Source organism: Bradyrhizobium sp. 521_C7_N1_3 (assembly GCF_052075975.1).
GTDB lineage: Bacteria > Pseudomonadota > Alphaproteobacteria > Rhizobiales > Xanthobacteraceae > Bradyrhizobium > Bradyrhizobium japonicum.
In genome coordinates this window covers 5,520,768-5,578,438 of record NZ_CP197232.1, presented here as the reverse complement: position 1 = coordinate 5,578,438, position 57,671 = coordinate 5,520,768, and the positions used below count along the sequence as shown (strand labels likewise).

General features: G+C 64.5%; 48 protein-coding genes and 2 tRNA genes (2 of these 50 cut by a window edge). 6 read left to right on the top strand and 44 right to left on the bottom strand.

The genetic code is table 11. From position 1 onward, the window contains the following. The 3 genes in view from AB7008_RS25940 to AB7008_RS25930 are tightly spaced (each overlapping or abutting the next) and all read left to right on the top strand, a layout consistent with a single transcriptional unit that may run on beyond the window. A protein-coding gene (locus tag AB7008_RS25940; RefSeq protein ID WP_304489774.1) for a cytochrome C oxidase subunit II crosses the window boundary here: on the top strand, positions 1-409 show its 3' portion. The gene continues 155 nt to the left of window position 1, outside the view; 409 of the gene's 564 nt are visible here — the last part of the coding sequence; its start codon lies off the left edge, out of view; its stop codon occupies positions 407-409. Then, positions 396-2,018 carry a b(o/a)3-type cytochrome-c oxidase subunit 1 gene (locus AB7008_RS25935; RefSeq protein WP_441259745.1) on the top strand — a complete coding sequence of 541 codons (1,623 nt, stop codon included), beginning with the start codon at positions 396-398 and terminating at the stop codon, positions 2,016-2,018. Before AB7008_RS25940 ends, AB7008_RS25935 begins: the two co-directional genes overlap by 14 nt. Next, on the top strand, positions 2,018-2,833 hold the full coding sequence (locus AB7008_RS25930) for a c-type cytochrome (protein ID WP_248883291.1): 816 nt from the start codon (positions 2,018-2,020) through the stop codon (positions 2,831-2,833). Before AB7008_RS25935 ends, AB7008_RS25930 begins: the two co-directional genes overlap by 1 nt. A gap of 110 nt (positions 2,834-2,943) precedes the next feature. On the opposite strand, the gene AB7008_RS25925 is transcribed toward AB7008_RS25930, so the two are convergent. Together AB7008_RS25925 and lipA are read right to left on the bottom strand one after the other, a co-directional pair. Beyond that, positions 2,944-3,414, bottom strand: a complete 471-nt coding sequence (locus tag AB7008_RS25925; RefSeq protein WP_014495347.1) for a type II toxin-antitoxin system RatA family toxin — start codon at positions 3,412-3,414, stop codon at positions 2,944-2,946. A 6-nt stretch (positions 3,415-3,420) separates the two neighbouring features. After that, positions 3,421-4,377 (bottom strand): lipoyl synthase, encoded by a 957-nt coding sequence (lipA, locus tag AB7008_RS25920; protein WP_014495348.1) that lies wholly within the window; start codon positions 4,375-4,377, stop codon positions 3,421-3,423. Between the two features lie 130 nt (positions 4,378-4,507). Here lipA and AB7008_RS25915 point away from each other — a divergent pair, with 130 nt between their 5' ends. Then, positions 4,508-5,110 (top strand): DNA-3-methyladenine glycosylase, encoded by a 603-nt coding sequence (locus tag AB7008_RS25915; protein ID WP_028161422.1) that lies wholly within the window; start codon positions 4,508-4,510, stop codon positions 5,108-5,110. A gap of 92 nt (positions 5,111-5,202) precedes the next feature. Here the strand turns inward: AB7008_RS25915 and AB7008_RS25910 are convergent, their stop codons facing one another. From AB7008_RS25910 to AB7008_RS25805, 22 genes are all read right to left on the bottom strand, one after another. After that, positions 5,203-8,079, bottom strand: coding sequence for a valine--tRNA ligase (locus AB7008_RS25910; RefSeq protein WP_441259744.1), 2,877 nt, complete (start codon positions 8,077-8,079; stop codon positions 5,203-5,205). Between the two features lie 162 nt (positions 8,080-8,241). Further along, entirely contained in the window at positions 8,242-9,003 is a 762-nt protein-coding gene (locus tag AB7008_RS25905; protein WP_441259743.1) for a PopZ family protein, read from the bottom strand. Positions 9,004-9,309: 306 nt separating this feature from the next. Next, positions 9,310-10,701: a TolC family outer membrane protein gene (locus AB7008_RS25900; RefSeq protein ID WP_014495352.1), complete on the bottom strand. Its 1,392-nt coding sequence runs from the start codon at positions 10,699-10,701 to the stop codon at positions 9,310-9,312. Positions 10,702-10,918: 217 nt separating this feature from the next. Continuing rightward, positions 10,919-11,575 carry a protein-L-isoaspartate O-methyltransferase family protein gene (locus AB7008_RS25895; protein WP_441259742.1) on the bottom strand — a complete coding sequence of 219 codons (657 nt, stop codon included), beginning with the start codon at positions 11,573-11,575 and terminating at the stop codon, positions 10,919-10,921. 138 nt (positions 11,576-11,713) lie between these two features. Then, complete coding sequence (locus tag AB7008_RS25890; RefSeq protein WP_028161418.1) at positions 11,714-11,893, bottom strand: hypothetical protein; 180 nt, start codon at positions 11,891-11,893, stop codon at positions 11,714-11,716. 285 nt (positions 11,894-12,178) lie between these two features. Beyond that, positions 12,179-13,183 (bottom strand): ABC transporter substrate-binding protein, encoded by a 1,005-nt coding sequence (locus AB7008_RS25885; RefSeq protein WP_441259741.1) that lies wholly within the window; start codon positions 13,181-13,183, stop codon positions 12,179-12,181. Next, positions 13,180-15,285: a cache domain-containing protein gene (locus AB7008_RS25880; RefSeq protein WP_441259740.1), complete on the bottom strand. Its 2,106-nt coding sequence runs from the start codon at positions 15,283-15,285 to the stop codon at positions 13,180-13,182. Before AB7008_RS25880 ends, AB7008_RS25885 begins: the two co-directional genes overlap by 4 nt. A gap of 22 nt (positions 15,286-15,307) precedes the next feature. Then, entirely contained in the window at positions 15,308-16,324 is a 1,017-nt protein-coding gene (locus AB7008_RS25875) for a SphA family protein (protein WP_441259739.1), read from the bottom strand. 50 nt (positions 16,325-16,374) lie between these two features. After that, entirely contained in the window at positions 16,375-17,772 is a 1,398-nt protein-coding gene (locus AB7008_RS25870) for a DUF1254 domain-containing protein (RefSeq protein ID WP_441259738.1), read from the bottom strand. Positions 17,773-17,795: 23 nt separating this feature from the next. Beyond that, on the bottom strand, positions 17,796-18,815 hold the full coding sequence (locus AB7008_RS25865) for a DUF1254 domain-containing protein (protein ID WP_441259737.1): 1,020 nt from the start codon (positions 18,813-18,815) through the stop codon (positions 17,796-17,798). A gap of 12 nt (positions 18,816-18,827) precedes the next feature. Continuing rightward, positions 18,828-19,769: an HlyD family secretion protein gene (locus AB7008_RS25860; RefSeq protein WP_304489764.1), complete on the bottom strand. Its 942-nt coding sequence runs from the start codon at positions 19,767-19,769 to the stop codon at positions 18,828-18,830. Further along, complete coding sequence (locus AB7008_RS25855; protein WP_014495358.1) at positions 19,769-20,008, bottom strand: DUF3302 domain-containing protein; 240 nt, start codon at positions 20,006-20,008, stop codon at positions 19,769-19,771. Before AB7008_RS25855 ends, AB7008_RS25860 begins: the two co-directional genes overlap by 1 nt. Positions 20,009-20,040: 32 nt before the next feature. Continuing rightward, complete coding sequence (locus tag AB7008_RS25850; RefSeq protein ID WP_441259736.1) at positions 20,041-20,550, bottom strand: hypothetical protein; 510 nt, start codon at positions 20,548-20,550, stop codon at positions 20,041-20,043. 173 nt (positions 20,551-20,723) lie between these two features. Next, the gene (locus AB7008_RS25845; protein ID WP_304489762.1) at positions 20,724-22,409 is read right to left on the bottom strand and encodes an arylsulfatase; all 1,686 of its coding nucleotides are present in this window, start codon (positions 22,407-22,409) and stop codon (positions 20,724-20,726) included. 91 nt (positions 22,410-22,500) lie between these two features. Further along, a complete protein-coding gene (locus tag AB7008_RS25840) occupies positions 22,501-23,895 on the bottom strand; it encodes a BatD family protein (RefSeq protein WP_441259735.1) in 1,395 nt (464 codons plus the stop codon). After that, positions 23,892-25,415: a vWA domain-containing protein gene (locus AB7008_RS25835; RefSeq protein ID WP_304489760.1), complete on the bottom strand. Its 1,524-nt coding sequence runs from the start codon at positions 25,413-25,415 to the stop codon at positions 23,892-23,894. The genes AB7008_RS25840 and AB7008_RS25835 overlap by 4 nt, the downstream gene beginning before the upstream one ends. After that, positions 25,408-26,406, bottom strand: coding sequence for a VWA domain-containing protein (locus tag AB7008_RS25830; protein WP_304489759.1), 999 nt, complete (start codon positions 26,404-26,406; stop codon positions 25,408-25,410). The genes AB7008_RS25835 and AB7008_RS25830 overlap by 8 nt, the downstream gene beginning before the upstream one ends. Then, positions 26,399-26,890 (bottom strand): DUF4381 domain-containing protein, encoded by a 492-nt coding sequence (locus tag AB7008_RS25825; protein WP_304489758.1) that lies wholly within the window; start codon positions 26,888-26,890, stop codon positions 26,399-26,401. The genes AB7008_RS25830 and AB7008_RS25825 overlap by 8 nt, the downstream gene beginning before the upstream one ends. After that, entirely contained in the window at positions 26,883-27,869 is a 987-nt protein-coding gene (locus AB7008_RS25820) for a DUF58 domain-containing protein (RefSeq protein WP_212451490.1), read from the bottom strand. Before AB7008_RS25820 ends, AB7008_RS25825 begins: the two co-directional genes overlap by 8 nt. Positions 27,870-27,876: 7 nt before the next feature. Then, complete coding sequence (locus AB7008_RS25815) at positions 27,877-28,896, bottom strand: AAA family ATPase (protein ID WP_304489757.1); 1,020 nt, start codon at positions 28,894-28,896, stop codon at positions 27,877-27,879. Between the two features lie 76 nt (positions 28,897-28,972). Beyond that, positions 28,973-30,610 (bottom strand): arylsulfatase, encoded by a 1,638-nt coding sequence (locus AB7008_RS25810; RefSeq protein WP_304489756.1) that lies wholly within the window; start codon positions 30,608-30,610, stop codon positions 28,973-28,975. A 17-nt stretch (positions 30,611-30,627) separates the two neighbouring features. Continuing rightward, a complete protein-coding gene (locus tag AB7008_RS25805; protein WP_304489755.1) occupies positions 30,628-31,635 on the bottom strand; it encodes a formylglycine-generating enzyme family protein in 1,008 nt (335 codons plus the stop codon). A gap of 510 nt (positions 31,636-32,145) precedes the next feature. Between AB7008_RS25805 and AB7008_RS25800 the strand changes: the two genes are divergently transcribed. Further along, positions 32,146-33,138, top strand: coding sequence for a helix-turn-helix domain-containing protein (locus tag AB7008_RS25800; protein WP_028161404.1), 993 nt, complete (start codon positions 32,146-32,148; stop codon positions 33,136-33,138). A 139-nt stretch (positions 33,139-33,277) separates the two neighbouring features. Here AB7008_RS25800 and AB7008_RS25795 read toward each other — a convergent pair. The 11 genes from AB7008_RS25795 to AB7008_RS25745 all read right to left on the bottom strand — a co-directional run bounded on the left by AB7008_RS25795 (position 33,278) and on the right by AB7008_RS25745 (position 46,221). After that, positions 33,278-33,352, bottom strand: a tRNA-Asn gene (locus AB7008_RS25795). A 132-nt stretch (positions 33,353-33,484) separates the two neighbouring features. Further along, on the bottom strand, positions 33,485-33,853 hold the full coding sequence (locus AB7008_RS25790) for a hypothetical protein (RefSeq protein WP_304489754.1): 369 nt from the start codon (positions 33,851-33,853) through the stop codon (positions 33,485-33,487). A 210-nt stretch (positions 33,854-34,063) separates the two neighbouring features. Beyond that, positions 34,064-35,758: a flotillin family protein gene (locus tag AB7008_RS25785; protein ID WP_441259734.1), complete on the bottom strand. Its 1,695-nt coding sequence runs from the start codon at positions 35,756-35,758 to the stop codon at positions 34,064-34,066. A 23-nt stretch (positions 35,759-35,781) separates the two neighbouring features. Next, positions 35,782-36,441: an OB-fold-containig protein gene (locus tag AB7008_RS25780; RefSeq protein WP_441259733.1), complete on the bottom strand. Its 660-nt coding sequence runs from the start codon at positions 36,439-36,441 to the stop codon at positions 35,782-35,784. Positions 36,442-36,451: 10 nt separating this feature from the next. Continuing rightward, positions 36,452-37,615, bottom strand: a complete 1,164-nt coding sequence (locus AB7008_RS25775) for a PspA/IM30 family protein (RefSeq protein WP_441259732.1) — start codon at positions 37,613-37,615, stop codon at positions 36,452-36,454. A gap of 1,096 nt (positions 37,616-38,711) precedes the next feature. Next, positions 38,712-39,095 carry a RidA family protein gene (locus AB7008_RS25770; protein WP_441259731.1) on the bottom strand — a complete coding sequence of 128 codons (384 nt, stop codon included), beginning with the start codon at positions 39,093-39,095 and terminating at the stop codon, positions 38,712-38,714. A 14-nt stretch (positions 39,096-39,109) separates the two neighbouring features. After that, positions 39,110-41,440, bottom strand: coding sequence for an acetamidase/formamidase family protein (locus AB7008_RS25765; protein ID WP_441259730.1), 2,331 nt, complete (start codon positions 41,438-41,440; stop codon positions 39,110-39,112). 257 nt (positions 41,441-41,697) lie between these two features. Beyond that, the gene (locus AB7008_RS25760; protein ID WP_441259729.1) at positions 41,698-42,939 is read right to left on the bottom strand and encodes an acetamidase/formamidase family protein; all 1,242 of its coding nucleotides are present in this window, start codon (positions 42,937-42,939) and stop codon (positions 41,698-41,700) included. 58 nt (positions 42,940-42,997) lie between these two features. After that, positions 42,998-44,620 carry an ABC transporter permease subunit gene (locus AB7008_RS25755; protein ID WP_441259728.1) on the bottom strand — a complete coding sequence of 541 codons (1,623 nt, stop codon included), beginning with the start codon at positions 44,618-44,620 and terminating at the stop codon, positions 42,998-43,000. Then, positions 44,620-45,537 carry an ABC transporter substrate-binding protein gene (locus tag AB7008_RS25750; protein ID WP_039148905.1) on the bottom strand — a complete coding sequence of 306 codons (918 nt, stop codon included), beginning with the start codon at positions 45,535-45,537 and terminating at the stop codon, positions 44,620-44,622. Before AB7008_RS25750 ends, AB7008_RS25755 begins: the two co-directional genes overlap by 1 nt. Positions 45,538-45,957: 420 nt before the next feature. Then, the gene (locus tag AB7008_RS25745) at positions 45,958-46,221 is read right to left on the bottom strand and encodes a hypothetical protein (RefSeq protein ID WP_441259727.1); all 264 of its coding nucleotides are present in this window, start codon (positions 46,219-46,221) and stop codon (positions 45,958-45,960) included. A 262-nt stretch (positions 46,222-46,483) separates the two neighbouring features. Between AB7008_RS25745 and AB7008_RS25740 the strand changes: the two genes are divergently transcribed. Beyond that, positions 46,484-46,678 (top strand): hypothetical protein, encoded by a 195-nt coding sequence (locus AB7008_RS25740; RefSeq protein WP_441259726.1) that lies wholly within the window; start codon positions 46,484-46,486, stop codon positions 46,676-46,678. 81 nt (positions 46,679-46,759) lie between these two features. On the opposite strand, the gene AB7008_RS25735 is transcribed toward AB7008_RS25740, so the two are convergent. The 9 genes from AB7008_RS25735 to AB7008_RS25695 all read right to left on the bottom strand — a co-directional run. After that, complete coding sequence (locus AB7008_RS25735; protein WP_212094664.1) at positions 46,760-46,906, bottom strand: hypothetical protein; 147 nt, start codon at positions 46,904-46,906, stop codon at positions 46,760-46,762. A gap of 189 nt (positions 46,907-47,095) precedes the next feature. Continuing rightward, positions 47,096-47,169, bottom strand: a tRNA-Cys gene (locus tag AB7008_RS25730). A gap of 56 nt (positions 47,170-47,225) precedes the next feature. Then, positions 47,226-47,987, bottom strand: a complete 762-nt coding sequence (locus AB7008_RS25725; RefSeq protein ID WP_441259725.1) for an ABC transporter ATP-binding protein — start codon at positions 47,985-47,987, stop codon at positions 47,226-47,228. Positions 47,988-47,994: 7 nt separating this feature from the next. After that, positions 47,995-48,711: an ABC transporter permease gene (locus AB7008_RS25720; protein WP_304489745.1), complete on the bottom strand. Its 717-nt coding sequence runs from the start codon at positions 48,709-48,711 to the stop codon at positions 47,995-47,997. 189 nt (positions 48,712-48,900) lie between these two features. Next, positions 48,901-49,635 (bottom strand): tRNA-uridine aminocarboxypropyltransferase, encoded by a 735-nt coding sequence (locus AB7008_RS25715; protein WP_212451511.1) that lies wholly within the window; start codon positions 49,633-49,635, stop codon positions 48,901-48,903. Between the two features lie 37 nt (positions 49,636-49,672). Further along, positions 49,673-52,780 carry an efflux RND transporter permease subunit gene (locus AB7008_RS25710; RefSeq protein ID WP_441259724.1) on the bottom strand — a complete coding sequence of 1,036 codons (3,108 nt, stop codon included), beginning with the start codon at positions 52,778-52,780 and terminating at the stop codon, positions 49,673-49,675. Then, complete coding sequence (locus AB7008_RS25705) at positions 52,780-55,929, bottom strand: efflux RND transporter permease subunit (RefSeq protein ID WP_264621127.1); 3,150 nt, start codon at positions 55,927-55,929, stop codon at positions 52,780-52,782. The genes AB7008_RS25710 and AB7008_RS25705 overlap by 1 nt, the downstream gene beginning before the upstream one ends. Positions 55,930-55,965: 36 nt before the next feature. Continuing rightward, positions 55,966-57,366: an efflux RND transporter periplasmic adaptor subunit gene (locus tag AB7008_RS25700; protein ID WP_304489742.1), complete on the bottom strand. Its 1,401-nt coding sequence runs from the start codon at positions 57,364-57,366 to the stop codon at positions 55,966-55,968. Beyond that, positions 57,356-57,671 carry the final stretch of an efflux transporter outer membrane subunit gene (locus tag AB7008_RS25695; RefSeq protein ID WP_244464147.1) on the bottom strand. The gene runs 1,136 nt beyond the window's last position, so the window shows 316 of its 1,452 coding nt (coding positions 1,137-1,452); its start codon lies off the right edge, out of view; it ends in the stop codon at positions 57,356-57,358. The genes AB7008_RS25700 and AB7008_RS25695 overlap by 11 nt, the downstream gene beginning before the upstream one ends.

The following is a 57,671-nucleotide window of genomic DNA, read 5'->3' as shown; positions in this document are numbered from 1 at the left end:
CACCGATCCATCGCGGATTCATCTCTCCGGCGAGTTCGTCGAGAGCAATCTCGGCAGCGTGCTTGAGGCCAACGGCAATGTGACGGTGCGCGCGATCGGCCAGCAATATTCCTTCACGCCGGCCTGCATCGTTGTGCCCGCAGACACGCCGATCACCATGCGCGCCACCAGCGCCGACGTCGTCCACGGCATGCTGATCCAGGGGACTAACATCAACACCATGCTGGTGCCGGGCTATATTTCCGAGCAGCTGATGCGCTTTACGAGGACCGGCGACTATCTGATGCCCTGCCAGGAGTTTTGCTCCTTCGGCCACGAGGGCATGTGGGGCAAGGTCAAGGTGATCGACAAGACCGAATTCGCCGATCGCGCGAAGGGTGGCGGGAGGCTGAACTGTGTTGGCCAATAGGAAGCTCATCCTCGCCCATTTCTGGCTGGCTTTCGGCGTGTTCGGCATCGCGCTCACGCTCGGCGCCTGGCAGATGTTCATCCGCAGCCCGATCGGCACCTGGCTGTCCAATCCCGAGCTCTATTACCGCTCGCTGACCGCGCACGGCACGGTGATGGGCTATGTCTTCCCGACGCTGGTCGCGATGGGCTTTGGCTATGCCATCAGCGAGGCCGCGCTGGAGCAGCGCCTGGTCGGCGTGCGCTGGGCCTGGACCGGGTTCTGGCTGATTGTCGCTGGCAGCATCATGGCGGTGATCCCCATCGCGCTCGGCCGCGCCTCGGTGCTCTACACCTTCTACCCGCCGCTGATCGGCAACGTCTTCTACTATCTCGGCGTCGTGCTGGTCGTGGTCGGCTCCTGGATCTGGGTCGCGCTGATGGCGATCAATCTGCGCGTCTGGCGGAAGGCCCATCCCGGCGCACCGGTGCCGCTGGCGATGTTCGCCAATGTCGCTGGCTCCTATCTGTGGGCCTGGACCGCGGTCGGCGCCGCGCTCGAGCTGCTGCTGCAGATCATCCCCGTCGCGGCGGGTCTGAAGGCCACGATCGATGCCGGCCTCGCCCGCATCTTCTTCTCCTGGACGCTGCACGCCATCGTCTATTTCTGGCTGATGCCGACCTACATCGCCTATTACACCATCGTGCCGCGCGCGATCGGCGGCCGGGTCTATTCCGACACCATGGCGCGGATCTCCTTCATCCTGTTCCTGGTGGTGGCGATGCCGATCGGCATGCACCACACCTTTGCCGATCCGATGGTGGGGGCCGGCTTCAAGTTCATCCACTCGGCCTTCACTGCGCTGGTCGCGTTGCCGACGCTGCTGACCGTGTTCACGATCTGCGCATCGGTCGAGATCGCGGCGCGCCTGCGCGGCGGCCGGGGGATGTTCGGCTGGATGAAGGCCCTGCCCTGGGACAATCCGATGATGCTGGCGCTGGCGTTCTCGTTCGTCATGCTCGGCTTCGGCGGCGCCGGCGGCCTCATCAACATGAGCTATCAACTCGATGCGTCGATCCACAACACGCAGTGGATCACCGGCCATTTCCACCTGATCTTCGGCGGCGCCATCGTGATCATGTATTTTGCGATCGCCTATGATCTGTGGCCGCATCTGACCGGGCGTGAGCTGATCGATATCCGCCTGATCCGCACCCAGCTCTGGCTGTGGTTCATCGGCATGATCATCACGACCTTCCCGTGGCACTGGGTCGGCATTTTGGGCATGCCGCGCCGCATGGCCTATTTCGACTTCGGCGATCCCGCGATCGCGCCGCAGGCGCTTTCGGTCACATTCTCGGCGATCGGCGGCTTCATCCTGCTGGCCTCCGGCATCATGTTCATCGTCATCCTGGCACGTGGCATGCGCGCGCCCCAGACTGATGCCGGGCCCTACCGCTTTGCGGTCGCGGTTCACCAGGCCACGACCGTGCCGGTCGCGCTCAACACGCATGCGCTATGGGTGGCGCTGATGATCGCGCTCACCCTCACCAATTACGGCTATCCGATCCTCAATCTGGCGCTAGGCCGGGGTACCTCGGTGCCGGCCGTTTACGTGGGAGCGCAGTGATGAGCACGCGCGACCTCTTCACCTTCAGCAATCCGCATTTCACGCGCGGCGTCGGCATCACCGCCGCGATCCTGGTTGTCACCGCAATTGCCGGCTTCATCGTGCTGCCCTTCGCGCAGCCCTGGGTGCAGTTCGCCAATGTCTGGGATGCGATCTGCAGCGCCGCCGGCGTCCCGCAGCGGGCGCCGAGCGTCACGGCGCCTGAGCAGAGCAAGCGGCTTTCGGAGGTCGTGCTGACCTCGCATACGCTGTCGCGTCCGAGCCAGGAAGCGATCGGCCGCGGCGCGACGCTGGCGCAGCGCTGCGCGATCTGCCACGGCCCGACCGGCATCAGCCGCGCGGACTCGCCCAATCTTGCCGGCCAGTACGCGGCCGTCATCTACAAGGAGCTGCACGATTTCCGTTCCGGAGCGCGCACCAATGCCGTGATGTCGCCATTCGCCGTCAATCTGACGGACCAGGAGATCGCCGATCTCTCGAACTATTACGCCTATCTGCCGCGGCCGGCAGCCTATCACCCGACGCCGCAGCTGCCGAAACCGAGCATCGTCATCTACGGCGCGCCGATGCGCGGGATCGCGCCCTGCGGCTCCTGCCATGGCAGCCTCGACAACAAGACCGGCAGTCCGTGGCTCGAAGGCCAGTCCGAGGCTTATATGAAGGCGCAGCTCCAGGCCTTCGCATCCGGCGAGCGGCGCAACGACATCAGCCAGCAGATGCGCAACATCGCCCGCGCGATGACGCCGCAGGAGATCGAGCAGGCCGCGGCGTATTATGCCTCGCAGCCGCCGGATGTGGTGAAGGCGGTGGATTGAGCCTCACTGTCATTGCGAGCGCAGCGAAGCAATCCAGAACCCCTCCGCGGAAAGATCTTGGATTGCTTCGTCGCAAGGGCTTCTCGCAATGACGGCGGAGAGAGTACGCCTTAGGACGACGCCAGCTTCGGCCGGCCGTAGATCGCATCCGCCCGTTTCTCGAATGCGATGGAGAAGCGCGCGAACGCTGCATCGAACATCGAGCCCATCAGCATCGCCAGCATGCGGCTCTTGAACTCGTAGGCGAGGAAGAATCCGACGTCGCAGACGCCCTCACCCTTGGGCTCGAAGGTCCAGCGGTTCTCGAGGTTGCTGAACGGGCCTTGCAGATATTCGACCAGGATGTTCAGATTGGCGCGGTCGAGCGTCACGCGGCTGGTGAAGGACTCCTTGACCAGCTTGAACGACACCGTCATGTCGGCGACCAGCACCTCGGTGCCGTCGGGTTTGGCCATCCGCTGGCGGACCTTGAGCGCGCTGCACAGCGGCACGAACTCCGGGTAGCGCTCGACGTCGGCGACCAGATCAAACATCTCGGACGCGCTGTGATGGACACGGCGCTTGCTCGAAAATTTGGGCATGGCGGTTCAGCGGGCAGTCGCGGCCCGTGCGGCCTTCAGTCTCGCAAAGTCCTCGCCGGCATGATGCGACGAACGGGTGAGCGGGCTCGCCGACACCATCAGGAAACCCTTGGTGTAGGCGACCTTCTCGTAGGACGAAAACTCGTCGGGCGGCACATAGCGCATCACGGCGTGGTGCTTCCGGGTCGGCTGGAGATATTGCCCGATGGTCAGGAAGTCGACGTCGGCAGAGCGCAGATCGTCCATCACCTGCTGCACCTCGTGGCGCTCCTCGCCGAGGCCGACCATGATGCCGGACTTGGTGAAGATGGTGGGATCGAGCTCCTTGACCCGCTGCAACAGCCGGATCGAGTGGAAGTAGCGCGCACCGGGCCGCACCGTGAGGTAACGCGACGGCACGGTCTCGAGATTGTGGTTGAACACGTCGGGCCTCGCCGCGACGACGATCTCCAGCGCGCCCTCCTTGCGCAGGAAGTCCGGCGTCAGGATCTCGATCGTGGTCGAGGGGCATGCGGCGCGGATCGCGCGGATGGTCTCTGCAAAATGCTCGGCGCCGCCATCGGCCAGATCGTCGCGGTCGACGGAGGTGATGACGACGTGGGCCAGCCCCAGCTTGGCGACGGCTTCGGCGACGTTCCCCGGCTCGGCCGCATCCAGCGCATTGGGCATGCCGGTCTTGACGTTGCAGAACGCGCAGGCACGGGTGCAGGTATCCCCCATGATCATGAAGGTCGCGTGCTTCTTGTCCCAGCACTCGCCGATGTTCGGGCAGCCCGCCTCCTCGCACACCGTGTGCAGGCCGTTGGCGCGCACGATGTTGCGGGTGTCGGCATAGCCGCGGGTATTAGGCGCGCGCACGCGGATCCAGTCCGGCTTCGGCGGCGAAGCGGAATCAGGGCGATTCACCTTTTCAGGGTGGCGGGGGCGCAACGGGTTCGAGATGGTGTCGACAATAACGACCATGGGCTGTCCGGTCTGTTCAGGTCCTACCTAGTCGGTCTGGCTGCCTGCCGCAACCCGGCTCGCGCCGCCTCAGGGAACATGGCAGATATGGGCAATATCCTGCTCTGTTCTCAGGCGATTCTCACCTCGAATGGCTCCAACCTCGAAAGCCTCACCACCGCGGCTCGGCAAAGCCCTGAAGCGTGCCTTTTTCGGCCGCAGCGTCCACGAGGTCGCGCCCGATTTGATCGGGGCCACCATGCTGGTCAACGGCGTCGGCGGCCTGATCGTCGAGGTCGAGGCCTATCATCATACCGAGCCGGCGGCGCACTCCTACAATGGCCCGACGCCGCGGAACCAAATCATGTTTGGCCCGCCCGGCTTTGCCTATGTCTACCGCTCCTACGGCATCCACTGGTGCGTGAACTTCGTCTGCGAGGAGGAAGGCTCCGCGAGCGCCGTGCTGATCCGCGCACTGGAGCCGACGCATGGCCTGGCGGCGATGCGCCGCCGCCGCCATCTCCAGGAGGTGCACACGCTGTGCTCGGGCCCCGGCAAGCTGACCGAGGCGCTGGGCATCACCATCGCGCACAACGCCCTGCCGTTGGACCGGCCGCCGATCGCGCTGCATGCGCGGACAGAGGAGGTCGAGGTGGTGGCCGGCATCCGGATCGGCATCACCAAGGCCGTCGAGCTGCCTTGGCGCTATGGCGTCAAGGGCTCGAAGTTCTTGAGCAAGCCGTTTCCGAAGTAATCATCGTCATTCCGGGATGGTCCGAAGGACCAGACCCGGAATCTTGAGATTCCGGGTTCGATGCTCCGCATCGCCCCGGACTGACGATGGGATCACGACGCCTGCTTCAGCCGCTCCAGCGCCTCCAGCAGCTTGGCCTTGCGGGCCAGCGCCGCCTCGCGCTTTTCGCGCTCCTCCTCGACGACCTCTTCGGCCGCGTTGGCAACGAACTTCTCGTTCGCCAGCTTGGACTCGGCGCGCTTGATGTCGGCGTCGGCCTTGCCGATCTCCTTGTCGAGGCGCGTGCGCTCGGCAGTGACGTCGATCACGCCCTTCAGCGGCAACGCGGCCACCTCGCCGCGCACGAGGAGCTGGACCGCACCATCAGGTGCGCGGTCGGCGAAGGAGATGTCGGACAGCCGGGCCATGCGCTTGATGATTTCGGTCCAGCGCGGCGCGCGTTCCTTCGTCTCGGTCGAGGCGCCCGCGAGCACCAGCGCCGTCAGCGTTGCCGGCGGGATGTTCATCTCCGCGCGCACCGAGCGGATCTGCGTGACGAGGTCGATCACCCAGCCGATCTCGGCTTCCGCCTTGGGATCGGTGAAGTCGGCATGGTCGAAGATCGGCATGATCAGGACCGGCGAGATCAGCGGATCGGTCGGCCCGGCTGCCGCGGCGAGCATCGCGAGTTGCTCCGGCGTCGGCTCGGACGGCTTCAGCGGCCATTGCGCCAGCGCCAGCAGGCCGTCGCGCTTGGCCGTCACCTCCCACAGCTCTTCGGTGATGAAGGGCATGAAGGGGTGCAGCAGCTTCAGGATCTCGTCGCGCGCCCAGGCGACCATGGCACGGGTTTCGTCCTTGGCGGGGCTGTCCGGACCGAGCAGCACGGGCTTTGCGAGCTCGACATACCAGTCGCAATAGACGTTCCAGACGAAGCGGTAGATCGCACCGGCCGCATCGTTGAAGCGATAGGCTTCGATTGCCTCGGTCACCTCGCGCGTGGTGTGGGCGCTCTCGTGCGCGATCCAGCGGTTCAGCGTCTCCTTGGCCTTCGCCGGCTCGAAACCTTCGGGCACGGCGCAGTGGTTCATCTCCGCGAAACGCGACGCATTCCAGAGCTTCGTCGCGAAATTCCGGTAACCCTCGACGCGGCTGGTGGCGAGCTTGATGTCGCGTCCCTGCGCCGCCATGGCGGCCAGCGTGAAGCGCAACGCGTCGGCGCCGTATTCGTCGATCAGGTTGAGGGGGTCGATGACGTTTCCCTTCGACTTCGACATCTTGGCGCCCTTCTCGTCGCGGACGAGGGCGTGGATGTAGATCGTCGAGAACGGCACTTCCTTCATGAAGTGCAGGCCCATCATCATCATCCGGGCAACCCAGAAGAAGATGATGTCGAAGCCGGTCACCAGCGCGTTGGTCGGGTAATAGCGCTGCACTTCCGGCGCGTCCTCGGGCCAGCCGAGCGTCGAGAACGGCCACAGCGCCGAGGAGAACCAAGTGTCGAGCACGTCCTCGTCACGCGTGATGAAGCCTTCGCGCTTGTTGCGGTCGAGCGCCATCTCGCGGCCCTGCTCGGCCGTGATGACCTCCTGCTCGACGTAATAGCCGAGCGCGTGGCTGACGGCCTCCTCCTCGGTCTCGGCGACGAACACCTTGCCATCGGGGCCGTACCAGGCCGGGATCTGATGACCCCACCACAGCTGGCGCGAGATGCACCAGGGCTGGATGTTCTCCATCCACTCGAAATAGGTCTTTTCCCAGTTCTTCGGCACGAACGTCGTTTCGCCCGAACGCACCGCCGCGATCGCGGGCTTTGCCAGCGTCTTGGCGTCGACGTACCACTGGTCGGTCAGATACGGCTCGATCACGCTGTTCGAGCGGTCGCCGTGCGGCACCATGTGGGTGTGCGGCTCGATCCGCTCGACGAAGCCAAAGGATTCCAGCCGCTCGACGATGCGCTTGCGCGCCACGAAGCGGTCGACCTTGTGAAACTCCTCGGCGAATTGCGAAGCGCCTTCCGGCAGGTTGCGCAGGTAATCTTCATTGTCGACGAGGTCGAGGCAACCTTCCTTGTCGATGACGCTGATCCGGCCCAGGCCGTGGCGATTGCCGACCTCGAAGTCGTTGAAGTCGTGCGCTGGCGTCACCTTCACCGCGCCCGAGCCCTTCTCCGGATCGGAATATTCGTCGGCGACGATTTTAATCTTGCGACCGACCAGCGGCAGGATCACGTTCTTGCCGACCAGCTTCAGATAGCGCTCGTCATCGGGATGCACGGCGACGCCGGTGTCGCCGAGCATGGTCTCGGGCCGCGTGGTGGCGACGACGATGAAGCTCGAGGGATCCTCGGGGCTGAACGTCTTGCCCTCGATCGGATAGCGCAGATACCACAGGCTGCCCTTGACCTCGGTCTGCTGCACTTCGAGGTCGGAGATCGCGGTCAGCAGCTTGGTGTCCCAGTTCACCAGCCGCTTGTCCTTGTAGATCAGGCCGTCGCGATGCAGCTCGACGAACACCTTGATGACGGCCTTCGACAGGCCCTCGTCCATGGTGAAGCGTTCGCGCGACCAGTCGCAGGAGGCGCCGAGGCGCTTGAGCTGGTTGATGATGGTGTCGCCGCTCTCGGCTTTCCACTGCCAGACCCGCTCCAGAAACTTCTCGCGGCCCATCTCGCGGCGGCTGGGCTGCTGGCGCTCCATCAGCTGCCGCTCGACCACCATCTGGGTGGCGATGCCGGCATGGTCGGTGCCGGGCTGCCACAGCACGTCGCGGCCGCGCATGCGCTCGAACCGGCACAGGATGTCCTGAAGGGTGTTGTTGAGGGCGTGGCCCATATGCAGCGAGCCCGTCACGTTCGGCGGCGGGATCACGATGGTAAAGGGCACTGCGTCGCGGCGGTCCGGGCGGCCGGCTCTGAAGGCACGGCTGTCCTCCCACACGACGGACATGCGGGCTTCGATATCGGCGGGCTGGTAATTTTTCTCGATCATGGGCTGCTAGAAAGCCGCGCGCGGGGGGCAAGTCAACGAAAAGGTCCAAAAGAAGGACCAAGAGAAGGTCAACGGAAAGCCCGGCGGCAAAACGGCTTTCCGGCCGGTCGGCAGGCCAAACAGGCGCATCAGCAGGGCTTTATGAGGGCTTGGGAGCCGCCCTCACCTGCCGCCGCGCGAGACCCGCTCGATTTCGGCCTTCACGATGCGTTCAACGAGGCCCGGCAGGTTGTCGTCGAGCCAGGATTTCAGCATCGGACGCAGCATCTCCTTGACCAGATCTTCCAGCGTCCGCGCATTGCTGCTGAGCACCGTGTGGGCCAGGGAATTGAAGGCGGATTCGACTGCCGAGACCGTCGATTGCGCCAGGATCGGCTGTTGGGGCGGCAGCGGCGGCGCATCGTAGTCCACCGGCGCATAGGACGAGGACGGCATCGGGCGCAGCGGCGATTCGGCGAATTCCAGATCGTCGCGCGGCTCGACCTTGCGGAAGCTCGGCGGCGGCGGAGGCGGCGTCGGCTCCGGATCCATCGCCATCTCGTCGGTCAATTCGAGTACGTCGGGTTCAGGTTCTGGCTCAGGCGCACGGACCTCCGGCGCAGGCGTAGCCGCATCCAGCCCCGCCAGCAGAGCATCAATATCGTCTTGGTTATTGGATGCATCCGCCGCAGGTGCGGGTGGCGGCGGCGCTGGAGCCGGCTTCGCAGCCGGCGCCGGCGCGGGTTTCTCGGCAGCAGGTTTTGTGGGTGCGACCTTGGACGGCGGAATGTCGTTCATCGCCTGCGGCTTTGGTGCGGGCGCCGCGGGAGCGGGTTTGGCAGCTTCTGCCGGCGGCGGCTTGGCCTCATCGTCGGCAATGATGCGCCGGATCGAGGCCAGAATCTCCTCCATCGAGGGTTCTGTGACCTTTGCAGGCTGCGTCATCTCCGACTCCACATCATCAACGCCCTCGCATGCGTTGTTTTACACCAAGCACGACAGGATTGGCCGGTTCCGTAACGGACGCCCCGACATTTTCGTCGCGGCAGCCCGACTTGTCCCCAGTTCACGGCTCAACGTGCGGCGGTGCGCCCCTGCCCTCGGCACTCAAGCTGTACGCACACAACATCAGGCGCGGGGCGAATCGACCCGCATCTTCTTGGCAAGGCTATGTCAGGGATTTTGATGATTGCAAGCAAAGCGCCAGTCGGCCCCGTCTGTTTGCGAGGCCGACCGGATGACTACGGGACTTTAGCGTCCGTCAGGCGTGCGCACGCCGGCCCAGCTGTCGCGGACCTGATGGTAGTGAACGCTCGGATCGTAAACCGTGGTCGCGAGGCCGAGAACCTGCGGCGACAGACGGCCGATCGCGGCAAGGACGTTGTACGATGCCACGACGCGGTCGTGCTGTGCGGTCACCAGCGCGACGCGCGCATTGACCAGCGCCTGCTGCGCGTTGAGCACGTCGAGCGTGGTGCGCTGACCCGCCTTGGCTTCCTCGCGCACACCGTTGAGTGCGATCTCGGACGCCGTCACCTGCGCCTGCGCAGACTGCACCTGCGCCTTGCCGGCCTGCAACGTCCCCCAGAACTGCACCACGTTCGCACGAGTCTGGTCGCGGGTCGTCTCGAGGTTGAGACGCTGCTGCGCCAGATTTTCCTTGGACTGACGGATCAGCGAATATGAATTGCCGCCGTCGTAGAGCTGCCAATTGGCCTGCGCGATGGCGGACGCATTGAACGACCTGTATTGAATCAAGGACTGTTCGTTCCCCTGCGTGGCCGCAACCTGCAACGCGATCGTCGGCAGCAGCGCGCCTTCGGCGACCTTGACCTGCAGATAATTGACGTCGATGCCGAACATTGCGGCCGTGACGTTGGGATGCTCGATCAGGCCGAGCTCGACCGCCGCGGCGAGGGTTGCGGGCAGGAAACGATCGACCGGCGAGCCGGGCGCGAGGTTCGTCGGCTCGTTGCCGATGATGCGGCGGAAGTTCGCGCGCGTCGTGGTGAGATTCGCTTCGGCCGTGAGGGCCTGCGTCTTGCCGGCCGCCAGTTGCGCTTCCGATTGCGCAACGTCGGTGCGCGTCACTTCGCCGACGTTGAAGCGATCACGCGTCTGCTTCAGGGTCTGCTCGAGCACGCGCACGTTGCTGCGCTGGACTTCGAGCGTAGCCGCATCGCGCAGATAGTCCATGTAGATCGTGGCGCCCTGAAGCAGCACGCTCTGATCCAGGCTGCGCAGCGCTTCGCGGGAGCCGGAAACCTGGCTCTCGGCGGCGCGCGTCCTGTTGCCGGTGATGTTGCCGTTATAGACCGTCTGCGTGACGGTCACACCCACGCTGCGCGGCACGGAGGGCCCGTTGATTGGCGAGTTGCCCGGCGCCGGCGAACTCAGCGTATCCTGATATTGATAGCCGCCGTTCGCCGACAGCGCGACTCTGGGGCGATAGCCCGACAACGCCTGAGGTACGTTCTCGTCGGTCGAGCGCACCTGGGCGCGCTGTGCGTTGAGCTGCGGATTGTTCTGATAGGCGCGCACCAAGGCGGCCTCGATCGTGTCCGCCAAGGCAGGCGTCGGCCCGGCAAGTGCCAGCAACAGGACCGAAACCGCAGCTCCGGTGAAGAGCTTCACCCCATGCATCCCTTAAATTCCGTTCATTCTAACGCCCCGCCCGTGCCCGCGAGCCAGGATACCGTCTACCGAGTGGAGTCGTTGCCCCTCAGCAACATAGGCCGCCAATTGGCGCAACGGAACCACCTCAAGGTAGTTCCCGGTGGAAACTCTTCACGTGCAGCATCCGGGCCACACTTCTGATTCAGAACGGGATTTTAACGGGCCAAAGCCCTCAATCGGGCCTTCAGAAGACGAAAGCAGCGGCCCGTTCCAACCCGGGGAGGACCGGAGCCGCGGCATCGAACAGCGCCCGATGGCCGAATTCACCATGGGTATGGGTCACGATCATGGCCCGGGGGGGCGTGGATTGGGCCGACACCCCCACGAGGCGCCCGCCCTCCTTGAGCTGCCCGAGCAGCGCCTCAGGCGTCACCTCGAAGGCGCCGTTGAGGATAATGACGTCATAGGGAGCGGCAGAAGGATCCCCTTCGGCGCAGGCCGCGGCCTTGCACGTGACGTTGGCGAGGCTGGCGCAAGCATCCTTGGCCTTCGCGGCCAGGGCCGAATCACATTCCGTCGCGGTGACCTGACGGGCGAGCCTGGCCACCAGTGCAGCGAGGTAGCCCGTGGCGCAGCCGACCACCAGCACGTTGTCACCCTCGCCGATTTCGGCGGCCTGGAGCAGCTTGCCGGTCAGCTGTGGCTTGATCAGGAACCGCTTGGCCCCGCCTTCGCTCACGTCGAGATCGAGGTCGAGATAGGCCAATGCCTGCCTGGCAATCGGCACGAACGCCTCGCGCGGAACCGTGAGCATCGCGTCGAGAATGCGGCGATCGGTGACGTCATTGGTGCGCACCTGGCCATCGACCATTTTTAGGCGCGCGGTCGAGAAACCGGACATTTGCGGACCCTGTAATGCGGACGATGCCGCGGACGAAATTTGGCGGCATCTTTGGAACAGGCTCCGCGAAAACGCAACACGTCCGTTGGCCCGGGCGGACCAGGCTACGCACCCCACGGCGTCAAGGTGATCGATGAGCTATTCGATCGTGACCGCGAGGCGGCCGATCAACGCGGCGACTTCGTCGAGCCGGGCCGAATCGTGCGCCTCGACGGCGCGCGCGAGACAGGCCACGCATTCATCATCGCTGAGCTCGGGAACGTCCGCCGGCAGAATCGAGGGGGCCATTTCGGAACGGTCGACCTGGACGTCTTGCATGGGAATCAGCTCCGTAAAAATCCGGCACCCGCAAGCTCGACTTAAATTGGGTCGAATTGGCGTCCCCCTCATGACGCGACCGCGTCCGCACACACAACTGCTTGAGTGCGATTCTGCGCCGGATTTGGGTGGATCATTGTTGAAATGTCGCCTGAAGTGGTGTGGCACCGACATTAGAATGTGGGTGCAGCGCATTGAAAATACATTGAAATATGCTCCAGGCGCTCCACAGGCTAACGCATGGCCGGAACGAGCGTCCGTGCGAGCGTGTTCCACGCTGCAGGTTCAGACGACGGTTGCAAGGTAGAGCTGCGTGTCGAAATAGTCGGCCGCCCGCACGGGTGCGGCGACGCCGGCATCCGTCATGAAGAAGTCGCTGACCTGCTGGAGCCATTTCACGACGGTCCCGTCGGAATACAGCCGCTTCCATTCGCGCGAGGAATAGAGCTTCTGGGCCTTGAAGGCTTCCGCGATGTCGGCGCGACGCGACTGCCCGTAATGTGTCTGGAGCGCCTCCGCCGCGGCCGCCGGGTTGCGCACCATGTGGTCGTTCGCTTCCGTCCACGCGCGGATGATCCGGGCCAACACGTCCCTGTTCCCCGCATAAAAATCCGTCCGCGCTGCCCAGCCGCCGAGCACGGCGGATTGCGGGTAGAAGGCGGAGGCATCCACCAGCTTGACCGCATCCGGCAACGCCTCGCGGACGGCAATGTTGAACGGCACCCAGAGCGCAACGGCCGGCACCTCGCCGGTAATGAACGCCTTGACGGCGGCGGCCATGCTGCCGTTGACGATCTCGACCTCGGACGGATTGACGTTGTTGGCCCGCAGCGCGCGATCGAGGAAGATGTGCGCCGTGGTCTTCATCGTGGTCGCAATCCGCTTGCCCCTGAGATCGGCTATCCCCTTGACGCCGAGCGTCGGCCGGACCCAGAGCTGTGTGGTCGCGACCTCAATGTCGTTGATGAGAAAGCCCCGGCCGCGGCCGAGCGCCAGATAGTTGGAGATGACGCCCCCGGCCGAGAGGACGTCGAGCTCACCCCGCGCCATCGCCTCGAAGACTTCAGGTCCGGTGTTGAACTCGTGCAATTCGAAATCGATCCCTTCGCGGTCGAACGAGCCGCGTTCGAGCCCGGTCCAGATTTGTCCGTCCACGGCGACCACGTGGAGATAGCCGAGCCGAATTCTGCTGCGCGCCTGCGCGATGGCTGGCGCCGCGTACATTGACGCGACCGCCAGCGCCGCGCCGTGCCGCAGCAACTGCCGGCGATTGACACCGCAAATGTTCATGCCGCCGCCCCCGCATTCCGGGCCGTGGACTGAAATCGCTGGGCATGAAATAGCGCGATGCCATCCCTGGGATAGTCGTGCAGGAAGGCCGACAGCCGAACCAGCGTCGTCTCGGCCGCGCCGTCCTGCACGATCGCCGCAAAGACTTCGTCCCAGCGCCGGCACATCGCAACGTCGGCTTCATCGGCGTGCGCGAGTTCGCCGCGGAGCTCACTGACTTCGATCGCGTCGGCAAATCCCTTCGGCGTGATACTGTCGACGCTGCGGAACAGGAATCTGTCGCCGACGCTGGCGCGGACCGCCGCGCTGACCAGCACGCGCGTACCGTAGTTCTTGTTCAGTCCCTCCAACCGCGACGCCAGGTTGATGGTGGCGCCGAGCGCGGTGTAGTTCATCCGGTCGCTCGAGCCGATATTGCCGACCACGGCATCGCCGACATGCAGGCCAAAGCGGGTGTCGTAGGGCGGCCAGCCCTCGCGCCGAAATTCGTTGTTGAGCGCTTCGTTGGCCGCAAGGCAAGCCAGGATGGCACGGCAGGCATTGACGGTGTGATCGGGATCGTCGGCCGGCGCGTTCCAGAATGCCATCACGGCGTCGCCGATATATTTGTCGACCGTGCCCTGGTGCCGCATGATCTCGTCCGACAGCGCCGCGAAATAGCGCGAGGTGTGGATCATCACCTGCGACGGGTCGGCGCGCTCCGTCTTGGCGGTAAAGTCGGCGACGTCGGTGAACAGCACCGTGACCTCGCGCCTGGAGCCGCCGAGGCTGAGCGAAGAGCCGGTCTCGATCAGCTGCCGCACGATCTGGCGCGGGATGAAGCTCGCAAAGCTGCGGACCACGCTGCGCATGGTGAACACCGAGCGGCCAAGCTCCTCGATCTCGGCGATGACGGAATGGACGCGCGGCCGCTCGGTAATCTCGAACCGCTGGATCGCGTCGGTCTCGTCGGCGAGCTTGCGGAGCGGCTGCGCCATCAGCGATCCCAGCCAGAACGCGAATGGCAGCGTCGCTCCGACAAAGGCCAGCGCCAAGGCGAACAGCGTGCGGCGCTCGTTGATGATCTGCGCATAGAATTCGTCGAGCGGCGCGACCATTGCCATCCGGATATTGGCCGAGCCGGCCGTCTCGAGCCTGTGAACCGCCGCGACATAGGTTCGGCCCGACGCATCAGCAAAGAACTGCTGGGCCGGCCCGCCGTCCCGCCAGGACTGGATGACCGGCACGAGCGCGGGCAGCCGGAGCGCGCCGATCTGTGGCAGGTCGTCCTGCCGCTCCGGAATCTCCGCCATCAGGCGGTTCATCTCGGGATGGCCGACGATGCGCCCGGCATCGTTGAACAGGAACGCCAGCCCTGATTGGCCGAGCTTCTGCTCCGCCAGCATGTCCTCGAACCGGTTCAGCAGCAAATCACCCGCAATGACGCCGCGGCGCCCTTCCCTCAACGGCGTCCGCAGCGTGTAGCCCGGCTCGCCCGTGGCGTAGAAGACGTAAGGACCGGTCAACAGCGTCTTGTCGTTCTTGAACGCCTCGACATACCAGGGCCGTTGCCGCGGGTCGTAGCTGGCGGGTCCGGCGACCTCGGCGACCTGAATGAGGTTCTCGGAGAGATACTGCGTGACAGGCGCGGCGCCGGCCGTGCGCGAGATCAGGACCAGGCGGAAGGCAGCATCCTCATCGACATTCAAGCCCTTCCGGAACGACGGCTTGGCCCGATCGATCACGTCCATCTCGATGAACGAGCCGTCCTCGTAGCCGACATAGAGATTGAAGAGCTGCGGGTTGTTGCGCAGCATCGCCGCCATCAGGCTGTAGAGCCGCGTATTGTCCGCGATGTCGGCCTCCTGGATCGGCGGCAGGCCGGACAGGATGTCGAGATTGTCGCGGACATTCTTGAACTGCTCGTCGATGTGATCGGCGCCAAGCTGCGTCACCTTCTCGATGAAGCCAGAGGCGGCCGTCCTGGTGATGGCGGTCACGCGTTCGAAGCTGAGATAGACCAGCGTCAGGCCCACAAGCAGCACCACGCCCACGAACACCGCAATGATCGATGTCTGAAAGCCGATGCGCAATGTCTGCTTTCTGGTTCCGTCTCCAGTCATCGGGGCTGTGCTTACGCCTCCGTCAATACTTTCGAACGATGGGTTTTGTGGGAGCTGGCGCGGACGCTGCCTGCGAGACCGAGAAAGTAACCCACGTCGACCAGCTCTTCGGACGGTTCTCGACCTCCAGGTCCTTGTAGCCCCTGACGTTGAGATAGCCTTGGTAGCCGTCCGACAGCGGGATCATGAATCCGATCTGCGGACCAATGCCGACCGCCTGCCCCCTGAAGCCTCCGAGCTTGGCGCCGGGCCCGCTGTCATCGGTGAGCTGCTGGAAGAAATAGCCGGCGACGCCGACATGGACGTTCTTGCTGACGAACTGGGAAGCCGCCCAGTCGACGTGGAAATCGATGCCGTTCTGGTACTGGAGAAACGGGTTCGTGAAGTTGTAGGTGAGTCCGCCGACGATCGAGAACTCATGTCCGGTCTTGAGGTCGAGATAGGTGTAGCCGGCCCCCACATCGATCGCGGGGAAGCCGAAGCTCAAGTTCGCGAGGCGGCTGGAATCATAGGTGCCGCTCGGGATGTTGCCGGTGATGTAGACCATCTCGTTGTGGACGCCCTGATTCCATTTCAGCGTGCCCTGGTAAAAGACGTCGGTCAGCGTGGTGCGGTTGTCGGCAGCGCTGCCCGAGATGGTGTTGCCGCGCGGGCCCGTCAGCGTCGCGTCGATGCCGACACCGATATTTCCCGGCGCGGTGAGCACGGTGAACCCGGCCTGGCCTCCGAGGACCGGCATCGGCGAAGTATAGGTGATGCCCATGACGAGCACATCGGCATGAGCATTGAGACCGGCCGTCACCGAACCCGGTATGCCGCCGCTGGTGACGAAGTTCTGCCCTGCTCCGGCTTTCTCCTGGAGATGGATGTAGATCGTCGAATAGGCCCAGCCCGGCGTTACCGGTACGGCGGCAAGGCTGCCGAAGATGCCCGGAAGCCAGAAGCTGACGCCGGCGGAATCGGCCAGCGCTGGCTGGGCTGCGAAACTCGCCATCGCCAATGCGGTCGCGAGTCCGACCTTTCGAATGTGTCCCGTCACGGTGCGTCCCCTCATTCTCGTCACGTCATCCACCCGTCACGCCAGTTCTTCTATTTCGTAGCTCCCCCAATGGTCGTGGCTATCCGCTCAACATCAGGCAGCTTCCAGCTGTGATCGAAAAGCGGCTTCTCGGGCCCGTAGAGGCGGAACAGCAGTTCGAACTTCCGCGCGGGATCGGTCGGCACCCAATTGGCCTCCTTGCCGTCCGGCGCCTTCGGGCCGAAATAGATGTCGACCGAACCGTCGGCGTTCTTCTCGATGCCCGGGCTGATCGAGGCGCGGCTGGCGCTCGGCATGTTGCGCACCAGCGCATGGGTCTCGCGGTCGTAGACCGTCGCTGACCAGTATTGCTTGACCGGCGGGTTCGCCGGCACGGTCAGGCGGTAAGTGACGTTGCCGTCGAACGGCTGGCCGTCCCTGTCCTTGTTGGCCATCAGGTAGAACTGCGCGGTACCGAGGCGCTTGATGCCGGTGAAGCCGAGCGTGTAGGTGACGCCGCGCATATCGACTCTCGCCGCCTTGACCATCTCGGCCACCGCAGCCGGGAACCAGCGGATGCCCGGATTGATCACGGCGAAGCCGGCGTCGTAGCTCTGTTCAAGTATTGCGTGGGCTTCGCGACCGGCCTGATCGAGCAGCGCAACGGTCTTTTGATCCGGATTGAAGGCCTTGCCCTTCTCGATACCGATGCTCGCGAGCTGGTCGATCATGGCTCGATCACGATCGAGCCACGGCTCGTTCTGCACGACACGATCGAGGCTGCGATAGAAGCTCGCATCATAGGGAATGGTGGAGTCGAACAGGACGTCATAGGCATCGGTAAAGTTGGTCGGCGGCGGATCCTTCGCCTGCGCGAGCGGGTAGACCTTGATCTGCTTGCCGTAGGAGACCGACTTCGCCACGTCGGCATCGCCGTGGCTTGCGAGATTGGAGCGCAGCAGCGCGAAGCCGCTGAATGTATCGGACTGCAGTCCAATGTAGTTCGCCGGCACGTCGCCCTTGTAGCCGGGCGGCAGGATCAAATATTTACCGCCCTGCCCTTTGTCGGCGCCTTCAGGTCCTGCATCCTCCAGTGGCATCTGCCAGGCCGTGACGATATTGCCGGCGATCGAGCCGCCTTGCGCAGGCGGAATGTCGATCACGATCGGGCCGTCCTTCACATTCCAGAACGACATCAGATAGATCGAGTCCGGATTGGGCGTCAGCGTCTGGTTCTTCCAGTTCACCGGCTTCGACCAGTAGATGATCTCGTTCGGCTTCGCCTTGGTCGTCTTAAGCATCGTCTGGAGCATGAGATCGGCATTCACGGCCGGCATGCCCCAGATCATCGCCTCGACTGCGCGACGTTGGATAGTGCGCGCGGCAACCTCATCCGGCGACAGACTCTGCGCATGCGCGCTCGCGGTCATCAGTGTCATGGCGATGACACCTGCAATTGCGTGTCTCATGACAGCCTCCACTCATTCAGCCTTCAGCTCACCGGCTTCGGCTCGGGGAATTTCCATTTGCCGTTCAGGATCTCGGGGCGCGGCCGATAGAGTCGGATCGTGTAATTCCAGCCCTTCATGATCGGCAGGCAGTTCGGGATCTTGCCGTCGCAACCGCCGAACTGGACCACCGTCGAGCCGTCGGCGGATTTCACCGCCGTCAGATTGTTGAGGGAGTACGCGTTGTAGGGGTTCTTCTCGAAATAGCCCTCGGCGTTGTAGAGGCTGATCGACCAGAAGCCGTCGACCGGCACATTGCCTGGAACGGTCAGCTTGTAGACTGTGTTGCCGTCGTTCTTTTCGGGGTTGAAGCTGAGATAGGTGGCTTCCTTGTCGGGATTGCCACCCCACCCCGCCGCGGTTCCGACCAGATGCTTGATCGGATCGACCTGCTCCTTCGACCCGAACGCACTCTTGAAGCCACCCGTTGTCGAGGCCAGCACGAGCAGAGCATCCCGCACTTTCTTCTGACTGGCCGCATCCCAGTTCGGAATCTCGAATTTGCCTGAGGACTTCTGGCTGATCTTGACGGCATCCTGCAACGCATGGACTTTCTCGATATCCTTGGGATCGTTCGGATCGACCAGCGTCCTCAGCGCGACCAGCACATAGCGCGTTCCGACCTTGTTCTTGTCGAACGTATAGCTGCCGGCGCCATATTCGACCTTGCCGACGACATAGTGATCCTCGTTGATCACCTGCATGGACCGGAACCTCTTGCCTGCATCAGGCAATGTGACCGTCGCGGGGCCGGCATCGAGGTCGAGAATGACGGTCGAATACAGCGTGTCGCGATTGGACCGGATAACCGCCTGTTTCTCGATCTGCATCGGCTCGCGATGGTGAAACAGCTTGCCGGTGCCGCCGGCATCCTTGACGCCGTTACCAAAATAGAGATCGGACTCCGCGCGAGCAAAATTGTCAACCGTCACCGCAACCGGCGACTGTGCATGCGCCGCCGACATGAGGAGAAGGATCGAAGCCGTCAGCGCTGCTCTTTTCATTGTTTCCTCTCGCTAGAACGGATTGACGTAATTCAGGATGGCGATCTGCCGGAGGATCACGCGACGCACGACGTGGGTTGGCTTGACACGATCGGTGTAGATCGCAGCGGTCCCGGCACTGCCCGCCGGCAGGCGCCTGACGAAATCGGCATCGTCGAGTCTGACGCGCACGACGAACGGCGCTGCCTCGATCGCTCTCGGCGCGACGGCGGTGCCCGACGTCTGCGCCTGCCCGGTGGCGATCGCCTGGAGCACGCTTTCGACCTTGCCGGAAAAGACCCGCCCGGGCGCGAACTTGAAGGTCGCCTCGACCTCCTGCCCCGGAGCGACATAGCGTGCGTCGTTCTGGTTGATCGCGACACCGATGATCGTGTCGGAGGTATCGATGAACGCCATCACCGGCGACAGTGGCAGGTTGGCCACCCGCGCACCCTTGCGCAGCGCGAGGTTGGTGACATAGCCGTCCGCCGGCGCGCGCACGACGGTCTTGTCGAGATTCCATTGCGCGGCCTCGAGCTGACCCGCGAGCTGGTCGACCTCGGACTGCCGCTGCTCGACGTCGAAGCCGCGGCCGGCGTCGCGCTCATAGAGCTGCGTCATCTGGCCGAGGCGCGTCCTGGCGAGCTTGAACTGCGCGTCGATCGCCTTGACCTGTGCGGCATAGGGCGTCGGGTCGATCTTGAACAGGATGTCACCGGACCTCAGTGGCGTGTTGGCGACAACCGGGACGTCCGTCACCTCGCCCGCCACGTCAGGCACGATCGAAACCGCGTTGCGCACGACCAGCGCGTCACCCTGCGGCGCGCCCCATCCCATCGGGATCAGCAGTCCGAATAGCAGGAGCACCAGAACGATCGCGGGCGAGGCCTTCCAGAACAGGTTGAATCGCACGATCCCGAAATGCACCAGCAGGAACAGCAGCACGAGATAGATATTGAAGATCGCGACGCCCATCACGCATCTCCCGCCTTGCGCGCGGGCACGTCGAGATAGGCCCAGATCAACGCGATCGGCCACAGCGCGAAGCCGAAGAACAGCGTGATCCACCCGGCGACCGTCACCGCTTGCGCATGGGGATGGTTGCGCGATTTCGCGATGTGCCCCGGCAGCCAGCCGGCAATGCAGACCACGCCGATCGCGCTGGCGAGCAGGATCACCAGCACGATCCAGGCGAAGATGTCGTAACCACTCATGGCGACCGCCTTATCGCGTCAGTGACGCGCCTTCACTGGCAGTAGTCCCAGAAGCCCTGCGTGCGGGACGGATCAGTGTAGTACCAGCACATCCCTGGCGCGGGCGCCGCGCCCGCCCAGGCGGCAGCCGTAGCTGCAGTCACGAAGCCGATCGCCGCACCGGCGGCGATCGCACCGCCTCTCGGCCAGCCATACCAGCCGGGCCGCGCCCACCCGCCGCGGCCCGCGACCGCGGTGGTGTGGCGAACCGCAACGTTGCCTCGTGGTCCCCTAACGGCCGTGGTGCCGCGATAGGCACCGCCACGCGGCCCGACCGCGGCTCCGCCGCGGTGAACAACGGCGCCGCCGCGCGGGCCAACCGCTGCACCACCACGACGGCCGGCGGCGCGGACTTCGATGAGATCGGGTGATCCAACTGCGTCCAGATGGATTGCCGCGGGTTGAAGCGGCGCTGCCGACACTACCCCAGCCGGCAGAGAAACGCCGGTTACCAGTGTCAGCAAGCAGCTCGTCAACCGGACAGTGCGCATATGCCCAAACATCTCGATACCTCCTGATATTCTTCCTTGTTGATCAAGTTCCTCGTCGCGATCGTTTTCGTCGTTGCGATGCCCCCGTCCTCCCGCGGTCGAACCCGAACCCGCACGACGTTGTGACATGCGCGACGAAGTCGGTGCTTGCCGTCTTCGTCGCGCAGTCGTTCGGGGCGCTCCCGTTACTGTGGCTTCAGGCGTTCGATCTCACCAAGTCGCTTCAAGGCCGCCTGCTGTCGGAGCAAGCCGTAATTGATGCCGCTCGCATTCAGCGAGCTGCCTTCCTGGAAGGGGAAGTCGTTGAAGTCGGCGAAGAACTCCTTGATCTTCCCTTGTACGGGGACGATCAGCCACATGTTCTGGGCCAGGAACTGGATGGCTCCTCCGCCTTCCTCCATGCCTCGCTCGTAAGGATCCATGCGCAAGTTTGCGATTAGCGCCCACGAGGGCACCTCGCGGGTTGCGGTCGCAATGTTTCCCTTGGAAGCTATTGCAAAGCTCAACTTCCAATCGTTCCACCTGATGGCATTGAGGTTGCCGCCCTGGTCGAAGTAGTAGAGCGCGTCCCGGGGCGGCGTAGTTGTCTCACCCTTGAAAAAGGGCAGGAAGTTATAGCCGTCGAGATGGACCTTGAAGTTCTTCCCGTTGGCGGTGAAACCCGCCTTCATCTTCTCCTTGATGTCAGTTATTCCCGCCGCGGCGCACAGTGTTGGGAACCAATCGATCAGCGAGATGATCTCGTTATATTGCGTGCCGGGTTTCACAACGCCGGGCCACCGCACCATCATGGGAATGCGCATGCCGCCTTCCCATGTGGTGCCCTTTTCGCCATGGAAGGGCGTTTGCGCGCCGTCGGGCCACAGAGCAAGCTCGGCGCCGTTGTCCGTGGTGTAGAGGACGATGGTGTTGTCGGCGATGCCGAGGTCGTCGAGTTGCTTAAGCAGCTCGCCGACCATTCCATCATGTTCCACCATGCCGTCGGCGTGGATGCCTTTGCCGGTCTTGCCGAGCGACTCCTTCTTGAGATGCGTGAAGACGTGCATTCGGGTCGAATTGAACCAGACGAAGAACGGTTTGTCCGCCCTAACCTGCCGGCCAATGAAGTCCTTGGCGGCGCCCAGGAACTCCTCGTCAACCGTCGGCATACGCGCGGTGTTGAGCGGCCCGGTATCCTCGATCTTTCCGTCCGCGGTTGATTTGATCACGCCCCGCGGCCCGAACTGCTTCCGGAAATTGGGATCCTTCGGATAGAAATAGCCTTCCGGCTCCTCTTCCGCATTGAGGTGATAGAGATTGCCGAAGAATTCGTCGAAGCCATGCTTGGTTGGCAGATGCTCGTCGCGGTCGCCAAGATGGTTCTTGCCGAACTGGCCAGTGGCGTAGCCCTGCGTCTTCATCACGTCGGCGATCGTCGGCATCCAATCCTGGATGCCATGGGGATCGCCGGGCATGCCGATGGTGAGGAGGCCGGTCCGGAACGGCTCCTGGCCCAGGATGAACGAGGCGCGGCCGGCCGTGCAGCTTTGCTGGCCGTAGGAGTCCGTGAAGATGGCTCCTTCGCGCGCAATGCGGTCGATGTTGGGCGTGCGATAGCCCATCATACCCATGGTATAGGCGCTGATCTGGGGAATGCCGATGTCGTCGCCGAAGATGACGAGAATGTTGGGCTTGCGGCCCGCGGCGGGCGCAGCAGCCGGCGCCCCCGAAGGGGCCGCCTTCTGAGCCTGCGCCAGTGCCTGCGATGTCAGCGCCGCTGTTGCGACGATCGACGATGTACCAAGCAGCACGGCGCGGCGATGAATCGCCGATTGGTCGCCACAGGTGGAATCGGCAACGGCATCATTCTGCTTCTTCGTCTCGTTGGTCATTCGACGCTCCCTGATTTATTCGATCTTGGTTGTCGTAGATGAGGGCGAATCTAGATCGTCCGTTCCGTCTGAGTGACCTCCTGTGCTTTGCTTATCTCGCGGGCTTTCGATACGCGGCGACCTTCGGGGTCCCGACCGGGTTCAAATGCGGGGGCAGACCTGCCGTGACCCGGCCTCCGGCCCGCGGGCGCAGCCTGCGGCGGGCGGCGACCACGCGGTGCAGCAGCCGGCGTGGCGACCAATGAGCCGGATCGTGCCGATTTCCGAACAACTCGCTCTCGATCGCATCAAGCTGGCGGTCGAGTTCCGGATCGCGTGCGACGGCCTTGAAAGCTCCAGCCGTGATTGGAGGCTGCGTCGCGTTGAGATGTGACAGCCATTCAAGCAGCGCGAAATAAGACGCCTTTGCGTCGCGATGGCGGATCGCACGGCGCAGCCGGCTGAAAGCAAACGCCTCCGACTGAAGATAGGCCTGGTGCCGACGATGAAGACTGGCCAAAACGCGACGTGCCGCACGAGGCGCAAACCAAGCGATCCCGGCCGTGGCGGCTACCACAAGCAGGGCCGTCAGCCAGTGGTCGACGATAAAGTCGACGATGCCATCCCAGGTCCACCGCCGAGCTGATTGGTTTGAAGCAGCTGGACCTGCCGCCACCGAGGTCGCAATGCCCTTGACAGGCACGGCCTCGAGATGGACCTGTTCGATCTTGCCGCTGCCGACATTCCACCAGCCGATATCGACGGACGGCAGCGAATAGTCACCTGCTCGCTCCACCATATACGTTGCGGAATCGACGCGGGTCGACGTCATGACGTCGGAGCGCCCGTCGACCTTGTCCTCGAGCTTCGGCTGCGCCGGATAAAGTCTCAAGCCATCGACAGACGGAAATTGCTGAGGCGGCAGCAGCATCGCCGGCGTGCCTTCCGCCCGGATCGTGATGGTTCGCGTGACGGCATCACCGGCCTTGAGCGGGTCGGACGAACGCTTGACGTCCTGCTCGGCAGTCAGGCTGGTGGCCGATATGAACGGGCGAAGTGCGTCCGCCGCGTCCGGGATGAAGGCTTCGAACGACACGCGTGGCAGCGCGACGGCCACCTCGCGCGTGGCTGGCGGCTCGGCCGCATATTTGATCCTGACGCTCTGATCGGCGACGGCGTAGGAGCCCGGCTCCTGCGGCGAGATAGCGTATTCGAATTGTACACCGGCATAAGCCACGCCGTCGCGCTGCTCGCTGGTGTTGACGCTCTGCAATTGCCGCGTCACCGCGTTGCGCACCTGAAAATCGGGCAGTTCGGGCGGCGACGTCATATAGTTCGGCGCCATGACCAGGATACTCAGCGTGGTCTTCTGCCCGACCACGACCCGCGGCGGGTCGATCGTGACCTGCACGATCGGCCCGAGGGCTACCGATTGCTGCGCATATACATCCGGCGACGGGAGCGCGCCGCCAAGCAGCAAGGCGATGAAGCCGATCCAAACTCTCACTGCGGCGCCCTCCCCTGTGTCGGAGCGGCCGCCTGGATCGCAAATTTCAGTTTGAGGAAATCCGCAGGCGAGGTCTGGACCTGACGCATCCAGGCTTCGGCCGCGCCGGCAGTGGTGACGTCCTGCGGCGTGACAGCGATCTTCTTTCCGCCTTTCTGATTGGGATCGACGCGCATCTCGTCGGCCTTCTCATCCGGCGGCGCAGGGTCATCCTGCTCCTGCTTGCGTCGCTTGGCTTCACGCGCATCTAGCGCCGCCTGAACGATGGCGCGGTTTGTCTTCGCGGCGGCGTTTCCGGGCTGTGCCTTGAGCACCTCGTCATAGGTCTTGAGCGCTTTCTCATAAGCGTGGTTCTGCGCCTGCGCGTTACCTAGCGCGAATTTTCCCTCGAGCGTGTCGACGCGCGAAAATTCCTCAGCAGCGGCGAGAAAATCGTACGCGCGGTATGCCGAGAGGCCGCGCCACATCGGATCGGCGAATGTCGTTTTCGCGGCGGCATAGTCGCCACGGTCAAATGCGAGTCGTCCCTGCTGATCCGGCGTCAGCCAAAGATTGGTGAAGCGCGATGTGTCCTCGGCTCTCGAAGTGCTGGCGTGCGTCACGATGAAGAGAGCCAGGACCCACGCCACTGTCGTACCGCGCCGGAACCAGAGCAGACTCAACAGCGCCAGCGGCGGCAGCAGCCAATAGCCTTCATCCCGCCATTGCGTGCCGAACGCATCGCCCTGGGCGGCCTGGAAACGCGTCTCGATCCGGCGCTCCAGTCGTACGATGTCCGAGCCGTCGATACTGACCCGGATGACGTCTGCGCCGGCCGGCAGCACCGATGTAGCCGGGCTGACCGCGAATATGACGAGACCATTGCGGCCGGCCGCCTGCCGGATCGTGGCGGCATCCGCGGTCCCGAGATCGTCCGCGACCAGCAGGACCGTTCCGGGGACCGGTTCGGCCGCCAGCGCGTCGGCCGCCAGTGCGACGGCACTCGCAACGTTCTTGCCGTCCGCCGGCATTAGCCCTGGCTCCAGCGCGGCCAGAAACGGCTCGATCACGGAGCGGTCGTCAGTCGGCGGCATCACCAGATGCGCGGTGCCGGCAAAGGCTACGAGGCCGGTCCTGGCGCCCGCGCGGGCCGCAAGCAGATCCCTGATCTTCTGCTTGGCGCGCTCGAGGCGAGAGGGCGCCACATCGGTCTCATTCATCGATGATCCGACTGCGAGCGCAATCATCAGCGGCGCCTTGTCTTCGACGAAGGGCGGAAGCTCGCGGCGCCAGGTCGGACCGGACAGACCGATGATGCCGAGCATCATGCCGGCTGCTACGAGATAAACCGGGTTGACGTGGCGCCCTTGTCCCGGCCGCACGATGAGATGCGTCAACAGATGCGGCGCGATCACGCCACCCCATTGCGCGCGCACGTCCTGCCGGCGAAGCAGCACCGCAAACACGACGGCGAGCGGGATCAGCGCGAGCAGCCAGAGCGGGCGCAAGAGGTGGAAGGACATCGTTGCCGCGTCACGCATGGCTGACGCTCCGCATCCGGCGCCACTCGCTGCCGAGCAGGAGCCAAAGCCACAAGAGCAGACCGATCGCGATGGCCAGGCCGAACGGCCATTGAAACAGTGGCAGCTTCGGCCGCCATGACAGGGTCTGAAGCTTGGCCGGCGCGAGGCGGTCGATATCGGCATAGATCGCCTGCAGCTGCGCGCCATCCTCGGCGCGGAAGAAGTGCCCTGCGCTGGTGTCCGCGACATGCTGCAAGACGGCGAGGTCGACGCGGTTCTCGCCTGAGGCTGCGGGATCGCCGACCCCGATCGTGTAGACCGTGACATCGTTCTGGCGAGCGATGTCGGCGGCGTGCTCGGGCGGCACCCGGCTCGCCGTATCGTTGCCGTCGGTCAGCAGGATCAGGAGCTTCTGCTTCGCAGTGCTGGCTGCAAATGTCTTGATGGCAAGCCCGATTGTATCGCCGATCGCCGTCTGCTGGCCGGCCATGCCGACCCCTGCCTGATCGAGCAATTGCTGCGCCGTCTGGAGGTCTTGCGTGAAGGGCACCTGCACATAGGGCCTGGTGCCGAACAGGATCAGAGCGACACGGTCGCCCTTGCGGCGGGCGATGAAGTCTCTGACCACGCGCTTGACGCCGTCGAGACGGGTGAGCGTCGTGCCGTCCGACGCCTTGAAATCGCGCTGGTCCATCGATCCCGAGATGTCGATCGCCAGGATCAGATCGCGCGCGGAGACCTCGCGCGTCACCGCGTCGCCGACCCATTGCGGCCGGGCCAGCGCCACAACCAGCAGCGTCCAGATGGCCGCAGCCGCGATCATCTGGACGGCGCGGCGTTCGAGGACAACCGCGCCGCGCTGCGGCGTCTGCCCGGTTGCCGCCGCCAACCTGTCGAAGAAGGGCACCTGGATCGAGGCCTGCCGCGCCTGGTACGGCGGCAGCAGCCACCACGCCAGGACCGGCAACGGCAACAGCAGAAGCAGCCATGGCCAGGCGAACTCAAGCATGATGCCCCCCGATCCAGCGGCGCACGAGACGAACCAGCGATTGCAACTCGGCGCCATCAGGCGGAATTTTCTGGTAAGGCCCGCTCGCGAGCAGGCGCCCCACGCCGTGAGAAAACTCCTCGCCGCCATAGCTGCGATCGAGGAAGGCCAGCCATGCCGGACCGACCAGCGGTGCCACTTGCTCGCGCGGAAAGGCCGCGAGCGCCGTTCGCCGCACCAGCAAGGTCAACTTCGACAACAGCTCCGACGGCATCGAATTGCGCGCCTGCTCGATGCTATGAAGCTCCGCGAGCGCTTCCCGGCGATAGCGGTTGACACGGCGCAGATGCGCCACGCGCCACACGGTAGCGCAGATGGCCGCGAGCAGCAGGGCGATCGCGAGCCTCGCCTCCCAGGTCTGTGGCCAGAGGCTGACCTCGCGCGGCAGCGGAACGTCGATCAGACCGGCCACGGGGTCGGCAGCAACGGATGGAGCCTCAGCCAAGGGCCGCCTCCGCCAGGTTATGCGGGGCCGCGCGGCCACGACCGGCCGGCAGACCACCAAGAAGACGCCGAAGCTGCGCGGCGGTGTCCTCCGCCGCGCTCAGCGGCAGCACGGGAATTCCGAGCTCGCGCGTCCAGTCGAAGATGCTCTTCAGGCGGTCCCGGGTGAGCTGCGATACGCTCTTGCGGACGCTGTCGCGGCCGACATCGAGCCGGATCTGCAGCTCGCCATCGGTCACGGTCATGCTGGCCGACGGTGGCAGATCGCTTTGCAGGGGATCATGGACCATCGCAGCGACAACGTCATTGTGCCGCGCCAGCGCGGCGACCATATCGCGCGTTGCAGCGTCCGCGCCGTCGAAATCGCTGATGATGATCACGGCGGCATCGTGCGGTGCCCGACGCCTTGCATGATCGAGCGCTGTGTTGAGCATCGTCGGCGCGGATACCAGACCGCGCCCGACGCCGAGCGCCTGGTTCTGCGTGACGACGGCCGCGAGGATTTGGAGCACGGTCGCCCGGCTACGACGCGCCCTCACCTCGATAAAGTCTCGATCGTTGAACACGACGGCGCCGACGCGATCGCCGGCGCCGAGCACCCGCCACGCCCCGATTGCTGCGGCCTCGGCCGCCGTCACCGATTTCATCGCATGCCGGCTGCCGAAGAACATCGAAAGGCGCTGATCGACCACCAGGATCGTCTGCCGGTCGCGCTCCTCGTTGAAGACCCGGATATGCGGCTTGCGCAGGCGCGCCGTCACCTTCCAGTCGATCGAGCGGACGTCGTCGCCGGGACGATAATCCCTGATCTCTTCGAAGTTCAGGCCGCGGCCCCGCATGCGGGAGGCAAAGCGGCCGGACAAAAGGCTATGCACGGGCTGGCGCGGCAGGAACGAAACCTTGCGTCCGCGATATTCGAGCGCGATCAGATCGTGAAGACCGACATAGACACCTGGCATATTGGCTGATGTCTCGGTCATGACGGCCTCAGGCTGCTGCAACCAGCTCGGTAATCTTGTCGATCACCTGATCGGGCGTAACGCCCTGCGACACTGCCTCGTAGCTGAGGATGATCCGGTGGCGCAGGCAGTCGTGGATCACCGCGCGCACGTGGTCGGGCGTCACGAAATCGTATTCATCGAGCCAAGCGCGAGTCCGCGCGCAACGATCGAGCGCCAGGCTGCCGCGCGGGCTGGCGCCGACCTGGATCCATTTGCTCAAGGGCTCGCCATAGCGCCCGGGAAAACGCGTCGCGTAGATCACGTCGACCATGTACTTCTGAACGAGGTCGGAGACGAAGATGCCGTCGATTTCGCCGCGTGCATCCAGGATCGTCTGCTGCGGGATCGGGGACGGCTCCGAGGTGTGGTCCTTCGGTGCTTGCGCGTTCTCGGCACGATTGAGCCGGATGATCTCGCCTTCGGATGCCTCGTCGGGATAGGTGATGACGACATGCATCAGGAAGCGGTCGAGCTGCGCTTCGGGAAGCGCATAGGTGCCTTCCTGCTCGATCGGGTTCTCGGTCGCGAGCACCATGAACAGATCCGGCATCTTGTAAGTCTTTCCGGCAACCGTGACCTGGCGCTCCTCCATGGCCTCGAGCAGCGCGGACTGCACCTTGGCCGGAGCGCGGTTGATCTCATCGGCGAGCACAAGATTGGCGAAGATCGGCCCTTTCTGAAACTCAAACTGTCCACCTTTGTCGGTCTGGACGTAGATCTCGGCGCCAGTCACGTCCGACGGCAGTAGGTCGGGCGTGAACTGCACGCGCGACAGATCGGCGGCGAGGTTCTTCGCCAGCGTCTTGACCGCGCGGGTCTTGGCCAGACCCGGGAGACTCTCGATGAGCAGATTACCGTTGGCCAGGAGGCCAATCAGCATGCTCTCGACCAGATGATCCTGCCCCAGTACGGACTTTCCGATCCGTGACTTCAGTTCAAGCACGGCGTCGCGGGCGGGCGAGCTCTTGGAGGATTTTGGCTCTGTCACAGATTTCAACTGATTCATGCGAAGATCGGCGTTGCTGTCGATGAGAACGCGCCCTGCCACCTGACTCAGCGGCGGGGCTCATGTGCTTGTCGCGCTATTTCGGTGCCGTCTTGTCGAGCGTTTTCATCAGCCCCTCGACCATCTGGTCGATGCTGAAGCTCGCGGAGCGCTGGCTCGGCGGATAGTCCTTGAAGGTCTGCAGAAACGGCGCCACCCGCCAGGTACCGTACTGGATCAGATAAGCATTCTTGGCGAGCCAGTCGTAGTACTGGTCGGAGACTACGTCGGCCCGCTCGAACGGGTCCATCCGCAGGTTGAAGACCTTCGGCGCCCGCAGACAGGTGAACGGATTGGACCAGACTTCGAATCCGCCGGGCTTGCGCTGCTCGCAGAACACGATCTTGAAGTCGCCGTAGCGATAGGCAACGACTTCGCCATCATCATTGAGATAGTAGAAATCGTTGCGAGCCGACTTGCCCTGCCCCGTCAGTAACGGCAATTGGTTGTATCCATCGAGATGTACCTTGGCGGACTTGCCATTGAGGCTCGTTCCCTTCAGCAGCCGGTCCTTGATGTCGGTATCGCCGGCTGCAGCCAGCAGGGTCGGAAACCAATCAAGACCCGACATCATCTCGTTGGAGACGTCGCCGGCCTTGATGCGGCCGGGCCAACGAACCATAGCCGGCACACGAAATGCGCCTTCCCAGTTGGTGTCCTTTTCGCTGCGGAACGGCGTCGTTGCGGCATCCGGCCAAGACCATTGGTTCGGACCGTTGTCGGTGGTGTAGATGACAATCGTATTGTTGGCGATGCCGAGGTCGTCGAGCGTCTTCAGGAGCTTGCCGACATCGCCGTCGTGCTCGATCATGCCGTCAGCATATTCGTTGCCCGGCATGCCGCTCTGTCCCTGCATGGACGCGCGCACATGGGTGAAGGCGTGCATACGGGTCGTGTTCATCCAGGTGAAGAACGGTTTATTCGCCCTCGCCTGCCGCTGCATGAAATCGATTGCGGCCGCGGTGGTCTCGTCGTCGACTGTCTCCATCCGCTTTCTATTGAGCGGGCCGGTGTCCTCGATCTTCCCGTCGGCGGATGCCTTGAGCACGCCGCGCGGGCTGTTGCTCTTGGTGAACGTGGTATCGTTCTTGGGATAATACGGGCGCTCCGGCTCCTCCTCGGCATTGAGGTGGTAGAGGTTGCCGAAGAACTCATCAAAGCCGTGTTTGGTGGGGAGATACTCGTCCCGATCGCCGAGATGGTTCTTGCCGAACTGGCCGGTCGCGTAGCCGAGCGGCTTGAGCGCCTGCGCGATGGTCACGTCGCGATCCTGCAAGCCAACCGGCGCGCCGGGGATACCGACTTTGCATAGGCCAGTGCGCAAGCAGACCTGTCCGGTGATGAATGTGGAGCGGCCGGCCGTGCAGCTGTTCTCCGCATAGTAGTCCGTGAACATCATCCCTTCATTGGCGATACGATCAATGTTCGGCGTCTTGTAGCCGACGACGCCGCGCGTATAGGCGCTGATGTTAGACTGGCCGATGTCGTCACCAAAGATGACGAGAATGTTGGGCTTTGCCGTATTGGGTTGCTGAGCAACTGCGGGCGATCTGACGAAAGGCGACAAGCTCGTCGCGACCAGAGCCGCCGCGAGCAGGACGTGAAGCAGCGGTCTCCGGCCGCTTTCGATCGGCTTCGCGGTAGCTCCAGCCTCATCCTTGACGGCGTAGCCCATCTGACACTCCCTACTTTTTACTTTGTAGAAGGCTTCTGTGACGGCGGAGACTCGACCGACCTCACCACGCAGCGGAATCCGACATGGCTGGTCGATGTGTCGATGGGTTCGGCATGACGCGCGGCTGGACGATAACGGCGGCAATAGTTCGGCGCGCAGAGATGCGAGCCGCCCTTCAGGACCTTGCGCGGGATCCTGATGTCGGGCTGACAAGGGTCGTAACTTGCGTCTTCACGGCCGCCGCGGGGATTGTTCGGAATGCAGCAAGGCTTTGCGGCATCGGCGGCATGCTTTGACGACCACCAGTCGGAGGTCCACTCCCAGACATTGCCGATCATGTCGTGGAGGCCGTAGCCGTTCGGCGGGAAAGCCATGACCGGTGAGGTACGCTCGAACCCATCCTCGCCAAGATTCTGGACAGGGAAGTTGCCCTGCCAGATATTGGCCATGTGCTTGCCGCCCGGCATCAGCGCATCGCCCCAGGCGAACTCCTCACCGTCGAGGCCGCCGCGCGCGGCGAACTCCCACTCCGCCTCCGTCGGCAGGTCCTTGCCGGCCCACCGCGCGTAGGCGGCCGCGTCGCTATAGGAAACATGGACGACAGGGTGATCGTCGAGGCCCTTGATGTTGCTGCCGGGCCCGTAGGGATGACGCCAGTTGGCGCCGCGCATGAAGCTCCACCACTGGCTCCAGTCGGCAAGATCGGTAATGCGCGGCAGTGGCGAGAACACCAGCGAGCCGGCGTAGAGCATTTCCTTGAGCGCGCCGGGATAATCCTTGGGATTGGGGACGATCTGCGCCTCGGTGACGTGCCCGGTGGCGTTGACGAATTGCTTGAACTGCCGGTTGGTTACCGGCGTACGGTCAATCCAGAAGCCGTCGACGGAGACGCGGTGGCTCGGCGCCTCCTCGGGATAATGATGGTCGGATCCCATGCGGAAGGTCCCGCCGGGAATGAAGACCATCTCGCCGGTCTTCACGTCGTCCGGCAACCACTCGCAGTGATCCGTATCAGCCCGCAGCATCGTGGAAACTCCGATACGAGTATTCCACCCGATACTACGGCGCGGACTTCAGCAGGCGTCGACGAAAGCACATTGCCCGGCATTCTGGACGCATTGTTTGGTCCCCTCTTCTTGGCGCCGAGGGTGCGAGACGGGTGTCGTAGACTTGCGTCAGCATCTCTCCCTCTTTTGCGTACATCCTTCGAGCCCGCGGCAACACCATACCGCTATCCCCGCCCCGCGGTTCGCAGAGCGATCGTCGCCGATATCGCCTAGGTTGAAAATGGTATCCGAAGATTGGATGCCCGTGATGTGCAGTTTGTGCCAAGACGTCGCGCCGATCGGTGAGGCTTAACGATACATGTCGCAAATTCCTCAATCCACAGCGTCATGTGGTGCACAGCTCGCGTCAAATTCGGTGATAATTTACCTCAAAGCGCGAACTCGGCTCGTCATACCCACTTCGCGTTGTGGTGGTATTCAGCCGCCGCCTGCCGCAGAATTGTCGCGCTTGAGTAACAGAGTGGAACCATGGGCCAATTCCTTCTGGTTGATTCGCGTAAGCTCGACGGCTTCGAAGGTCTTCACCAGGCCGTTCACGGCTCGCACGTCGATGTCATGCAGCTGGGGCGCGGGCGATTGCGCGGATCGCTGTCCCACGTCGGCATCGGCGATTTCTCGCTCAGCATCGGCACCTTCAGCGTCGGCATGCGAACGCAGCGTATCTCCAGCGACGACAAGCTGATCATCGGGATGCTGCTCGCGGCCGAAGAGCGGGTCACCCACTGGTCCTTCGACATGCGCCTCAACGACGTGCTCGTGATTCCGCCGCTGCTCGAGCATGACGGAATCTTTCACGGTGCATCCGCTTACGCCGCCATGCGCTTCGACATCAACGAGGTCGCATCGCTGTTCGGCGGCGAAGCGAGGCTGAGCAATCCCGACACCTGGCGCAGGCGCGACCATTTCCGGGCGGCCCCCGATAGCGGGGCGATCGCCGCACATCGTCTGGTCCGGATCATGTCACATCTGCGCACCTACAGGAGCGGCCTGACGCCCTCGACCGCCGATTTCTGGAGGCGATCGATCGTCGAATGCATGGCGGCCAACGTGATGTCGTCGTTACCGCCCGACGACACCGGCTGGTTGCCTTCGGCAAGGCGGCTGATCCGCCGGGTCGAGGAGTATCTCGACGAGGCCGGCACGCGCCCGGTGCATGTCTCGGAGATCTGCGCCGCTCTCGGGGTGTCGCGCCGCACCCTCCATCGCGCGTTCCAGGAGGTGTTCGGCTTGGGCCCGGTCAGCTTCCTCAGGCACAAGCGGCTGTGTGCCGTTCATTCCATTCTGCATGAGAGCGTTCCCGGCTCGACGACCGTGGCCGCCGTCGCCATGCAGCAGGGGTTCTACGAACTCGGGCGGTTCTCGCAGTATTACTATGCGATGTTCGGGGAACGTCCGTCGCAGACCCTGGGAGGACGAACTGTCCCTCGCCTGAGGGTTCAACCCTCTGGGCATGAATTATAGGCACCAGGTTCGGTTGGCTGAGGGACGGCTTTGGTCCCACCGATTCCCCTTCGACCGCTCGACAGATCAGCTGGACGCGGCGGCCTTGGGCGATGTTGCGCAATTGCAACAGAAGTAAGGCTTTGAATTTGCTGGATTTTGGCTCCCCGGGCTGGATTCGAACCAGCGACCATCCGATTAACAGTCGGATGCTCTACCGCTGAGCTACCGAGGAAAGGGCGAACCAGTCGTTCGCGCGCGGCTGCGTATAACAAAGCCGCTTGCGCTTGCAAAGGACGAATTCGCAATCTTGCACAATGCGCCGGGGAAGGGCCGCCGCCCCTCCCCTGGCTCAAGTCAGGTCAAACTATTCGGCGACGAAGGACGTGGTCTTGGTTCCGGAGTCGTAGCGCAGCCGAAGCGCGGTGATCTTGCAGAGGTTGACGTTCTTCCAGAGCACGGCCTCGTCATAGCTCTGCCAGTCGACGCGGATGTTCCAGACACATCCCTCGTCGTCCTCTTCGAACTCGACATAGGTGCTCGCCTGGTTCTGCAAAACCTTGTCGAGCTCGTTCTCCCATTCGTCCAGGCCGTCGTCCGGCGCGTTGAAGCCCAGGAACTTGATGGCATAGCCGGTCTCGTTGACAACGGTCACGTTGCGGGCGTCGGCCGCGAACGACGGCGTAGCGGCGATCGCAAGACCGATCGCGATCAGTCCGGACAGAAAATACTTCATGTGAAATTCCCCCGATCGAAAGAGGCTCCGGTGCCTGACGTCGATCCGCGCAGGCACCGCGGCAACAAATGGCGTTGCCTCGAAGAATTCACCCGGAGCGCGATCGAATGGTTCAACACGCGACCGATCGACGCTCCGGAGCGTGCGCGACGCGAGACGCGCACGGGCAGTTCATATCGATTCGAATTCTCCGCAGCAATGAACCGGCATTCATAGATCGGCGGAGTTTGTTTTCTCCGGCACGGGCGCCGGCACTGCGGCGCCGTTGCTCTTTCCGGCCACCGCATTAACCAACGACTTCACGGGATCGTCGCCGGGCGCAAAGCCGCCCTGGCGCAGGATCTCGTCGATCATCGGACGCAGCGCGTGCACCTTGAGGAGCTCGCCCGCAAGCCCTTCGCCGAAGCCGACATTGCCTCCCCCGGCACCATTGCCGCCGAACGCGCCGCCGGTGTGCAGGATGCGGACGTCCTTGAGGTTTCCGATCGGCTTCACCATCTCGGCCAGCGCCGAGGGCATGGTCTCGATCCGCTTCTTGGCGAGCTCGAAGTCGATAACGTTGGCGCCGAGCTTGTTCTGCGCCTCGTTCTTGAGCGTGATGATCGCGGCTTCGGCCTCGCCGATATTCCTGACGCCGACGGCCTTGATCTTGTTGGACTCGGCTTCCGCGGTGGCCAGCGTCTTGACGGCCTCGGCGCGATCGAGTGAGGCCTTCTTTTCGGCTTCGGCCGCGACGATCAACTCGGTCGACTTGCGCTCGGCCTCGGTGCGCGCGGCGAGCACCTGGGTGAGACGGGCGCGATCGGCGACCTCGACCGCGCGTGCGGTCACCACCTTTTCCTCCGCGGAGACGGCGAGCGCCTCGGCGGTCTTGGCGTCGGCGACGGCTTCCGAGGTCTGCTTGCTCTTGGCCGCGATCTGGATCTCGTTCTCCTGCGTGGCGATCTGGATTTCGCGCTGCGCGTCGGTCTTGCGCTTGTTGATGGCGAGATCCGACTCGATGACCGCGGTTTCCTTGACCTGCTTGGCGCCGGCCTCCTTCTCGGCAACGGCGCGGTCGGTGTCGATGCGAGCGTTCTCCTCGGTCAGGCGCGCGGTCTGGGTTGCGGTCGCGACTTCAGCGCGGGTGCTCGCGGTCTTGTTGGCGATGTCGCGCTCCTGGGAGAGCTCGGCCTCCTTCTTGGTCCGCTCGATGGTCAGGGTCTGCTGCCGCGCCTCGAGGTCCTTTTGCGCGATCGCCACCTCGTTGTCGCGCACGATCGAGTTGCGGTCGCGCCGGCGCGTCTCGGTGACGGTCTTGAGCTGGGTCAGACCTTCGGCGTCGAAGAAGTTCTCCGGATTGAAGAACTTGACGTCGGTCTGGTCGAGTTTTGTCAATGACACCGATTCCAGCTCGAGCCCATTCGACTTGACGTCGGACTCGACCGTTGCCTGCACGTGTTTGACGAAATCGCTGCGCTTTTCCTGCAACTCCAGGATGGACATGGTGGCCGCCACCGAACGCAGGCCATCGACGAATTTTGCCTCGACCTGGTTACGCAGGGCTTCGGCGTCATTGGTCAGCGCGCCCAGCGTCTGGCTCGCGAGCGCGATGCTTTCATCGTCGGGGCGAACGCGCACGTAGAACTCGGCGACGATGTCGACGCGCAGGCGGTCCTTGGTGATCAGGGACTCCCGCTCCTTGCGCTCGACGGTGAGTCGCAGCGTCTTCAGGTTGACGCTGGCGTAGGAGTGGAAGATCGGCAGTATCATGGCGCCGCCGTCGAGCACGACCTTCTTGCCGCCGAGGCCGGTGCGCACGAAGGCCTCGTCGCGGGTGGCGCGCTTGTAGAGAATGGTGAAGACGATCCCGAGGACAACGATCAGCGCGACGCCGATCATGGCCGGGACTGCGATATCGAACATGACTTTCTCCGATAAATGACTTGTCAGCTGCTTAGAGTCGGCTTGGAAGGTTTGAGTTCATCGTCGGCCTTCACCGCGACGAAGCGGGTGCCGGCGCGATCGACCAGCAGGACCATGGTTCCCTGCGGCAGGGGCGATGATGACGGTGCGGCGACCGCCCAGACGAAATGCCGGTTGCCGTGGATGTCCGCGACGCTGACGCGGCCGGGCGGCCCCTGATCGAGCGGGCCGATCACGACCTCGCCGACGCGGCCGACGAGATCTCCGAGGCCGACGGCATAGCTTTCATCCTTGGGAATGACGCGCGCGATGCCCCTGCTTGCGGCGCGGACCAGCGGAATCGAGACGGCGACCGCTCCGACCGAGGCGAGCGTTGCCGGCAAGGGACCGGCCACCATCCGCGCGACGTCCTGGATCAGGAAGCCGGTGATGGAGAACGCGCCGAGCAGCAACAGCAGGAAGATCAAGAGCGGCACGCCGCCGACATTGATCCAGGAGATGGCGTTGATCACGCCATTGTCGCTGGGGTGACCGAAATCGATGTTGGTGCCGAGCATCTCGCTGAGCGAGGCCCCGACCAGCATCGAGACCACCTCGATCGAGCCGACGATGAGGATCATGGCCGCCGCGATCGCGAATGGCCTGACCTCCGGCGACATCACGTGTTCGAGCAGTGCGCTCATGACACATTACTCAGGAACGCGACTTCAACCGCGCCAGCCTCGCTGCAATCTCCTTGTCGCGATGCAACGTGCTGAGCTCGTCGATGTCGCTTGAATACGGGATGGCTGCCGGAACGCCGGTGGCGCGCGCCACCGCCCTGCCCGCGCGCAAGGCCTTCGCTGCCGCCGAGGCGCCACCGGACTTCCGGGGCGACGTCGAGGCCTGATGGCTTGCCTGAGCCTCGCTCTTTTCGAGATCGGCGCGGCGCTGCTCGGCATCTTGCAATGCTGACAGCACGGCGCGCAGCGAGGTCACGCACTGTTCGATCTTCTCGTTGTTCTCGTCGATGGCCCGGGAAAGCACCTCGAACTGCGCCTCGAGGTCCATCTGTCGTGCGATGCCGGCGCGGGCGAGATCGTCGCGGCTATCCGCGATCGCGCCCTCGATCTTGGGCGTGAGATCGGTCATCTCGCGCTCGATCTCGGTGCGGCGCGCGTTGAGACGGTACTCCTCGGCGCGCGCGGCCGCGAGCGCATCGCGGGCTTCGCTCTCCGCGCGCTCGATCTCGCGGATGGCCTGGCCAACCACTTTGAGCTTGTTCTTGCCTTCCGCCTGCTCGATCGCGTCATAGGCGATCCCGGCGATCAGGCGCCCGACCCGGGACAGGAAGTTGTCGGGGGCGGCAGCGATGGTATCCATGGCGTTCTCCTCCTCTGGCAGACTGTTCGGCGTGACGCCGTAGTGAACTTCGAAGCCGTCGTCGGTGCGGATCAGGCGCGCGGGCGCGCTCTGCCCCCAGCCCTCGGCGTAACCGGCGTAGTCGAAGGGCACGCTGAAGCGTCCTTCCACCGTCGCAATCGAAATGGTGGCGGGGCCCTTGATCTTGGCGAGCTTGTCGTCGAGCGGCAGACGGCGGCCCTGCGCGGCGCGATAATCGGCGCGGTCGCGCAGGCCCAGCGTCACCAACCGCGACGGCAGTGCGGTTTCTTTCCGGATCGGCTCATAGGCATGGGCGTGCAGCAGGACGACGTTGGAGCCGACGTTATGGCTCCGCGCCACCTCGTCCAGGATCTCCATCATGCGGTCATAAGCCCTAAACGTCGCCTCCATGGCGGCCTTGGCGGCCGGGTCAGGGGCAAGCCTGTAACGCAGCGCGGACGGCGCGCTTTTGGACGACGGGCTCATGGAAAGCACTAAAGCACCATTTTGGTGCTTTAGGAAGAGGAAGTATGATCACGTTCCACTGATCCCTGGGCACTCCATGGATTTGTCGCGGCGGCCCGGATCCGCGTTCAAGGCGGCCATCACCTCTAGATCACCACCGATCAAGACTTCTTGCACGTGAGAGTTGCAATTTTACGCAAAGTCTACGTCGACCTGGAACACGAGACGGAGCTTGGGATGCACGCACTCTCCCCGCCGTCATCGCGAGGAGCGAAGCGACGAAGCAATCCAGGGTCTTTCCGTCGAGGGATTCTGGATTGCTTCGCGGAGCCTGTCATCGGGCCGCGCTTCGCGCGGACCCGGTGGCTCGCAATGACGGAGTGCGAGGCACGCGTCGTTCTCCGCCAACTCGCACCGCTACTCGCAGACACGCCTTCGCATCCTCGCGGCTCATTTCGCCCGAGCTTTCTATCGTCCCACCCTCCTTGTCAGAGGGCGCAGGGAAGACCGGGTGCCGGCCGGGCACCCACGGTCCACTGTGCGAAAGGTGGCAACAAGAATCTGCACAGCGGCATACAGGTGAAGCCAAACATCCGGCCTTCCCTGCGCAGTGGTTTTACGACTTATGCCGAGTTCTCCCCGGGGAGCGATGCACTATTGCCCCCGTCGTCTTGCGGATGACTGACGCGCGGACCCGGTCGGGCCGCCACGTCACCACAAGACTTGACGCACAGACCCCGGGCGTCAGGACGACACGGTTTTGCCGTACGCGGACCGCACCGGTCGTGTGCGCGCTGGCTGTCGCTCACGGTTGCCCGCCCTGCGAAGCCCTTCGCGCCGGTGTGGCTCGCGTCCACCACGGCTCACCCCGCGTGTCGTGACGATCGCGATACGCCCCTCTGACCGGGATGAGGTGCGGCATGAATACGCCAAAGCCGAATTTCGGTAAAGTGGAATATTTTTGCGCGCTGCCATTGCCCCGTTGCTTGGGTGTTTTGCCCGACGGGCAACGCAAGGGCTTGTAGCCCAGATGGAGCGGAGCGTAATCCGGGGCCTCTGTGCCCGCGGGATGAATCCCGGATTGCGCTCCGCTCCATCCGGGCTACGGACCGGCACTACAAGATTGTCACGGCCGCCGGCAGACCAGGTCGATCTCGATCAGCGCGTCATAGGCGAGACCGGTGACGCCAACGCAGGTGCGGGCCGGCAGCCGATCTGGCGGAAAGAACGCGCGGTACGTCTCGTTCATCGCCGCGTAGTCTTCCTTGAAGCGCGTCAGATAGATCCGCGTCATCACGACGTGCTCGAGGCCGAGATCGAGGCCGGCCAGAACCACCTTCAAATTCTCCATCACCGCGCGGGTCTGCGCGACGATACCGTCGGGCAGCACGCCCGGCGCCTGCGGCGTGTCCGGCATCTGGCCGGTGACGAACACAAACCCGTCGGTCTCGACGGCGTGGCTGAACGGCGCGACCGGCTTCGGTCCGCCGCTGATCATGTGGAATTTCACTTGAGATGTCCTTGTTAAGTCGCGTCCCGGAACAGGCGCTTGCTGAGGATTGCGTGCACGCCCCAATTGCCGTCGACGACCTGGGTGACGCCGAAATCGACGGCGGCCGACATCAGCGCGATCGCCTCGTCCTCGCTGAGGCCTTTGACGTTCATCAGGAAGCGCCGCATTTTGCGGAACGCATCCTTCATGGCGAGGTCGAGCGAGGATTTTGCGTAGACCTCGCTCTGCCCCTGCGCGCCGAACTCGGCGAGATAGTTGGGATGGCTGAAGCCGGTCAGCACCCAGTCGGTCTCGGTCTCGATCAGGGGATAGGAGAGATCGGCAAAGGGCTGGCCGGCCAGGTCGGCCTTCTTGTGCAGGATCACCTCGAACGTCCCTGTCATCGAGCATTCGATCGCGGTACCGCTCAACTCGCCGTCGCCCTGCGTGGCATGGGAATCGCCGACCGAGAGCAGCGCGCCGGGCACCGAAACCGGAAGATAGACGGTAGACCCCTTCCCCAGCCGCCAATTGTCGAGGTTGCCGCCGAAATAGGACGGCGGCACGGAGTCGACGAAATCGACCTCGCGCGGCGCCACCGCGATCACGCCGAAATGCGGCCGCAAGGGAATGCGGATGCCATCGAGTACGGCATGCCGGCGCTTCACTGTAGCAGGCGCGACGGGGACGCCGGGATAGTCGTAGGTCGAGTGCACGACGCCGAAGGGGTCGGTCTGCGGCTCCCAGCGATAGGAATAGAGCGCCCGGGCGTGCGGCTCCTCGGGATCGCTAGAGATCTCGTAGATGGTGACGATTTCGCGCGGCTTGGGACCGCCGAGAAACTCGTTGTAGTGATATCCCCACCACGCCGCGACCGAAGAGCCGAACACGCGCCCCGCATGGTTCGGATTGCGGCTCGCGCGCGGCACGATGTCGAGGATGCGCACCTCCAGCACATCGCCGGGCTGGGCATCCTTCACCGCGACCGGACCGGTGCAGATGTGCACGCCGAATCCTTCGCCGGCGCCGCGACCGAACACGCTCGCGTCCATCGGACCAGCGCCACGACGATCGACGTTCTTCTTGTCGGCCGTCCAGCCGAACACGCTTTCAGCACCGGGATCGCCCGCGATCATCATCTCGGGCGCGTCGGAGGCGTGCTGCGTCAGCGTCTCGATGGTGATGGTGTCGCCCGAGGCGATCTCGATTTGCGGCGACAGCGAGCGGCTGAAATAGCCCCAATGGACGCGACTGGCCTCGACCGGGAGATGGTGATGCCTGCGTTCCGTGGTCGTCCGCGCCTCAGTGCCGGCACGCCCAACGGTGCTGCGTGCCTCAACGCTCGGATGCACGCGGAGTTGCGCCAGCGCCTCCTGCGGCCAGCCGCGCTGGCCGGCAACGCCGTGCTGCGACGTCGCGCGCTCCGCCTCCTGTTGGCGGAATTCGCGCGGCGGCAGGCCAAAGCGGTGACGGAAGGCGCGGCTGAAATGTGCGGAATCGCCAAAGCCGTAGGCGTAGGCGATCTCCGAGATCGAGCGATGGGCTTCCATGGGGTTGGACAGATCAGCCCAGGCACGCTGGAGGCGGCGTTCGCGGACGTAATGGGTGAAATTGTCGCCGACCGTCTCGAACAGCTTTTGCAGGTAGCGCTCGGAAATCCCCTGGGCCTGCGCGACGCGCGCCGGCACCAGTTCGGGATCGTCGAGCCGCCGCTCGATGGTTTGGCAGATCCGATGCAGCAGCGCGGCCTGCGTCGCACTCGATCCGGCATCGGACGTCGAGGCCGCCAGTTGATGCGCGAGCGTCAGGAGCAGGTCGACGAGCGACTGCGCGACCGAATTCCATTCGGCATCGCTCAACGTGTCGAGGGTGCGCGCGGTCGCGTCGAGCAGACGCGAGAACACATCGGCAAAGCCGCTGGGCGGAACCACGCGGGGCTCGCCCAGCCGCGGCTTGCCCGAGAGGCGTCCGTGCAGCGCTTCCGAGGTCACCGACAGCACGATGGCCCGCATGTCACGCTGGAACACGATGCTCCAGTCCCCGCTCCGCGGCAGCAGCACGAGATGGCCGACCGGAACGATGCGGTGGCCGCCGGCGCTTCTGAGCACCATGCCGTCCTCGACCGGTATCAGCGCGATCGGAAGGTCTTCATTCGCTTGCGAAAGCGGCGCGACGCTTTGCGCGCCAGCGGCCATGCGCGTCAGCGCAACACCTGCGGCGTGGCGATGCGATGCGGTTGCATGTCCGTCAAAGAAGGAATGGCCGGTCGCTGGTCGCAGGCCGACCGCCGCCAGCACGTCCCGCCACGCTTCGGGGCGGTCGTCTTGCGCGTAGGACTCGCTCGTGAACGGCCGGAAGCTCATCGGATCAACCCAGATTGCAGTTGATCGAAGCAACCTCTGTGCCAGACGAACGCGGTCATCCGTCGCAGCAACGGGCCGCAAATGAGGTTCTTTGGTCACACGTTCATCCGGGAAATGGACTTTCCTTCAGAGTGTTAGAGCCCAATGTCTGCTTCAAGCACGCTGCGTAGCCCGGATGGAGCGAAGCGTAATCCGGGATTCGGGCCACCATTGATGCTGTCCCGGATTGCGCTTCGCTCCATCCGGGCTACGGCCCATCAATCGCACCGAAACATGTTCTTGCGGATCGTGCCGTGGACGCCCCAATTGGCGTCGACGACCTGGGTGACGCCGAAATCGGCGCCGACCGACAGCAGCGAGATCGCCTCGTCCTCGCTGAGCCCGTGCACGGTCATCAGGAACCGTCGGAGTTTTCTGAACGCATCGCGCATCGCACGGTCGAGGCTCGAGTGGTTGGCAATCTCGGTTTGCGCATCGGCGCCGAGTGCGGCGAGATAGTTCGGATACGTGAAGCCGTAGAACGACCAGGCCTGATCGGTCTCCAGCATCGGATGGTCGAGGCCCTCCAGGTTGGTGCCGGCCAGATCAGCCTTCTTGTGCAGGATGAACTCGAAATCGCCGGTCAGCGAGGTCTCGATCGCGGTGCCGCCGAGCTCGCTGTCGCCCTGCGCCGCGTGGGGATCGCCGACCGAGAAATAGGCGCCGGGAACCGCGACCGGATAAAACATCCGCGCGCCCTTGCCGATGCGCCAGTCGTCGATGTTGCCGCCGGTATAGCTCGGCGGGATCGAGCTGACGAAGTCGGCTTCCGACGGCGCGAGGCCCATGGTGCCGAAATGCAAGCGTGCCGGCACCTTCACGCTCGACAGGATGTTCTCGCGTTTTTTGATGGTGGCGTGATCGACGCGCACGCCGGGATAGTCGATGGTCGGATGCACGATACCGTCGGGGTCGGTCTGTGGCGTCCAGACGTAGTTGTAGACCGCTTTGGCATAGGGCTCGCCCGAGGTGTCGAGCTCGAAGATGGTGACGACCTCCCGCGGCTTCGGCTCCTCGATCAAATCGTGATAGTGAAAGCCCCAGTTCGCCGCGACGTTGGAGCCGAAGCAACGCCCGGCGTGGCAGGCGCTGCAGCTGGGTCGCGGCCGGATGTCGAGGATGCGCACTTCCAGGATATCGCCGGGCTCGGCGCCCTCGATCGCGACCGGTCCGGTGAGGAGATGCACGCCGATCCCCTCGCCCGCGCCACGGATGAAAGGGCCTTCGACCGGGCCTGAGCCGCGGCGCGCGACCGCCTTGTACTCGCGCGTCCACTGGAACACGCTCTCGGCGCCGGGATCGCCCTGGATCATGCGCTCGTAATCGTCATTGGCATGATGGGTCAGCGTCTCGATGGTGGCGCGGTCTCCGGAGCGCAGCGTCAGGGCCGGCGCGACTTTCTTGGAGAAATAGCCCCAGTGAACGGTCTTCGGCGAAACCGGCAGCGTGACATGCTTCATGACTTTAACTCTTCTGACTTGGCCTCTTCGGGAGTCTTGGATCTTGTGGAGACGGCGCTCATCGCACCTCCTCCGGAGTCTTGTCGGCTTCCATCACGCTGAGGAAACGCGCCGTCAGCGGATTGCGGGGATTGGAGAGCACCTCGTGCGCCGGTCCCTCCTCGATGATCGTGCCGCCGCTCAGGAAAGCGACGCGGTCGGCGACTTCATCGGCGAAGCGGATCTGGTGGGTCGAGATGATCATGGTGAGGCCGTCGTCGATGGCGAGGCGCCGGATCACTTCCAGGACCTCGTTGACGAGCTCGGGATCGAGCGCCGAGGTCGGCTCGTCCAAGAGCAACACGCTTGGATTGGGCGCAAGCGCGCGGGCGATGGCGACGCGCTGCTGCTGGCCGCCGGAGAGATGTCGCGGCAGCGCGTCGGCGCGATGCGACAGCCCGACGCGGTCGAGCAACTCGGTGGCGCGGCGGTCGGCATCGATGCGGGTCATGCCGTGGACCCAGCGCAGGGGTCCGGCGATGTTCTCCTTGGCCGACAGATGGGCGAACAAATTGAACTGCTGGAACACCATGCCGACACCGACGGTTGCCCGCTCGTTGGCGATCGCCCGGGGTGACAGCAACTTGCCGTTATCGTCAAAGCCGAGGCTGCGGCCGCCGACGCGTACGGTGCCTCCGTCCCAGCTTTCGAGATGGTTGACGCAGCGGAGCAGCGTGCTCTTGCCGGAGCCGCTGGGGCCGAGCAGCGCGACCACCTCGCCGACGCGAACGGTGAGATCGAGGCCGTCGAGCACCTTCTGCGCGCCGTAGCTCTTGGTGAGGTCCTTGGTCTCGACTGCGATGTTGTTGCGCGCGATCGTCGCGGCACGCCGCGTGCGCTCCTCTCGGGTCAGAGCAAGCGGCGGCGTGTCGGTCAGCTCTGCCTGCAGGGGTTCGGGATCGGCAACGGTCGCCTCCGCAAGCTCCAGCTTGGTGCCAAGATCGACGCGGCGCCAGGGCAGATAGTCGGCAAGCTTGCGCTCCCGCCCCTTGGCGCGGTCGAGATCGAGCAGCCATTCGACGAACAACTGGATGACGCTGATGGCGAAGGTCAGCACGAGGTACAAAAGGCCAGAGGCGAAGAAGATCGAGAAGAAGTCGAAGGTCGAGGACGCAAGCTGGGTCGAGCGCAGGGTCAGTTCCTGGACCGCGACGACGGACGCCAGCGAGGAATTCTTCAGCGCGCTGACGGCCTCGTTGCCGAAGGCCGGGATCATGGTGCGGATCGCCTGCGGCGCGATCACCCGCCACATCAGGATCCGCGGCGTCATGCCGAGCGCCTGACCGGCCGTCACCTGCCCGCGGTCGACGCCGAGCACGCCTGCGCGCAGCATCTCCGCGATGAACGGCGCCTCGTTGCAGGCGAGCGCGAGCCCGGCCGCCAGCACCGCCGGCAGCTTGATGCCGATATGCGGCAGCGCGTCGTAGGCGAACACCATCTGCAGGATCAGCGGCGTGCCGCGGAAGATCACGGTGTAGGCCCTGGCGATCGCCGCCAGGGGCCAGAAGCGGGAGAGCTGCATGCCGGCGAGGATCAATCCGAGGATCAATCCGCCGCCGAGCCCGAGGGCGGTCACCTCGAGGGTGAGCTCGATGCCCTCGAGCAGATACGGCATGCTCAGGTAATGGAGAAACAGCGACATCAGTCAGCCGTCAGAATGTCAGGCTCCTTGAAGTTGTTCACATCGAGCCCATGCTTCTTCAGAAGCTCCATATGCGTGCCGGCCTTCTGCACCTCGATCAGCGCGGCCAGCACGGCGTCGCGGAATTTCGGCTTGTCCTTCGGGACGGCGATGCCGACCGAATACGGGATCGTCACCGCGATCGCCTTCTCCAGCTTGTCGGGATAGGCCTTCACCGCACTGTCGACCGTGTTGACGTCGTTGATGTAGGTGTCGGCACGACCGGCGAGGATAGCCTGGATGCAGTTGGCGTTGTTGTCGTAGAGCTGGATGGTCGGTTCGGGCTTGCCGGCCTTCTTGCACTCGGGGATCAGCGCCTGGATCAGGGGCACCTCGACATAGCCGGTGTTCTCAGCGGCGGCCGTACCGCACATCGACATGTTGATGCCGTTGATGCCCTTCGGATTGCCCTTGGCGACCAGCACGCCGTCGAACACTTTCGAGTAGGTGATGAAGTCGGCGGCCTTGGCGCGCTCCTTGGTGGCGTAGATATCGGAGATGACGATATCCGCCTGGCCGGCAGCGAGTGTTGTGAGGAGTGCTGCGAACGTCACCGGCTTGTAGGTCAGCTTGAAGCCGAGGCATTCGCCGATGGCCTCGCCAAGATCGATGTCAAAGCCGATATATTTGCTGGGATCCTTCGGATCGATCGTCTCATAGCCCGGTGTATGCGGGTTGATGGCGTTGACGAGGGTCTTGCCCTTCCAGTCCGGATATTTCTCCTGGAGCGCGGCGCAGGCGGCGGGCGCGGCGGCCTGCGCGCTCAGCGGTGCCGCGGCGACGAGGCCGAAGGCGATGCCGGCGCCGAGTGCGACCTTGCGCCATGGCAATGATGCGCGTGCCATCCCCCGCGCATGGGGCAATACCCGTGTCTCCATCTCCAGCTCCTTCGAATTGTCATGGCACTGGCCATGTTCCAGATCTCGGGAGCGAGCCTAGGTGGAGTTCTCCGCGGAAAGCTTGTCCGCGGGCGTACAAAAAATTGGATGAATGGGGCCCGCGAATTGGGCAGCCCGCTGCACAAAAACTGTTCGTGCGTCAGGCGGCCTGCGGGACGCAATTCCGAATTCGGGAGAACCAAATGATTTTGCGCGACGCAATAATCTGCGCGGCCCGAGAATCATGCGGTGTTGTCATTTGACGGAGATATGACAGCCAGGGGCCGTATCCACGGCCGACATCCAAACTAGATCACCGTCTGTCCACAGCCTGTCCGCAGCATATCCACAGGCCGACTATGCCGGATTCGCGAGACCGCACAGGCCACTTGCTGCGCACAAACCCACAGGGCAGCCATGTCAGCTGCCGGCCTGGTCGAAAACGGTGCGGCAAGCCTCGCTCAAGCTTGACCGGTTACGGCGCAGACAGGCCGTGATGGCGCGGACGTTGGGGATCTCGCCGGCGCAGAGCCGGTAGACGTCGGGGGTGCAGGCCCGGCGCTGCTCCGGGGTTCCCTGCTGCGCCTGAGCGGCGGTGGCGAACAGCGCCAGGAACAGCCCGACCGTCGAGGCGCGGCGCGCCCGGCTCCTCGCACCCGCAAACCGCAGGAACCTTGCCTTCATGACCAAGTCTCCCGACTGCCTTGCCCGCCCTCGGCCTTCGCTGGCCGGTGTCGTGCCAAGGGGTAGGAGAAATAAATCGCGGGGGATGTGATCTCTTTCACACTGACGCCGGACGGGAGGAACGTACGGTTCCGCGGGGATTTTAGGGAATCGCTAACCAATCGGAGCCCGATCGCCGGATCGTTAAAATGCGAACGACCGGCTCAATTGGGTAACAAACCGGCTTTGCGACATTGCGCCATCCGCGTTCTGCGAGGGTGCGATGAGCGAAGCCGAATTCAACTTGCTGCTGGATGCCGTCCGGGACGCCATGGTCTATCAAGATTTCGCGCCCGAGCCGGAGGAGGAATTCGTGCCCCGCTCGTGGTCGTACGTCGCAACGCCCAAAGCCGCCAATGACAATGACGGCGCCTGGCCCCTTCTGCCGTTTCCGGACGGCTGGTACGCAGCGAGTTGAGGCCACTTTCAACGTCAACCGCTGCGCCCGCTCCCGCGGGCGTTTCGCTATCGGCCTTGCGCCGGAATGGCGCGGCGCCGATCAGGTCTTGACCTGCTCCTCGCCGTCCTGCGGCGCCCGGTCGGGTGCGGCCGGCGGAAAGATGCTGTCATAGATCGCACGGGCCTCGCGAATCAGGCGGGCCCGCTCCAGCTCGGATTTCGGGACAAATCGGACGACGTCGCTCACGTGCTCTCCAGCTCCAGGGGTTCGTCACGCATCACTTCGCAGATGCGAAGTCCATGCCATCGGGCCTGAATCGCTGATGTCCGCCAAGCCCCGGGCAAACCCGGTGTGCACGGCCTGGCAGGCCTTTGCCGCGCGCTCGGCGGAACGCGCGGTGAGAAAAATTTGTGATGAAATATCGGGAGGTTGTTATGGAGGCCACGACCAGAATTGAACTGGTGTACACGGTTTTGCAGACCGTTGCGTAACCACTCCGCCACGTGGCCCCGTAAGGGCGGAGCAATATAGGGGATCAATGGCTTAGGCAACCCCGACCGGGCGTTTACGCCTTTGCCGCGCCAGGACCGGCGAGATATTTCGCAAGAATCGCATCGGTCGGGCCGGCCGCGGTCATCCGCCCCTCCTCCAGCAGGATCGCGCGGTTACAGGTGCTCTGGATCAGCTCGATGTCGTGGGAGGCCAGCACCAGGATGCCGGCACGGGCCACGATCTCGTCGAGCCGCTGCCGCGCCTTCCGACGGAACTGCTGGTCGCCGACGCCGATCCATTCGTCGAGCAGCACGATCTCGCCGTCCACGGCGGTTGCGACCGCGAAGATCAGGCGCAGCATCATGCCGCTGGAATAGGTCCGCAGCGGCAGATCGAGCCTGTCACCGAGCTCGGTGAACTCGGCGATCTCCGCCCGCCGCGCATCGATCTCGGAGCGCCGCGCGCCGATCACTAGCCCGCGGCGTATGATGTTCTCGTAGCCCGTGGCCTCCTCGTCGAAGCCGGCCGACAGGTCGAACAGCGACAGGCAGCGGCCGAGCACGTCCACACTGCCGGCGGTCGGATGATAGATGCCGGCGAGAACCCGCAGCAGCGTGGTCTTGCCGGCGCCGTTGGCGCCGATGACGGCGACGCGGTCGCCGGCACGGATGTCGAGACTGACGTCGTTGAGCGCGGAGACGATGTGCGGCACCGCTGGCGTCCGGCGCAGCGTCACGGCGCTGACGAACCGGCTGCGCAGCGAGCGGTCGCGGAACGACAGCACCGGAAAGTTGACCGAAACGTTGCGAAGCACGATGTGGGCAGCAAGGCTCATGCGCGCCTCACAGCCAATACGCCACGCGGTGGCGGTATTTTGCGTAGCAGCCGAAGGCGATGACGGCTACGACGATCGCATAGATCGCCCCGAGCAGCCATTGCCCAGGATCGGTCGGTTGCGACAGCAGCGGCCTGCGCACGAGGTCGAGCAGCGTCGCGAACGGATTGGCGCGGATCAGCCAGTGGAACGCGGTGCCGCGCAGGGCGTCCTCGGTCCAGATGATCGGCGTCAGGAAGAAGATGAATTGCAGGCCGCTGACGATCGCCGTGCCGATATCGCGAAAGCGCGCGCAGAGCATGCCGAGCGCGACCGAGCCGCCGAGCAGAACGATGAGCAGGATCGCAAAGCCCGGCACCGCGAGCAGCATGTTCCAGTAGAGCGGCCAGGGCATCACGATGTAGAGCAGCACTACGATCACCAGATGATGCGCGAAGATGAGCACGTTGCGCGCGATCATCTGGAGCACATGCACGATCAGCGGCGCCGGCACGGCCTTGATCAGGTGGCCAGACGCCACGAAGATGCTGGAGCCTTCCTGGAGCGTCGTCGCGATCAGGGTCCAGACGATCAGGCCGACGGCGAAGGGCGGCAGGAAACCGGCGATGTCCTGCTTGAACAGTGCGGCGTAGACCGTGCCGACACTTGCGATCGTCGCGGCGAGCGTCAGCGTGATCCAGAGCGGGCCGATCACGGTGCGCCGGTAGCGCAGCGAAATGTCCATCAGCGCGAGCGTGCCCCACCGATCGGGCCGCGCCGCCTGTGCAAGGATTTCCTTCGCCGCTGGCTGAATTCGACTGCCCCCTACCGATTCCGGCCTTCCGATGCCGCGACAGGATAGCCGCTCATCAGCCGCTGTTCTCTATCCGGCCGCCGTGCGTCGGGCAATCAACCCTACGGATGAAGGCCGAGGTCAGGCCCGCTTGCGGCGGCGGAAGTCGCGCCGACCGCCCTTTGGGGCCGGTTTCGGAGCCAACTCCGGCATCTCCGCCTGAACCTCGCGGTAGCGCGTCAACATCCGTTCAAAACTGGCATTGAGCGTCTCCGCGATGTCGGGGCGCTTCTCGAGACTGGCGAGGATCGTCGCGGCCGCCTCGATGGTCGAGAGCCCATCCTTGCGCGGCTCCTTGCGCAGGCGGCCGTAGCGGGAGGGATGCGCCGGGTTGAGGATCACGCGCTGGCATTTCAGCATCCAGGGATTGCGCCACCACAGCGCCTTGGCCTGGCTCCAGGTGCCGTCGAGCAGCACCACGCCTTCGAGCTTGCCGAGGATCGCGCGCTGGTTTTCCGCGACCTCGCCCTTGCGGTTGAGCGCCAGGATCTCGCCCTCGGCTTCGAGGTCGGCCGCGCGGGCCGAGCCGAGATAGAGCACGGCCCAGTGCGAGGCGTTCTCGACCGGCCGCCCCAGCGCCTTGGACAGGCTCGGCCAGGACAGGCCGACCCGCACCGTGGCATCGTCGAAATGCTTCGCAAGCAGCCGCGCGGTGCCGAGCGCCCTGTCCTGCTCCTGCGGATGCTGGAGGATCAGGAGCGAGAGCCGGTTTTCAATCGGCGTGACGCTGTCGCAGATGCACAGCGGCATCGGCTTCTGGCAGTGCGGGCATTCGGGGATCGGATCGGCCGGCGCGGCGGCGGTGGGGTTCGACATGGCCGCCGCTATACGCTTCGAACGGCGGTTCAACAACCTATTCCGCGGGCGCGGCGAGCGGACGCGGCTCGGAACGGCGGCGCAGGCGGTCGATCAGCAGGTAGATCACGGGCGTCGTGTAGAGCGTCAGGATCTGCGAGACGAACAGGCCGCCGATGATGGTGATGCCAAGCGGACGGCGCAGCTCCGTGCCCGGACCGGTCGCGATGACCAGCGGAATGCCGGCGAACAGCGCCGCCATGGTCGTCATCAGGATGGGGCGGAAGCGCGCCTGGCAGGCCTCGAAGATCGCCTCCGCCGAGGACAGGCCGCGCTGGCGCTCGGCATCGAGCGCGAAGTCCACCATCATGATGCCGTTCTTCTTGACGATGCCGATCAACAGGATGATGCCGACGAAGGCGATCACCGTCAGCGGCGTGTTGGTGAGCTGCAAGGCGAGCAGCGCGCCGAGCCCCGCGGACGGCAGCGTCGAGATGATCGTCAGCGGATGGGCGAGGCTCTCATAGAGCACGCCGAGCACGATATACATCGCCACCAGCGCGCCGAGGATCAGCAGCGGCTGGCGGCCGCTGGTCCTGGCGAAATCGCCCGCGTTGCCGTCAAAACTGCCGCGAATGCCTTCCGGCATGTGCAGTTCCTCGACCGCGCGCTGCACGTTCTGGGTGGCGGTCTGAAGCGGCACGTCCGGCAACAGGTTGAACGACACCGTGGTCGAGGGAAACGCCTGCGAATGATAGACCGCCAGCGCAGCGAGCCCGCGCGTCGCATGCACCACGGCCGACAGCGGCACCTGCGCATCGTTCGCACCGGCGACATAGATGCGATCGAGGTTGGATGGGTCGACCTGGAATTTCGGGTCGATCTCCAGCACGGTCATATACTGGTTGCGCTGGGTGTAGATGATGCCGATCTGCCGCTGCGAAAATGCGTTGTTGAGCGCGTTGTCGATATCCTGGACCTTGACGCCGAGCGCCGAGGCCTTCTGGCGGTCGATCGAGAGCGTGAGCTGAAGCCCGCCGGGATCGCGGTCGCTGGAAATATCGGTGATGCCCTCGACGCTCTCCATGCGCTTGGCCACGATCGGCGCCCATTTCTGGAGCAGGCTGAGATCGGTACTGGTCAGTGTGTACTGGTAGTCGGAATCGCTCTGTCGGCCACCGGCGCGGACGTCCTGGGCGGCGAACATGAACAGGCGGATGCCGGGCACCGGGTACAGGGCGCGCCTGAGACGGTCGATCACGACCTGCGTGGAGACGTGGTCGCGCTCCTCCGGCGGCTTCAGGCTGATGAACATGGTCCCGCGGTTCGAGGTCGCCGCCCCCGGGCCCCCGCCCCCGCTGCCGACGGTCGAGCCGATCCCGGCCACGGCCGGATCCTGCATCACGATGTCGGCGAGCCGCTGCTGCAGGCCGAGCATGGACTGGAACGAGATGTCGGCCGAGGCGCGCGTCGCGCCGATGACGAAGCCGGAATCGTCGGTCGGGAAATAGCCCTTGGGGACCTTGACGTAGAGCGTCACCGTGAGGCCGATGGTGGCGAAGAACACCAGCAGCGTCAGCAGCGGATATTGCAGCACGGTGCGCAGGCTGCGGGCGTAAAACGTGACCACGCGCGACAGTGAACCCTCGATCAGCCGATCGAACAGCGTCGCGGTCCCGGACGTGGTCTGCCGGATGTAATGGGCGCAGATCATCGGCGTGACCGTCAGCGACACCACCGTCGAGACCAGGATCGCGAAGGTCAGCGTCAGCGAGAACTCGCGCAGCAGGCGGCCGACGATGCCATCCATGAAGATCAGCGGCGTGAACGCCGCGATCAGCGACAGGCTGATCGAGACCACGGTGAACCCGATCTGCCGGGCGCCTACGAGCGCGGCCTGGAGCGGCCGCATGCCATGTTCGAGATTGCGGTACATGTTCTCGATCATGACGATGGCATCGTCGACCACGAAGCCGACCGAGATCGCCAGCGCCATCAGCGACAGATTGTCGATCGAGAAGCCCGCGACCCACATCCCGGCACAGGTTCCGGCCAGCGCCAGCGGCACGGAGATGCCGGCCGCTATCGTCGGCGTCAGCCGCCGCAGGAACACGAACACCACGACCATCACGAGGACGGCGGTTGCCAGCAGCGTCCACTGCATGTCGAGCACGCTGGCGCGGATCGTGCTGGTGCGATCGACCAAAGTGGAAATATCGACGCCCGCCGGGATCCATTGCTTCAGCGCCGGGATCAGCGCCTTCACCCGGTCGACGGTGTCGATGACGTTCGCGTCGCCCTGCTTGGTGATCTGGATCAGCACCGCCGGCTGCTTGTTGAACCAGGCGATCGAGCGAGCGTTGCGGACGGAGTCCTCGATGTCGGCGACGTCGGACAGCCGGACGAAATTGCCGTTCGAGCTCTTGATGATGATGTCGCGGAACTCATTCGCCGTCCGCATTTGCTTGTTCAGCGACAGCGTCTCGCTCTGGCGCTCGCCGTTGAAGATGCCGACGGGACCAAGCGGGTTGGCGTTGATGATCGCTGTCCTGACGTCGTCGGTGGCGATGCCGGCGTTGGACAGCGCGACGGGGTTGAGCTGCACGCGCACCGCCGGCTGGTCGGCGCCGCTCACGGTCACGTCGCCGACACCCGGCACCTGCGAGATCCGCTGCGCGAGCACGGTATCGGCGACGTCGTAGATCGCGCTGGCCGACAGCGTCTTCGAGGTCAGCGCCAGCACGAAAACGGGCGCGCCGGCCGTGTTCGCCTTGCGGAAGCGCGGCAGCGTCGGCAGGTCGCTCGGCAGGTCGATCAGCGCCGCGTTGATCGCCGCCTGCACGTCGCGCGCGGCCTTGTCGATGTTGCGGCCGATGTCGAACTGGAGCTGGATGCTGGTCGTGCCGAGCGACGACGTCGAGGTGATCTGGTTGATGCCCGCGATCTCGCCGAGCCGACGCTCCAATGGCGAGGCCACCGTCGCCGCCATGACGGACGGGTCGGCACCCGGCCGGCTGGCCGACACGAAGATGGCGGGGAAGTCGACGTTCGGGACCGAGGCGACGGGAAGGAACTCGTAGGCGACGACACCCAGCAGGAACAACCCGATCGACAGCAGCGTGGTCGCGACCGGCCGGCGGATGAAGGGCTCCGAGATCGATGCCATCACTGCATCCCCTCGGTCGCGCCCGCGACCGGCGGGCCGCCGGATTCGGCCGGAGGCAGCGCCTGCTCGAGGCGGCGGTTGATGCGGTCGAGCGCGAGGTAGATCACGGGCGTGGTGTAGAGCGTCAAAAGCTGGCTCAGCAGCAGGCCGCCGATGATGGAGATGCCGAGCGGAAAGCGCAGCTCGGCGCCGGTGCCGCTCTCGATTGCTAGCGGCAGCGCGCCGAACAGCGCCGCCAGCGTCGTCATCATGATCGGCCGGAAGCGCAAGAGACAGGCCTGCACGATCGCCTCGTTCGGCGACATCCCCTGCCCGCGCTCGGCCTCGAGCGCGAAGTCGATCATCATGATCGCGTTCTTCTTGACGATGCCCATCAAGAGAATGATGCCGATCAGGCCGATCACCGAGAGGTCCTGCCCGCAAAGCATCAGCGCCAGGATCGCGCCGACGCCGGCCGAAGGCAGCGTCGACAGGATGGTGATCGGGTGGATGTAGCTCTCATAGAGCACGCCCAGCACGATGTAGATCGTGATCACGGCGGCGAGCAGCAGCCAGGGCTGGCCGGCGAGCGCCTTGGCGAATTCAGCGGCGTCGCCGGCATAGACGCCGACGATGCTGTTGGGCATCTCGATCCGGGTCTCGATCGTCTTCACCGCCTCGACGGCATCGCCGAGCGCGGCGCCCGGGGCGAGGTTGAAGCTGAGCGAGATCGACGGGAATTGCGCCTGATGCGAGATCGCGAGCGGCGCCGTGGTGCGCTTCAGCGTTGCCACGGCCGAGAGCGGCACCTGGGCGCTGGGCGCGCCCACGATGCTGCTCGCCGCGCCCGGCAGATACAGCTTCGACAGGATCGAGGGATCGCGCTGGTACATCGGGAGCGCCTCCAGCACCACGCGGTACTGGTTGGCCTGGCCGTAGATGGTCGAGATCTGCCGCTGCGCGAACGCGTCGTTGAGCGTGTCGGTGATACCCTGCAGGCTCACGCCGAGCTGTCCGGCCCGGGTCCGGTCAACGTCGAGCTGCGCCCGCAGGCCGCCCTCCTGCGCTTCCGAGGAGACGTCGCGGAACAGCGGATCGCGCCGCATCTCGGCAACGAGCTTGCGCGCCCATTCCGACACCAGCGTCGCGTCGGTCCCGGTCAGCGTGTACTGGTACTGCGAACGGCTCGACTGGGTCGAGATCTGCACGTCCTGCACCGGCTGGAAATAGACGGTCATGCCGGGGATGGCCGACACCCGTTCCTTCAGCCGGGTCACCACCGCGCTGACGTCGTCGCGCCGCTCGCCGCGCGGCTTCAGGGTCATGACCAGGCGTCCGACATTGGTGGTCGGGTTGACCGAGCCCGCCCCGATCACCGAGACCACGCCGACCACATCAGGATCGGCCTTGATGGCATCGGCCGCCTCGGCCTGCCGCTTCTGCATCTCGGTGAACGACACGTCGGGTCCCGCCTCCGTCACCGCCGTGATCGAGGCGGTGTCCTGAAGCGGCAAAAAGCCCTTTGGCGCGACGACATAGAGGACGAGGGTCGCGATCAGGGTCGCAAATGTCACGAGCAGCGTGGCGCGCTGGCGTTCCAGGACCCAGAGCAGCGTGCGGTGATAGAACTCGACGGTGCTATCGATGAAGCGGCTGATCGCGGCCAATCCCGGCACGGCCAGTTCCTCATGGGCGTGCTTGAGCAGCCGCGAGCACATCATCGGCGTCAGCGTGAGCGAGACCACGGCCGAGGTTACGACCGCGATCGTCAGCGTCAGCGCGAATTCGCGGAACATGCGCCCGACGAGGCCCGACATGAACAGCAGCGGGATGAACACCGCAATCAGCGACACCGTCAGCGAGATCACGGTGAAGCCGATTTCGCTGGCCCCCTTCAGCGAGGCCTCCATCGCGCTGTCGCCGTTCTCCATGTGGCGGACGATGTTCTCGATCATGACGATGGCGTCGTCGACGACGAAGCCGGTGCCGATGGTGAGCGCCATCAGCGACAGATTGTCGAGGCTGAAGCCGGCGAAATACATGATGCCGAAGCTGGTGATCAGCGACAGCGGCAGCGCCACGCCGGCGATCAGCGTGGCCCGCAGCGAACGCAGGAACAGCAGCACCACCAGCGTCACCAAGACGACGCTGAGGATCAGGGTGAACTGCACGTCGCGGACCGAGGCGCGGATGGTGACGGTGCGGTCGGAGACGATGGTGAGGTTCACGCCGGCCGGAATGGCGCGCTGGACCTTTGGGATTTCCGCCCGGATCTGGCTGACGACATCGATGACGTTGGCACCGGGCTGGCGCTGGATGTCGATGATGACCGCCGGCGTGCCCTGGTACCAGCCGCCGGTGCGGTCGTTCTCGAGGCCATCCACGATCTGCGCGACGTCGCCGATCGTGACCGGCGAGCCGTTGCGGTAGGTGATGATAACAGGCTTGTAGGCGTCGGCGGCGGCGATCTGGTCGTTGGCGGCGATGAGGTAGGATTGCTGCGCGCCGTCGAGCGAGCCTTTTGGCCCGGAGACGTTGGCATTGGAGATCGCGGTGCGCAGATCCTCCATGGCGATGCCATAGGCCGCGAGGCGCGCCAGATCCGCCTGGATGCGCACGGCCGGCTTCAGCCCGCCGAGCACCGAGACGCGCCCCACGCCGGAGATCTGGCTCAGCCGCTGCGCCAGAAGCGTGTCGGCGATGTCGCTCATCGCCCGCAGCGAGATCGTGTCGGAGCGAAGCGCCAGCGTCATCACCGGCGCGTCTGCCGGGTTCACCTTGGCGTAGGTCGGCGGATAAGGCAGCGTCTTGGGCAGCACGCCGGCCGCCGCGTTGATCGCGGCCTGCACGTCCTGGGTGGCGCCGTCGATGTCGCGATTGAGATCGAACTGAAGCGATATCTGGCTGACGCCGAACGAGCTCGTCGAGTTCATCGCCGACAGCGACGGGATCTGGCCGAGCTGCCGCTCCAGCGGAGCGGTGATCAGCGAAGCGATCACGTCGGGGCTGGCGCCCGGAAGCTGCGTCGTCACCTGCACGGTCGGAAAATCGACCTGCGGCAGCGCCGAGACCGGCAGCGAGAAATAGCCGAGCGCGCCCCCGATCAGCAGGGCGATGCCGAGCAGCGAGGTCGCGATCGGGCGGCGGATGAAGGGTTCGGAGACGCCCATGGGATCTGCCTGCCGCTCAGGCGGCTGTTGTCGGGATCATGGCTGCTTGGCTCCAGATCCCGATGCCCCCGGCCCCGGTGCCGGCCCGGTCTGCCCCTTCTGGTCGCCTTCGCCGCTGCTCCGCCTGCCGCGGTGCTCGCCGTCCTTGCCTTGTCCGTCCTTTTGTCCGTCCTTGGCCTGCCCGTCCTTCTTCTGGCCATCCGGGCCGCGCGTGCGCTTGCGCGGGGCGAGATCGGCCGACGGTGTCTGGTCATCGCGGCCGACGACCACCTTGGACCCGTCGGACAGATTGGCAAAGCCCGTCGTGACGACCTTATCGGTCGGCGACAGGCCGTTCGCAATCACTGCGTCATGCTCGTTCTGCTGGGTCACGGTCACCGGCTTGGCGGAGACGACATTGTCCTCGCCGATGACGTAGCTGAAGGTGCCAATCGGTCCGCGCTGCACCGCCGATGTCGGCACCACCAGCGCCTGCATCAAGGTCTCGACCTTGAGGCGGACATTGACGAACTGGCCCGGCCAGAGCTGGTAATTGGCGTTGGGGAATTCGGCCTTGAGCTTGAGCGTGCCGGTGGTCTGGTCGACCTGGTTGTCGATGCCGGTGAGCTTGCCGGTGTCGATCACGGTGATGCCGTCATTGCCGAACACGTCGACCGCGAGCGTGCCCTTCGACGCTGCCGCGTTGACGCGCATGATCTGCTGCTGCGGCAGGCTGAACCACACCGCGATCGGCTGCAATTGCGTGATCACCAGGAGGCCCGTGGCGTCGGCGGCGTGGATGATGTTGCCCTGGTCGACCTGGCGCAGGCCGGCGCGGCCGGAGAGCGGCGCCACGATCTTGGTGTAGCTCAGCGTTGCCGCCGCATTGTCGATCGCGGCCTGGTCGGCCTTCACCAGCGCCTCGGTCTGCGCGACCAGCGCGCGCTGGGTGTCGGCCTGCTGCTTGGAGCCGGCATTGGAAGCAGCGAGCTGCTCGTAGCGCGTCAAGTCGATGCGCTGGTTGGCGAGCTGGGCCTCGTCCTGCGCCTTCTTGGCGACGGCCTGATCATACGTCGCCTGGTAGAGCGCGGGGTCGATCTCGCCGAGCACGTCGCCCTTCTTGACGTCCTGGCCCTCGGTGAATTTCACGGCGATCAGCTTGCCGTCGACCTGCGAGCGCACGGTCACGGTGTTGAGCGCGCGGATCGCTCCCACGCCGTCGAGATAGACCGGGACGTCCTGGATGCGGGGCGTCGCCGCCAGCACCGGCACCGGCAGGTCGGGCCGCTGGTTGCGGCCATTCGCCTGCTGCGGCTGCTGATGCCAGACGGTCCAGCCGAAATAGCCGAGCCCGCCAAGGATGGCGAACGTGATCAGGGTCATGACGAAGCCGCGGCCGCGCGATTTCTTCGCCGTCCCTCCTTTCGCGCCTTCCTTCGTGTCCGGCTTAAAGAGCATTGACCGGTTTCTCCATTCGCGGCTCCCAGCCGCCGCCGAGCGCCTGATACAGGCTGACGATGGCGAGGAGCCGTGCGAGTTGGGCCTGCCACAACGCATCTTCGGCCTGAAATAGTGTCTGCTGGACGTTCAGCACAGTCACGATGTCGGCCGTGCCGGCGCGCAATTGCTGCTCGGCGAGATCGAAGGCGCGCTTCGACGAGGTCACGACATCGCGCTGCAATTGCAGCTTGATCGTGGTCTGCTTGATCGAATACAGCGCGTTGTCGACGTCCGCAAACGACTGGACGATGGTCTTGCGGTAG

Excerpts from the sequence above, each read along its gene's own strand:
- AB7008_RS25910 (WP_441259744.1), bottom strand. The coding sequence starts at position 8,079 with ATGATCGAGAAAAATTACCAGCCCGCCGATATCGAAGCCCGCATGTCC.
- AB7008_RS25810 (WP_304489756.1), bottom strand. The coding sequence starts at position 30,610 with ATGGGCTACGCCGTCAAGGATGAGGCTGGAGCTACCGCGAAGCCGATC.
- AB7008_RS25925 (WP_014495347.1), bottom strand. The coding sequence starts at position 3,414 with ATGCCCAAATTTTCGAGCAAGCGCCGTGTCCATCACAGCGCGTCCGAG.
- AB7008_RS25860 (WP_304489764.1), bottom strand. The coding sequence starts at position 19,769 with ATGGGCGTCGCGATCTTCAATATCTATCTCGTGCTGCTGTTCCTGCTG.
- AB7008_RS25905 (WP_441259743.1), bottom strand. The coding sequence starts at position 9,003 with ATGACGCAGCCTGCAAAGGTCACAGAACCCTCGATGGAGGAGATTCTG.
- AB7008_RS25850 (WP_441259736.1), bottom strand. The coding sequence starts at position 20,550 with ATGTTTGGGCATATGCGCACTGTCCGGTTGACGAGCTGCTTGCTGACA.
- AB7008_RS25855 (WP_014495358.1), bottom strand. The coding sequence starts at position 20,008 with ATGAGTGGTTACGACATCTTCGCCTGGATCGTGCTGGTGATCCTGCTC.
- AB7008_RS25815 (WP_304489757.1), bottom strand. The coding sequence starts at position 28,896 with ATGAATCAGTTGAAATCTGTGACAGAGCCAAAATCCTCCAAGAGCTCG.
- AB7008_RS25780 (WP_441259733.1), bottom strand. The coding sequence starts at position 36,441 with ATGAGCGCACTGCTCGAACACGTGATGTCGCCGGAGGTCAGGCCATTC.
- AB7008_RS25765 (WP_441259730.1), bottom strand. The coding sequence starts at position 41,440 with ATGAGCTTCCGGCCGTTCACGAGCGAGTCCTACGCGCAAGACGACCGC.
- AB7008_RS25870 (WP_441259738.1), bottom strand. The coding sequence starts at position 17,772 with ATGAGACACGCAATTGCAGGTGTCATCGCCATGACACTGATGACCGCG.
- AB7008_RS25885 (WP_441259741.1), bottom strand. The coding sequence starts at position 13,183 with ATGAACATTTGCGGTGTCAATCGCCGGCAGTTGCTGCGGCACGGCGCG.
- AB7008_RS25845 (WP_304489762.1), bottom strand. The coding sequence starts at position 22,409 with ATGACCAACGAGACGAAGAAGCAGAATGATGCCGTTGCCGATTCCACC.
- AB7008_RS25760 (WP_441259729.1), bottom strand. The coding sequence starts at position 42,939 with ATGAAGCATGTCACGCTGCCGGTTTCGCCGAAGACCGTTCACTGGGGC.
- AB7008_RS25715 (WP_212451511.1), bottom strand. The coding sequence starts at position 49,635 with ATGTCGAACCCCACCGCCGCCGCGCCGGCCGATCCGATCCCCGAATGC.
- AB7008_RS25900 (WP_014495352.1), bottom strand. The coding sequence starts at position 10,701 with ATGCATGGGGTGAAGCTCTTCACCGGAGCTGCGGTTTCGGTCCTGTTG.
- AB7008_RS25820 (WP_212451490.1), bottom strand. The coding sequence starts at position 27,869 with ATGACCGAGACATCAGCCAATATGCCAGGTGTCTATGTCGGTCTTCAC.
- AB7008_RS25895 (WP_441259742.1), bottom strand. The coding sequence starts at position 11,575 with ATGTCCGGTTTCTCGACCGCGCGCCTAAAAATGGTCGATGGCCAGGTG.
- AB7008_RS25720 (WP_304489745.1), bottom strand. The coding sequence starts at position 48,711 with ATGGACATTTCGCTGCGCTACCGGCGCACCGTGATCGGCCCGCTCTGG.
- AB7008_RS25865 (WP_441259737.1), bottom strand. The coding sequence starts at position 18,815 with ATGAAAAGAGCAGCGCTGACGGCTTCGATCCTTCTCCTCATGTCGGCG.
- AB7008_RS25725 (WP_441259725.1), bottom strand. The coding sequence starts at position 47,987 with ATGAGCCTTGCTGCCCACATCGTGCTTCGCAACGTTTCGGTCAACTTT.
- AB7008_RS25915 (WP_028161422.1), top strand. The coding sequence starts at position 4,508 with ATGGCTCCAACCTCGAAAGCCTCACCACCGCGGCTCGGCAAAGCCCTG.
- lipA (WP_014495348.1), bottom strand. The coding sequence starts at position 4,377 with ATGGTCGTTATTGTCGACACCATCTCGAACCCGTTGCGCCCCCGCCAC.
- AB7008_RS25800 (WP_028161404.1), top strand. The coding sequence starts at position 32,146 with ATGGGCCAATTCCTTCTGGTTGATTCGCGTAAGCTCGACGGCTTCGAA.
- AB7008_RS25785 (WP_441259734.1), bottom strand. The coding sequence starts at position 35,758 with ATGTTCGATATCGCAGTCCCGGCCATGATCGGCGTCGCGCTGATCGTT.
- AB7008_RS25930 (WP_248883291.1), top strand. The coding sequence starts at position 2,018 with ATGAGCACGCGCGACCTCTTCACCTTCAGCAATCCGCATTTCACGCGC.
- AB7008_RS25740 (WP_441259726.1), top strand. The coding sequence starts at position 46,484 with ATGAGCGAAGCCGAATTCAACTTGCTGCTGGATGCCGTCCGGGACGCC.
- AB7008_RS25835 (WP_304489760.1), bottom strand. The coding sequence starts at position 25,415 with ATGCGTGACGCGGCAACGATGTCCTTCCACCTCTTGCGCCCGCTCTGG.
- AB7008_RS25805 (WP_304489755.1), bottom strand. The coding sequence starts at position 31,635 with ATGCTGCGGGCTGATACGGATCACTGCGAGTGGTTGCCGGACGACGTG.
- AB7008_RS25745 (WP_441259727.1), bottom strand. The coding sequence starts at position 46,221 with ATGAAGGCAAGGTTCCTGCGGTTTGCGGGTGCGAGGAGCCGGGCGCGC.
- AB7008_RS25705 (WP_264621127.1), bottom strand. The coding sequence starts at position 55,929 with ATGGGCGTCTCCGAACCCTTCATCCGCCGCCCGATCGCGACCTCGCTG.
- AB7008_RS25790 (WP_304489754.1), bottom strand. The coding sequence starts at position 33,853 with ATGAAGTATTTTCTGTCCGGACTGATCGCGATCGGTCTTGCGATCGCC.
- AB7008_RS25755 (WP_441259728.1), bottom strand. The coding sequence starts at position 44,620 with ATGTCGCTGTTTCTCCATTACCTGAGCATGCCGTATCTGCTCGAGGGC.
- AB7008_RS25750 (WP_039148905.1), bottom strand. The coding sequence starts at position 45,537 with ATGGAGACACGGGTATTGCCCCATGCGCGGGGGATGGCACGCGCATCA.
- AB7008_RS25710 (WP_441259724.1), bottom strand. The coding sequence starts at position 52,780 with ATGGCATCGATCTCGGAGCCCTTCATCCGCCGGCCGGTCGCGACCACG.
- AB7008_RS25890 (WP_028161418.1), bottom strand. The coding sequence starts at position 11,893 with ATGCAAGACGTCCAGGTCGACCGTTCCGAAATGGCCCCCTCGATTCTG.
- AB7008_RS25830 (WP_304489759.1), bottom strand. The coding sequence starts at position 26,406 with ATGCTTGAGTTCGCCTGGCCATGGCTGCTTCTGCTGTTGCCGTTGCCG.
- AB7008_RS25700 (WP_304489742.1), bottom strand. The coding sequence starts at position 57,366 with ATGCTCTTTAAGCCGGACACGAAGGAAGGCGCGAAAGGAGGGACGGCG.
- AB7008_RS25880 (WP_441259740.1), bottom strand. The coding sequence starts at position 15,285 with ATGACTGGAGACGGAACCAGAAAGCAGACATTGCGCATCGGCTTTCAG.